The organism is Streptomyces sp. NPDC088354 (genome assembly GCF_044753585.1).
GTDB lineage: Bacteria > Actinomycetota > Actinomycetes > Streptomycetales > Streptomycetaceae > Actinacidiphila.
In genome coordinates, this window is sequence record NZ_JBIVNJ010000007.1 from 1 (window position 1) to 55,431 (window position 55,431).

The 55,431-nt window shown below is 72.9% G+C and carries 51 protein-coding genes and 1 pseudogene (1 of these 52 only partly in view); 20 read left to right on the forward strand and 32 right to left on the reverse strand.

What is annotated here, in order from left to right; translation table 11 throughout:
- The 4 genes from ACIP98_RS13245 to ACIP98_RS13260 form a co-directional block, all read right to left on the reverse strand.
- The coding region (locus tag ACIP98_RS13245) for a hypothetical protein (protein WP_401975651.1) at positions 1-211 on the reverse strand (211 nt) is incomplete at its 3' end.
- A gap of 745 nt (positions 212-956) precedes the next feature.
- The gene (locus ACIP98_RS13250) at positions 957-1,799 is read right to left on the reverse strand and encodes a phosphotransferase (protein ID WP_319657818.1); all 843 of its coding nucleotides are present in this window, start codon (positions 1,797-1,799) and stop codon (positions 957-959) included.
- Between the two features lie 363 nt (positions 1,800-2,162).
- Positions 2,163-3,902, reverse strand: coding sequence for a ubiquinone-dependent pyruvate dehydrogenase (poxB, locus tag ACIP98_RS13255; RefSeq protein WP_401975654.1), 1,740 nt, complete (start codon positions 3,900-3,902; stop codon positions 2,163-2,165).
- 147 nt (positions 3,903-4,049) lie between these two features.
- Positions 4,050-6,542 (reverse strand): ABC transporter, encoded by a 2,493-nt coding sequence (locus ACIP98_RS13260; RefSeq protein ID WP_401975657.1) that lies wholly within the window; start codon positions 6,540-6,542, stop codon positions 4,050-4,052.
- A 263-nt stretch (positions 6,543-6,805) separates the two neighbouring features.
- Here ACIP98_RS13260 and tkt point away from each other — a divergent pair, with 263 nt between their 5' ends.
- Positions 6,806-9,028, forward strand: coding sequence for a transketolase (tkt, locus tag ACIP98_RS13265; protein WP_319657815.1), 2,223 nt, complete (start codon positions 6,806-6,808; stop codon positions 9,026-9,028).
- A 139-nt stretch (positions 9,029-9,167) separates the two neighbouring features.
- Here the strand turns inward: tkt and ACIP98_RS13270 are convergent, their stop codons facing one another.
- Together ACIP98_RS13270 and ACIP98_RS13275 are read right to left on the reverse strand one after the other, a co-directional pair.
- Entirely contained in the window at positions 9,168-9,554 is a 387-nt protein-coding gene (locus tag ACIP98_RS13270; protein WP_319657814.1) for a TraR/DksA C4-type zinc finger protein, read from the reverse strand.
- Positions 9,555-9,637: 83 nt separating this feature from the next.
- Positions 9,638-10,513: a LysR family transcriptional regulator gene (locus tag ACIP98_RS13275; RefSeq protein ID WP_319657813.1), complete on the reverse strand. Its 876-nt coding sequence runs from the start codon at positions 10,511-10,513 to the stop codon at positions 9,638-9,640.
- A gap of 170 nt (positions 10,514-10,683) precedes the next feature.
- On the opposite strand from ACIP98_RS13275, the gene ACIP98_RS13280 reads away from it, so the two are divergent.
- A complete protein-coding gene (locus ACIP98_RS13280; RefSeq protein ID WP_319657812.1) occupies positions 10,684-11,541 on the forward strand; it encodes an aldo/keto reductase in 858 nt (285 codons plus the stop codon).
- A gap of 70 nt (positions 11,542-11,611) precedes the next feature.
- Here the strand turns inward: ACIP98_RS13280 and ACIP98_RS13285 are convergent, their stop codons facing one another.
- Positions 11,612-12,379: an NPP1 family protein gene (locus ACIP98_RS13285; RefSeq protein WP_319657811.1), complete on the reverse strand. Its 768-nt coding sequence runs from the start codon at positions 12,377-12,379 to the stop codon at positions 11,612-11,614.
- Positions 12,380-12,661: 282 nt separating this feature from the next.
- On the opposite strand from ACIP98_RS13285, the gene ACIP98_RS13290 reads away from it, so the two are divergent.
- Positions 12,662-13,072: a hypothetical protein gene (locus ACIP98_RS13290; RefSeq protein WP_319657810.1), complete on the forward strand. Its 411-nt coding sequence runs from the start codon at positions 12,662-12,664 to the stop codon at positions 13,070-13,072.
- Between the two features lie 175 nt (positions 13,073-13,247).
- Here ACIP98_RS13290 and ACIP98_RS13295 read toward each other — a convergent pair whose 3' ends face one another.
- The 4 genes from ACIP98_RS13295 to ACIP98_RS13310 form a co-directional block, all read right to left on the reverse strand.
- Entirely contained in the window at positions 13,248-14,192 is a 945-nt protein-coding gene (locus ACIP98_RS13295; RefSeq protein ID WP_319657809.1) for a lactate/malate family dehydrogenase, read from the reverse strand.
- A 164-nt stretch (positions 14,193-14,356) separates the two neighbouring features.
- On the reverse strand, positions 14,357-15,376 hold the full coding sequence (locus ACIP98_RS13300; protein WP_319657808.1) for an alcohol dehydrogenase catalytic domain-containing protein: 1,020 nt from the start codon (positions 15,374-15,376) through the stop codon (positions 14,357-14,359).
- Between the two features lie 234 nt (positions 15,377-15,610).
- Positions 15,611-16,198: a CGNR zinc finger domain-containing protein gene (locus ACIP98_RS13305; RefSeq protein ID WP_401975661.1), complete on the reverse strand. Its 588-nt coding sequence runs from the start codon at positions 16,196-16,198 to the stop codon at positions 15,611-15,613.
- A 112-nt stretch (positions 16,199-16,310) separates the two neighbouring features.
- Entirely contained in the window at positions 16,311-17,411 is a 1,101-nt protein-coding gene (locus ACIP98_RS13310) for a nitrous oxide reductase family maturation protein NosD (RefSeq protein ID WP_401975664.1), read from the reverse strand.
- Positions 17,412-17,748: 337 nt separating this feature from the next.
- Here ACIP98_RS13310 and ACIP98_RS13315 point away from each other — a divergent pair, with 337 nt between their 5' ends.
- Positions 17,749-18,315, forward strand: a complete 567-nt coding sequence (locus ACIP98_RS13315) for a cysteine hydrolase family protein (protein ID WP_401975666.1) — start codon at positions 17,749-17,751, stop codon at positions 18,313-18,315.
- Between the two features lie 321 nt (positions 18,316-18,636).
- Positions 18,637-19,260 carry a hypothetical protein gene (locus tag ACIP98_RS13320; protein WP_319657804.1) on the forward strand — a complete coding sequence of 208 codons (624 nt, stop codon included), beginning with the start codon at positions 18,637-18,639 and terminating at the stop codon, positions 19,258-19,260.
- A gap of 12 nt (positions 19,261-19,272) precedes the next feature.
- On the opposite strand, the gene mug is transcribed toward ACIP98_RS13320, so the two are convergent.
- Positions 19,273-19,860, reverse strand: coding sequence for a G/U mismatch-specific DNA glycosylase (mug, locus tag ACIP98_RS13325; protein ID WP_319657803.1), 588 nt, complete (start codon positions 19,858-19,860; stop codon positions 19,273-19,275).
- 106 nt (positions 19,861-19,966) lie between these two features.
- Entirely contained in the window at positions 19,967-20,482 is a 516-nt protein-coding gene (gene msrA / locus ACIP98_RS13330; RefSeq protein WP_319657802.1) for a peptide-methionine (S)-S-oxide reductase MsrA, read from the reverse strand.
- Positions 20,483-21,951: 1,469 nt separating this feature from the next.
- Between msrA and ACIP98_RS13335 the strand changes: the two genes are divergently transcribed.
- Together ACIP98_RS13335 and ACIP98_RS13340 are read left to right on the forward strand one after the other, a co-directional pair.
- Positions 21,952-22,911: a sigma-70 family RNA polymerase sigma factor gene (locus ACIP98_RS13335; RefSeq protein ID WP_319657801.1), complete on the forward strand. Its 960-nt coding sequence runs from the start codon at positions 21,952-21,954 to the stop codon at positions 22,909-22,911.
- A 94-nt stretch (positions 22,912-23,005) separates the two neighbouring features.
- Positions 23,006-23,896 carry an alpha/beta hydrolase gene (locus tag ACIP98_RS13340; protein ID WP_319657800.1) on the forward strand — a complete coding sequence of 297 codons (891 nt, stop codon included), beginning with the start codon at positions 23,006-23,008 and terminating at the stop codon, positions 23,894-23,896.
- 75 nt (positions 23,897-23,971) lie between these two features.
- Here the strand turns inward: ACIP98_RS13340 and ACIP98_RS13345 are convergent, their stop codons facing one another.
- The gene (locus ACIP98_RS13345) at positions 23,972-24,373 is read right to left on the reverse strand and encodes a VOC family protein (RefSeq protein ID WP_319657799.1); all 402 of its coding nucleotides are present in this window, start codon (positions 24,371-24,373) and stop codon (positions 23,972-23,974) included.
- Between the two features lie 318 nt (positions 24,374-24,691).
- Here ACIP98_RS13345 and ACIP98_RS13350 point away from each other — a divergent pair, with 318 nt between their 5' ends.
- Positions 24,692-25,255 carry a TetR family transcriptional regulator gene (locus tag ACIP98_RS13350; protein ID WP_319657798.1) on the forward strand — a complete coding sequence of 188 codons (564 nt, stop codon included), beginning with the start codon at positions 24,692-24,694 and terminating at the stop codon, positions 25,253-25,255.
- A 23-nt stretch (positions 25,256-25,278) separates the two neighbouring features.
- On the opposite strand, the gene ACIP98_RS13355 is transcribed toward ACIP98_RS13350, so the two are convergent.
- Positions 25,279-26,199: a helix-turn-helix transcriptional regulator gene (locus tag ACIP98_RS13355; protein ID WP_319657797.1), complete on the reverse strand. Its 921-nt coding sequence runs from the start codon at positions 26,197-26,199 to the stop codon at positions 25,279-25,281.
- A gap of 240 nt (positions 26,200-26,439) precedes the next feature.
- Here ACIP98_RS13355 and ACIP98_RS13360 point away from each other — a divergent pair, with 240 nt between their 5' ends.
- Complete coding sequence (locus ACIP98_RS13360; protein ID WP_319657796.1) at positions 26,440-27,141, forward strand: SDR family NAD(P)-dependent oxidoreductase; 702 nt, start codon at positions 26,440-26,442, stop codon at positions 27,139-27,141.
- Between the two features lie 189 nt (positions 27,142-27,330).
- Positions 27,331-28,173, forward strand: a complete 843-nt coding sequence (locus ACIP98_RS13365) for a prephenate dehydratase (RefSeq protein ID WP_319657795.1) — start codon at positions 27,331-27,333, stop codon at positions 28,171-28,173.
- A gap of 91 nt (positions 28,174-28,264) precedes the next feature.
- Here ACIP98_RS13365 and ACIP98_RS13370 read toward each other — a convergent pair whose 3' ends face one another.
- From ACIP98_RS13370 to ACIP98_RS13390, 5 genes are all read right to left on the reverse strand, one after another.
- Positions 28,265-29,065: an SDR family NAD(P)-dependent oxidoreductase gene (locus ACIP98_RS13370; protein WP_319657794.1), complete on the reverse strand. Its 801-nt coding sequence runs from the start codon at positions 29,063-29,065 to the stop codon at positions 28,265-28,267.
- A gap of 158 nt (positions 29,066-29,223) precedes the next feature.
- Positions 29,224-29,838 (reverse strand): TetR family transcriptional regulator, encoded by a 615-nt coding sequence (locus ACIP98_RS13375; protein ID WP_319657793.1) that lies wholly within the window; start codon positions 29,836-29,838, stop codon positions 29,224-29,226.
- Between the two features lie 83 nt (positions 29,839-29,921).
- Complete coding sequence (locus tag ACIP98_RS13380) at positions 29,922-30,671, reverse strand: SDR family NAD(P)-dependent oxidoreductase (protein ID WP_401975672.1); 750 nt, start codon at positions 30,669-30,671, stop codon at positions 29,922-29,924.
- A 12-nt stretch (positions 30,672-30,683) separates the two neighbouring features.
- The gene (locus tag ACIP98_RS13385; protein WP_319657791.1) at positions 30,684-31,421 is read right to left on the reverse strand and encodes a VOC family protein; all 738 of its coding nucleotides are present in this window, start codon (positions 31,419-31,421) and stop codon (positions 30,684-30,686) included.
- Between the two features lie 174 nt (positions 31,422-31,595).
- A complete protein-coding gene (locus ACIP98_RS13390) occupies positions 31,596-32,060 on the reverse strand; it encodes a hypothetical protein (RefSeq protein ID WP_319657790.1) in 465 nt (154 codons plus the stop codon).
- A 910-nt stretch (positions 32,061-32,970) separates the two neighbouring features.
- On the opposite strand from ACIP98_RS13390, the gene ACIP98_RS13395 reads away from it, so the two are divergent.
- Complete coding sequence (locus tag ACIP98_RS13395; RefSeq protein ID WP_401975677.1) at positions 32,971-33,630, forward strand: hemerythrin domain-containing protein; 660 nt, start codon at positions 32,971-32,973, stop codon at positions 33,628-33,630.
- 135 nt (positions 33,631-33,765) lie between these two features.
- Here ACIP98_RS13395 and ACIP98_RS13400 read toward each other — a convergent pair whose 3' ends face one another.
- Positions 33,766-34,743 (reverse strand): amidohydrolase family protein, encoded by a 978-nt coding sequence (locus tag ACIP98_RS13400; protein ID WP_401975680.1) that lies wholly within the window; start codon positions 34,741-34,743, stop codon positions 33,766-33,768.
- 240 nt (positions 34,744-34,983) lie between these two features.
- On the opposite strand from ACIP98_RS13400, the gene ACIP98_RS13405 reads away from it, so the two are divergent.
- Positions 34,984-35,247, forward strand: coding sequence for a GlsB/YeaQ/YmgE family stress response membrane protein (locus tag ACIP98_RS13405; protein ID WP_319657787.1), 264 nt, complete (start codon positions 34,984-34,986; stop codon positions 35,245-35,247).
- A 103-nt stretch (positions 35,248-35,350) separates the two neighbouring features.
- On the opposite strand, the pseudogene ACIP98_RS13410 reads toward ACIP98_RS13405, so the two are convergent.
- Positions 35,351-36,397 (reverse strand): annotated as a pseudogene (locus ACIP98_RS13410) (sporulation protein).
- Between the two features lie 288 nt (positions 36,398-36,685).
- Between ACIP98_RS13410 and ACIP98_RS13415 the strand changes: the two are divergent.
- Both ACIP98_RS13415 and ACIP98_RS13420 read left to right on the forward strand, forming a co-directional pair.
- On the forward strand, positions 36,686-37,987 hold the full coding sequence (locus ACIP98_RS13415; RefSeq protein ID WP_401975683.1) for a hemolysin family protein: 1,302 nt from the start codon (positions 36,686-36,688) through the stop codon (positions 37,985-37,987).
- Positions 37,984-39,006, forward strand: a complete 1,023-nt coding sequence (locus tag ACIP98_RS13420) for a hemolysin family protein (RefSeq protein WP_319657785.1) — start codon at positions 37,984-37,986, stop codon at positions 39,004-39,006. Before ACIP98_RS13415 ends, ACIP98_RS13420 begins: the two co-directional genes overlap by 4 nt.
- Before the next feature lie 26 nt (positions 39,007-39,032).
- On the opposite strand, the gene ACIP98_RS13425 is transcribed toward ACIP98_RS13420, so the two are convergent.
- Positions 39,033-39,893 carry an LLM class F420-dependent oxidoreductase gene (locus tag ACIP98_RS13425; RefSeq protein ID WP_319657784.1) on the reverse strand — a complete coding sequence of 287 codons (861 nt, stop codon included), beginning with the start codon at positions 39,891-39,893 and terminating at the stop codon, positions 39,033-39,035.
- A 246-nt stretch (positions 39,894-40,139) separates the two neighbouring features.
- Here ACIP98_RS13425 and ACIP98_RS13430 point away from each other — a divergent pair, with 246 nt between their 5' ends.
- Together ACIP98_RS13430 and ACIP98_RS13435 are read left to right on the forward strand one after the other, a co-directional pair.
- Positions 40,140-40,586, forward strand: a complete 447-nt coding sequence (locus tag ACIP98_RS13430) for a nitroreductase family deazaflavin-dependent oxidoreductase (RefSeq protein ID WP_319657783.1) — start codon at positions 40,140-40,142, stop codon at positions 40,584-40,586.
- A 381-nt stretch (positions 40,587-40,967) separates the two neighbouring features.
- Positions 40,968-41,195, forward strand: a complete 228-nt coding sequence (locus ACIP98_RS13435) for a hypothetical protein (RefSeq protein WP_401975687.1) — start codon at positions 40,968-40,970, stop codon at positions 41,193-41,195.
- Between the two features lie 240 nt (positions 41,196-41,435).
- Here ACIP98_RS13435 and ACIP98_RS13440 read toward each other — a convergent pair whose 3' ends face one another.
- The 5 genes from ACIP98_RS13440 to ACIP98_RS13460 all read right to left on the reverse strand — a co-directional run bounded on the left by ACIP98_RS13440 (position 41,436) and on the right by ACIP98_RS13460 (position 48,155).
- The gene (locus tag ACIP98_RS13440; RefSeq protein ID WP_401975690.1) at positions 41,436-42,353 is read right to left on the reverse strand and encodes a DUF6891 domain-containing protein; all 918 of its coding nucleotides are present in this window, start codon (positions 42,351-42,353) and stop codon (positions 41,436-41,438) included.
- Between the two features lie 92 nt (positions 42,354-42,445).
- Complete coding sequence (locus ACIP98_RS13445; RefSeq protein WP_401975691.1) at positions 42,446-42,943, reverse strand: NUDIX domain-containing protein; 498 nt, start codon at positions 42,941-42,943, stop codon at positions 42,446-42,448.
- Complete coding sequence (locus tag ACIP98_RS13450) at positions 42,940-43,731, reverse strand: PIG-L deacetylase family protein (protein ID WP_401975694.1); 792 nt, start codon at positions 43,729-43,731, stop codon at positions 42,940-42,942. The genes ACIP98_RS13445 and ACIP98_RS13450 overlap by 4 nt, the downstream gene beginning before the upstream one ends.
- Positions 43,724-46,060, reverse strand: a complete 2,337-nt coding sequence (gene fxlM, locus ACIP98_RS13455) for a methyltransferase, FxLD system (RefSeq protein WP_401975696.1) — start codon at positions 46,058-46,060, stop codon at positions 43,724-43,726. The genes ACIP98_RS13450 and fxlM overlap by 8 nt, the downstream gene beginning before the upstream one ends.
- 73 nt (positions 46,061-46,133) lie before the next feature.
- On the reverse strand, positions 46,134-48,155 hold the full coding sequence (locus ACIP98_RS13460) for an ABC transporter ATP-binding protein (RefSeq protein ID WP_319657777.1): 2,022 nt from the start codon (positions 48,153-48,155) through the stop codon (positions 46,134-46,136).
- 645 nt (positions 48,156-48,800) lie between these two features.
- Between ACIP98_RS13460 and ACIP98_RS13465 the strand changes: the two genes are divergently transcribed.
- Complete coding sequence (locus ACIP98_RS13465) at positions 48,801-49,583, forward strand: DUF899 family protein (RefSeq protein ID WP_319657776.1); 783 nt, start codon at positions 48,801-48,803, stop codon at positions 49,581-49,583.
- Positions 49,584-49,626: 43 nt separating this feature from the next.
- On the opposite strand, the gene ACIP98_RS13470 is transcribed toward ACIP98_RS13465, so the two are convergent.
- From ACIP98_RS13470 to ACIP98_RS13480, 3 genes are all read right to left on the reverse strand, one after another.
- The gene (locus tag ACIP98_RS13470; protein ID WP_319657775.1) at positions 49,627-50,214 is read right to left on the reverse strand and encodes a hypothetical protein; all 588 of its coding nucleotides are present in this window, start codon (positions 50,212-50,214) and stop codon (positions 49,627-49,629) included.
- A complete protein-coding gene (locus ACIP98_RS13475) occupies positions 50,211-50,741 on the reverse strand; it encodes an RNA polymerase sigma factor (RefSeq protein WP_401975699.1) in 531 nt (176 codons plus the stop codon). Before ACIP98_RS13475 ends, ACIP98_RS13470 begins: the two co-directional genes overlap by 4 nt.
- A 125-nt stretch (positions 50,742-50,866) precedes the next feature.
- Entirely contained in the window at positions 50,867-51,667 is an 801-nt protein-coding gene (locus ACIP98_RS13480; RefSeq protein WP_319657773.1) for an SDR family oxidoreductase, read from the reverse strand.
- 116 nt (positions 51,668-51,783) lie between these two features.
- On the opposite strand from ACIP98_RS13480, the gene ACIP98_RS13485 reads away from it, so the two are divergent.
- Both ACIP98_RS13485 and ACIP98_RS13490 read left to right on the forward strand, forming a co-directional pair.
- Positions 51,784-52,863, forward strand: coding sequence for a hypothetical protein (locus tag ACIP98_RS13485; protein WP_401975701.1), 1,080 nt, complete (start codon positions 51,784-51,786; stop codon positions 52,861-52,863).
- 157 nt (positions 52,864-53,020) lie between these two features.
- Positions 53,021-53,974 carry a GNAT family N-acetyltransferase gene (locus ACIP98_RS13490; protein WP_401975703.1) on the forward strand — a complete coding sequence of 318 codons (954 nt, stop codon included), beginning with the start codon at positions 53,021-53,023 and terminating at the stop codon, positions 53,972-53,974.
- 21 nt (positions 53,975-53,995) lie between these two features.
- Here ACIP98_RS13490 and ACIP98_RS13495 read toward each other — a convergent pair whose 3' ends face one another.
- Positions 53,996-54,859, reverse strand: a complete 864-nt coding sequence (locus ACIP98_RS13495) for an oxidoreductase (RefSeq protein WP_319657770.1) — start codon at positions 54,857-54,859, stop codon at positions 53,996-53,998.
- 110 nt (positions 54,860-54,969) lie between these two features.
- Here ACIP98_RS13495 and ACIP98_RS13500 point away from each other — a divergent pair, with 110 nt between their 5' ends.
- A protein-coding gene (locus ACIP98_RS13500; RefSeq protein WP_401975705.1) for a TetR family transcriptional regulator crosses the window boundary here: on the forward strand, positions 54,970-55,431 show its 5' portion. 177 nt of this gene lie beyond the right edge of the window; 462 of the gene's 639 nt are visible here — the first part of the coding sequence; its start codon is at positions 54,970-54,972; its stop codon lies beyond the right edge, outside the window.

Sequence of the window (55,431 nt, forward strand, 5' to 3'; positions counted from 1 at the left end):
TGCCGTTGCCGGAGGACTGACGGGTCGTGACCACATCGCCGGTGATCAGTGTGACGGTGTGGGTGCCGGGCGGCACGTTGTTCCGTGCCGGGGTGGCGGCGGAGGAGGCGGATTCTGGGGAATCAGGGGACGCGGTGGCGGGATGCGCCAGGGAGAGAACGGCGGCGCCGGCGACGGCGAGCACGCTCCAGCGTCTCGGTGATGATCTCAAGGGACGTTCCTTGCGGTTCTTCCAGGGGGCCGGTAGCCCCGCCGGCTTGTCGAGACCACCCGGGTGGGGAGGCACCGCATCCTGCCGCGAAATCCCCGGGGGCGGCGCGGCCTTGCGAGGTGATCTTTCCCACGCACACAACGGCGTCGAACGGGTTTACGGAGGCCGAACCCCTGTGGAAATGGGGGGACGTGGGCCGGGAGTGCCGCGTGGGGCGCGCGAGTCGGCCGCCGGTGCGCGGATGCGCGGATCCCTCGACCCCCGCCGGTCGCGCCCGCGTGCCGGGAGCTGGCGGCGGTCCTCGAAGCGGGCCCGTCCCGTGCGCCGTCCCCGGGGGGCCCCGGGCGCCCCGCCTGGCCGGAGGCGGACCGCCGTGCCCGGCTGCTGGGCTGGGCACCCACGATCCCGAGGGACGTCGCGAACCCCCCGGCGGCGAGGGTTCCGTGTTCACCGGCGATCTCCCCATTGCCCCGTTGCCCGCCTTCGCCGACGCGTTCATCGCGCTGCTGCGCGGCGAATAGCGCTCCGACCCGGCGCCGACGTGGGCCCGCTGACCCGGTGCGGTCCGTCGTCGTGCGATGACGCGTGGCCGCGGGGCCGCAGCTCAGCCGCCGCCCGACTGCGGGACCGCCTGGCCGCCGACGAGCAGGTTCCGGGCCGGCCGTGGCGACGGCCGGCTCCAGTGCGCGGCCGTCGAGGCGGACAGCGGCGCGGCGACCGGGGTGGCGGTCGCACCGCTGGGAGTTCAGCCCAGTCCGCAGCGATCGAGGGCAGCACGAACCCGGTGGAGCCCCTCCACCCTCCAGCTGTCCCGGTCCGGCATTTGGTCGTCCCGGCGCCAGCGCCAGACCGAGAACAAAGCCCAGTTGAGGGCGCGGCACCGGTGGATCAGACCCTGGTCAGCCCCCGCATAGTGGGTTCCCGCTTCCTCGGGCGCATGGGCGAGGTCGAACTCGACCGGCCCACGGCAGCACGTGGCGAGGTCGACGAGAAGCGGCCCCCTCTTCGTGTTGAGGAGGTTGCCCGGATGGGGCTCGCCGTGCAACAGCTGGTCGCGGGCGCTGTCGACGCTGATCGCGACGCTCAGTCCACTGAGGGTGTCCCTGAGGAGTTGCCGCTCCGCATCGGGCAACTCCGGGGATCGCTCACGGTCGTTCACCTCTCCGAGGGCCGCGGCGACCCGGTCGGTGACATGCGGTGCCCGCAGATCAATCCGGCGCAGGGCGGCATGGTGCCGCAGGAGGACGTCCGCGTAGTCGGCCGGCGTGATCTGCGATGCCACAGGTTCGTAGTAGGTCCAGAACGAGATGGCGAAGCCGTCACGCACATGGACTCGGGGGTCGACCCGCGGGTCGAGTTCGGCGACCGGAGCGTCGGCGTCCGCGAGACGGCGAGCAACCGCCACTTCGAACTCGGAATCGGGCACATGCCCCGACGGCGCGACCCGAGCGAGAACGTCGCAGGGGAGCAGGCGCAGTGCGACACGGTCCGAGTTGTGGATGACGACCACATCATCGACCCGAAGGCCCGACTCCGAAGCGGTCGCTCTTCCTGCCTCGACCGCTCGGCAAAGTTCCCATGGCTCCATTCCCTGGCTCCTACTGCTCGCAGCGGTGGCGCGCCACATGGGCGGCGATGCCGGGCGCGACGTCGGCCGTCTCGGGCAGGACCTCCATGATCCGACCGCATACGCATACCTGCGCCTGCTCCAAGTCCGGCGACACGAGATGCGCCGAGGCCTCCGCCATCACTCCGGAACTCGTGCGCGACCGGACATGCCGAGCAGCCTGACACGAACAGTGCCGTCGGCGCGCGGCCATTTCGCTCCACCGCTGGCGATCACCCGGACCCTGGACACGACAACCGAGCCGCGACGTACGGCACTGGACGCGAGGGTGCTCCTCTCGGGCGGACGCCCGGCGTCCGCACTCACCGGCCGGGCAGCGTCGGCCTAGCCGATCTTGAGTTCGCGCAGGTTGGTCTTGGCGAGTTCCACGATCTCGTCGGCGCGGCCGGACAGGATGGTGCGGGTCGCGAAGAGCGTGAACCCCTTGAGTTGTTCGAGGGTGATCTTCGGCGGCATGGACAGCTCGTGGCGGGCCGTGCGCGCGTCGATCACGGCGGGGCCGTCGTGGGCGAACGCGGCCGTCAGGGCGTCGCCGAGCTGGTCGGCGCGGTCGACGCGGGCGCCGAAGAGGCCGGCCGCGCGGGCGACGTCGGCGAGGTCGACGTGGTCGAGTCCGGTGCCGTAGTTCACAAAACCTGCGGCCTTCATCTCCAGCTCCACGAAGGCGAGGGCACTGTTGTTGAAGACGACGGCCTTCACCGGCAGGTCCAGTTGGCGCAGGGTGATCAGCTCGCCGAGGAGCATCGTCAGGCCGCCGTCGCCGCAGAAGGCGACGACCTGCCGGCCGGGGTGGGAGGCCTGGATGCCGATCGCGTGGGGGAGCGCGTTGGCCATGGAGCCGTGGTTGAAGGAGCCGACGAGCCGGCGCCGCCCGTTCATCGTCAGGTAGCGGGCCGCCCAGACCGTGGGGGTGCCGACGTCCGCGGTGAAGACCGCGTCGGGGCCCGCGATCCGGTCGACGGCGGCCGCCACGTGCTGCGGGTGCATGGGCCCGTCCGACGTGCCGCCCTCGGCGAGGTGGCCGAGGTGGGCGCGTACGCCACGGTAGTGGCCGGTCATCCGGTCGGCGAAGGAGCGGTCGGTCCGGGGCCGGAGCAGCGGCAGCAGGGCCGCGGCGGTGTCCTTGACGGTGCCGACGAGGGGTACCTCCACCTCGGTGCGCCGCCCGATGTGCTCGCCGCGCACGTCCACCTGGACGACCGGCACCTCGGCCCCCGGGTAGAACTGCCGGTAGGGGAAGTCGGTGCCGAGCATCAGCAGCGCGTCGCAGTGCTCCATCGCGCGGTAGCCGGAGCTGTAGCCGATGAGGCCGGTCAGCCCCACGTTGTAGGGGTTGTCGTACTCCAAATACTCCTTGCCGCGCAGCGAGTGCACCATGGGCGCCTTGAGGGCGTCGGCCAGCGCGACCGCCTCGTCGTGGGCGTCGCGGCAGCCCGCGCCGCCCAGGATCGCCGGTCGCTCCGCCGCGTTGAGCACCTCGGCGGCGCGCGCGAGGGCCGCGTCGTCCGGGCGTACGTGCGTGTGCGTGCCGGTCACCGGGCGCGGGGCGCCGGACTGCGAGGCGGGGGCGAGGAAGAGCTCACCGGAGACGACGAGGACCGCGACGCCGCCGCGTTCCAGTGCCGCGCGCATCGCGATGCGCAGCAGCCGGGGCACCTGCTCCGGGGTGGAGGCCATCTCGCAGTAGACGCTGCACTCGCGGAACAGGTCCTGCGGATGTGTCTCCTGGAAGTACTCGCCGCCGATCTCGACGCGCGGGATCTGCGCGGCGATCGCCAGTACCGGGACGCGGCTGCGCTGCGCGTCGAACAGGCCGTTGATCAGGTGCAGATTGCCCGGGCCGCAGCTTCCGACGGCGACCGCGAGCCGGCCGGTGACGCCCGCCTCGCCGGCGGCGGCGAAGGCGGCGGCCTCCTCGTGCCGCACGTGGGCCCAGCCGACGGAGGCGTTGCGGCGCAGGGCGTCGGTGAAGCCGTTGAGGGAGTCACCCGGCAGGCCGTAGACGCGCCGCACCCCGGAGGCCGCCAGGGTGGCGACCATGACGTCCGCGACGGTGGTAGCCATACCGGTCCTCCAAGGGGGTCGGACGGCGGACGTCGTATCGCCCGCAGAACACCGGAACATTCTGTGTCATATCGGATGGTGTGAAGGTGTCCGACACGACTCGGCACGGCACGGCACGGCGCGGCGTCGTCCGGAGCCCCACGCCCGTCAGCCCGTGAGCCGGCGCGCCAGGTACTCCGCCGTCCGGCTCCCCGGCGCCCGCGCCACCTGCGCGGGCCGTCCCGCCGCGACGACGCGGCCGCCGGCGTCACCGCCGCCGGGGCCCAGGTCGACCACCCAGTCGGCGCCGGCGACCACGCCCATCTCGTGCTCGACCACGAAGACGGAGTGGCCCGCGTCGACGAGCCCGTGCAACTGCCCCATCAGCAGCTCCACATCGGCCGGGTGCAGCCCCGTCGTGGGTTCGTCCAGCAGGTACACCGTGTGGCCGCGGCGGCCGCGCTGCAGCTCCGACGCGAGCTTGATGCGCTGCGCCTCGCCGCCCGACAGCTCGGTCGCGGGCTGCCCCAGCCGCAGGTAGCCCAGGCCGACCTCGCGCAGGGTGCGCAGGCTGCGCGCCACCGCGGGGACGTCGGCGAAGAACTCGGCCGCCGCGTCGACGGTCGTGCCCAGGACCTCGGCGACGTTCCGCCCCCGGTAACGGACGCCCAGCGTCTCCTCGTTGTAGCGGTCGCCGTGGCAGACCGGGCAGGGCGCGTACGTGCCCGGGAGGAAGAGCAGTTCCACGGCGACGAAGCCCTCGCCCTGGCAGGTCTCGCAGCGCCCGCCGGTGACGTTGAAGGAGAAGCGGCCCGCCTTCCAGCCGCGCCGCCGCGCGTCCTCGGTGGCGGCGAAGAGCTTGCGCACGGCGTCGAACAGCCCCGTGTAGGTGGCGAGGTTGGAGCGCGGCGTGCGGCCGATCGGCTTCTGGTCGACGAGCACCAGGCGGTCCACGGTCTCCACCCCGTGGGCCGTGACGCCGGTCAGGGGGTCGGCGGGGCCGCCCTCCGCCTCGCCGCTCTCGTCCCCGGCGTCCTCCGCGCCGCCGCCGTCCGGTCCCAGGTGCTCGGTCAGGACCGCGCCGAGCACGCCGACCAGCGTGGACTTCCCCGAGCCCGACACCCCGGTGACGGCCGTGAACACCCCGAGCGGCAGCTCGACGTCCAAGCCGCGCAGATTGTGCCGGGTGACGCCCTCCAGCCGCAGCCAGGCCGCGGGCTCGCGCGGCGTGCGCCCGGCCGCGGGGTCGGGCCCGGACGGGAACAGGAAGCGGCGGGTGGCGGATTCCCCGACCGACGCCAGCGCGTCCACCGGGCCGCTGTGCAGGACCCGGCCGCCGTGCTCGCCGGCCCGCGGCCCGACGTCGACGACCCAGTCCGCGCGGCGCACCACGTCCATGTCGTGCTCGACGACGTACACGGTGTTCCCCGCCTCGCGCAGCCGCACCAGCACCGTCAGCAGCGCCTCGGTGTCGACCGGGTGCAGCCCGGCCGACGGCTCGTCCAGGACGTACACGACCCCGAACAGGCCCGACCGCAACTGCGTCGCCAGCCGCAGCCGTTGCAGCTCTCCGGGGGACAGTGTCGGGGTCGTCCGGTCCAGGCTCAGATAGCCGAGGCCCAGTTCCGTGATGACCTCCACGCGCGTCACGAGATCGGCGGAGAGCGTCGTCGCGATCTGCCGCTCCGGCCCTTCGGGGAGGTCGTCCACCCGGCCGAGCGCCGCGGGCCGCAGCGCCTCCGCGAGATCCGCCAGCGGCAGGGCGTTGAGTTCGGCGATGGTCCGCCCGGCGAAGGTGACGGCCAGCGACTCGGGGCGCAGCCGGCTGCCGCCGCAGGACGGGCAGAGCGAGCTCTCCAGGAAGCGTTCCGCGCGGGCCCGCAGCGCCTGGCTCTTGGAGTCGGCGAACGTGTGCAGCACGTACCGCCGGGCGCTTTGGAAGGTGCCCTGGTACGGGCGCTGGATACGGCCCGCCTCCCGCACCGGATGCACCGTCACCACGGGCTGCTCGTCGGTGAACAGGATCCAGTCCCGGTCCGCGCGCGGCAGGTCGCGCCACGGCCGGTCGACGTCGTGGCCGAGGGTGCGCGTCACGTCCAGGAGGTTCTTGCCGTGCCAGGCGCCCGGCCAGGCGGCGATCGCGCCCTCCCGGATGCTCAGCGACGGGTCCGGCACCATCAGTTCCTCGGTGGCCCGGTGCACCCGGCCCAGGCCGTGGCAGACCGGGCAGGCACCCACCGCGGTGTTGGGGGAGAAGGCGTCGGAGTCCACCCGCGGCGCGCCCTCGGGGTAGCGCCCGGCACGGGAGAAGAGCATCCGCAGCGTGTTGGACAGCGTGGTCACGGTGCCGACGTAGGAGCGCGAGGTGGCGGAGCCGCGGCGCTGTTCCAGGGCGACGGCCGGCGGCAGGCCCAGGATCTCGTCGACCGCCGGGGCGCCCACCTGGTGGATCAGGCGCCGGGCGTACGGGGCGACCGACTCGAAGTAGCGGCGCTGCGCCTCCGCGTAGATCGTGCCGAAGGCCAGCGAGGACTTGCCCGACCCGGACACTCCGGTGAAGACCGCGAGGACGTCGCGCGGGATGTCCACGTCGACGTTCCGCAGATTGTGCTCACGGGCGCCGCGCACACGGATGTACGGGTCGTGGGCCGTGCTGTTCATGCCCCTCCGGGGATCCTCGTCCGGCTGCGCGAGGCTGCACCGGGCCGCGTCCGGCCGCTCCCGCCCCCTCAGTGTGCGCCCGCCGCCGTCCGCCCGCAGACCCGGCACCGGCCGGGGTACGCGCGGTCGCGCGGGGCCGGATCCTCACGTCATATGGAAGGAGCCGACGTTTCGGCCGTGATGCCGGGGTACGCGTCGTCCAGGAGGCGGTTGGTGCGGCGCCGCCCCCGCGGGAGTCCGTCAGTGAGCGAGGGAGTGGTGGTATGACCAGCCGGCAGTCCGGGGGAACGGTCTTCGAGCGGGACCGGGACCTTTCCTCCCCGGTGGCGGCGGAAGCGGGGTGGGACGCGACGGACGTACGGGCGGTCGACACGATCCGCGTGCTCGCCGCGGACGCCGTGCAGAAGGTGGGCAACGGCCACCCCGGCACGGCCATGAGCCTGGCCCCGCTGGCCTATCTGCTCTTCCAGCGGGTCATGCGGCACGACCCGGCCGACGACCAATGGCTCGGCCGGGACCGCTTCGTGCTGTCCTGCGGGCACTCCAGCCTGACCCTCTACATCCAGCTGTACCTGTCCGGCTACGGACTGGAGCTCTCCGACCTGGAGGCCTACCGGACCTGGGGCTCGGCGACCCCCGGCCACCCGGAGCACCGGCACACCCGGGGCGTGGAGATCACCACCGGCCCGCTGGGCCAGGGCCTGGCCAGCGCCGTCGGCATGGCCATGGCCGCCCGCCGCGAGCGCGGACTGCTGGACCCCGACGCGGCCCCCGGCACCAGCCCGTTCGACCACCACGTGTACGTGATCGCCTCGGACGGCGACCTCATGGAGGGCGTCACCTCCGAGGCCAGCTCGCTCGCCGGCCACCAGCGCCTGGGCAACCTCGTCGTCTTCTACGACTCCAACCGGATCTCCATCGAGGACGACACCAACGTCTCCTTCAGCGAGGACGTGGCCGCCCGCTACGCCGCGTACGGATGGCACGTGCAGACGGTCGACTGGACCCGCACGGGGGAGTACGTCGAGGACGTCGACGCGCTGCTCACGGCCGTCGGCGCGGCGCAGCGGGAGACCGACCGCCCGTCACTGATCGTGCTGCGCACCGTCATCGGCTGGCCGGCGCCCACCAAGCAGGGCACGGGCAAGGCGCACGGCTCCGCCCTGGGCGACGAGGAGGTCGCCGCCACCAAGCAGGTCCTGGGCTTCGACCCGGGCCGGGACTTCGTTGTCGAGGACGCCGTCCTGGAGCGCGCCCGGGCGGTCCGCGAGCGTGGCGGCCAGGAGCACGAGCGCTGGCAGGAGCGGTTCGAGGCCTGGCGCGCGGCCCATCCGGACCACGACCGCCTGCTGAGCCGGCTGCGGGCCCAGGAGTTCCCGAAGGGCTGGGCCGACGCCATCCCGGAGTTCCCGGCCGACGAGAAGGGCATGGCCACCCGCAAGGCGTCGGGGAAGGTGCTGACCGCGCTCGCCGGGGTGCTGCCCGAGCTGTGGGGCGGCTCGGCCGACCTCGCCGGGAGCAACAACACCACGATGGAGGGCGAGCCGTCGTTCCTGCCGCCCGAGCACCAGACCGACATGTGGAAGGGCGGCCCCTACGGCCGCACCCTGCACTTCGGCATCCGCGAGCACGCGATGGGCGCGATCCTCAACGGCATCGCCCTGCAGAGCCTCACCCGCCCCTACGGCGGCACCTTCCTGACCTTCAGCGACTACATGCGCCCGGCCGTGCGGCTGGCCGCCCTGATGAAGCTGCCCACGATCTACGTGTGGACCCACGACTCCATCGGCCTGGGCGAGGACGGTCCCACGCACCAGCCCGTCGAGCACCTGGCGGCGCTGCGCGCCATCCCCGGCCTCGACGTGGTGCGTCCCGCCGACGCCAACGAGACCGCCGTGTGCTGGCACACCGTCCTCGAGCACAAGGACCGGCCCGCCGCCTTGATCCTCACCCGGCAGAACCTCCCCGTCCTGGACCGCGGTCCCGACGGGGGATTCGCCCCCGCCCGCGACGCCGCCAGAGGCGGCTACGTGCTGGCCGACCGGGGACCGGGGGCCGAACCGGACGTCATCCTGGTGGCCACCGGCTCGGAGGTGCAGATCGCCCTGGCCGCGTCCGACCTGCTCACCGCCGAGGGCCGCACCGTGCGGGTGGTCTCGATGCCGTGCCGGGAGTGGTTCGCCGCCCAGGAACAGGCCTACCGGGACGAGGTCCTGCCGCCGGCCGTCCGGGCCCGGGTGAGCGTCGAGGCCGCGGTCGGGCAGGGCTGGCGCGAGGTGGTCGGCGACGCGGGACGGATCGTGAGCCTGGAGCACTTCGGGGCGTCGGCCGACTACGAGCGGATCTACCAGGAGTTCGGGATCACGCCCGAGGCCGTCGCCGAGGCCGCACGGCGCAGCGCCGACGACACCCGGCGTCCCCCGCGGCCCGGCGGCGTCCAGCACACCTCGGCCCCGACCGGGGGCGGGACCGCCGACCGCGGCTGACCCGCCCGGGAACAGGCCTACGCCGGAGCTCGCCCAGCCGGCGCCGTCATGCGGTCCGAGGACCGCACACCGGCCGGGCGGGCTCTGCCAGTTTACGTCCGCGCTGGTCAGGACGGCGTGTCGGGCCCGCCCGGGCACCTCAGCGCCGGGCGGCCGCCGCGCAGTCGATGCAGTGCCGGACGAGGGGCAGGGCCAGCACGCGTTCCCTGTCGATCGGCCGCCCGCAGGAGACGCACGTCCCGTAGTCGTCGCCGTCGAGCCGGCTCAGTGCCTCGCGGGCCAGGCGCAACTCCTGGCGGGCGTGCTCCGCGCGGTCGGCGGTCGACTGGGACCGCGCCGTGCGCTCCGCCTCGTCGGCCGCGTCGAGGACGCAGTCGTCGGCCAGCCCCGCGTGGTCGCGCGCTGTCTCGGCGAGCGCCTCCCGGGCGGCGCAGGCCGTGGCGGTGAGCGCCGCGCGCACCCGCCGGCGGTCCTCGGCGGTCACGGCCCGCGGGCCGGGACCGGGCCGTGCTTCCGGAGAGGCCATGGGTGTCTCCGTCGTCGTCTCAGTGGCTCCGCGTTCTCGTGTCGAGCGGTGTCACGTTCTCGCGGTTCCGCGTTCGGGCGGCTTCAGGGCAGGTAGGACAGCAGGGTGCGGGCGGCCGGGCTGACCCGGTCCGCCTTCGGCAGGGCGGCCGAGACCTCCCACTGGTGGTCCTCGGCGCCCACCAGGTCGACGGTGCGCAGGCCCGCCGCGTGGTCCTTGCGGGCGATCGGCAGCGGTACGACGGCGATGCCCAGCCCGTGGTGCACCAGGTCGATCAGGCTGTGCACGTCGTTGACCTCCAGGGCGACCCGGCGGTGCACGAGGTTGGCCGCGAACGCCCGGTCGCTCAGGCCGCGCGCCCCCCAGTCGGGGTGGAAGTCCACGAACACCTCGCCGCCCAGCTCGTCCCAGTCCACCTTCCCCGCTCCGGCCAGCGGATGGTCCGGGTGGCAGAGCACCACCATCGGGGCGCGTGTCAGCGGCTGGAAGCGGACCCCCTCCGGGGCCTCACCGCACAGCGCGGTGAACGCCACGTCGAGCCGGCCCGTCGTGATGTCCTGGACCAGCGCCGCCGACCCGGCCTGCCGCAGCCTGATCTCCACACCGGGGTGCCGGGAGCGGAAGCGGGCGAGCAGGGCGGGCAGGTCCACTCCCGCGACGCACTGCTCGGTGCCGATGGTGAGGACGCCCCGCATCAGGCCCTGCACCGCGTCCACCGCCTCCTTGGCGGCGCGCACGCTGGACAGGGCACGGGAGGCCTCGGCGAGCAGCGCCTCGCCCGCGGCGGTCAGCTCCACGCTGCGGGTGCTGCGCACGAACAGCGGCGCGCCCAGCTCCTGCTCCAGGGCGCGCACCGACGCGGACAGCCCCGACTGGGAGATCATCAGCCGTTCGGCGGCGCGGGTGAAGTGGTGTTCCTCCGCCACCGCGACGAAGTGCTCCAGATGCCGTAGTTCCATGATTCAGAAGCGTAACTCCTGAATGTGTTCGCTTTCTCCTGTTGGACGTGTCGGCCCGGATGCGGTCAGGCTGTGTGGCGTGCCGGCCCGGCCGCGGACATCTCCGGTCGTGCCGGCACGACCAGCCGGGCACACCGGCTGGGACGCACGTCGGGAAAGGTCACGGACACATGCAGACTCGCCGCATCGGTGACATCGAGGTCAGCGCGATCGGCCTGGGCGGGATGCCCATGTCGATCGAGGGGCGGCCGGACGAGGCACGGTCCATCGACACCATCCACGCGGCGCTGGACGCCGGCGTGACGCTGATCGACACCGCGGACGCCTACCACCTGCACGCCGACGAGGTCGGCCACAACGAGGCGCTGATCGCCAAGGCCCTCGCCTCGCACGGGCGCGGCTCCGAGGTGCTGGTCGCGACCAAGGGCGGTCACCTGCGCCCCGGCGACGGCCGCTGGACGCTGGACGGCTCGCCCGCGCACATCAAGCAGGCGTGCGAGGACTCCCTGCGCCGCCTGGGTGTGGAGGCGATCGGGCTGTACCAGTTCCACCGCCCCGACCCGAAGACGCCGTACGCCGACTCGGTCGGCGCGGTGCGCGACCTGCTCGACGAGGGCAAGATCCGCATGGCCGGCATCTCCAACGCGAACCCGGAGCAGATCCGGCTGGCGAACGAGATCCTGGGCGGCCGCCTGGTCTCGGTGCAGAACCAGTTCTCCCCGGCCTTCCGCTCCAGCGAGCCGGAGCTGCGCCTGTGCGACGAGCTCGGGATCGCGTTCCTGCCGTGGAGCCCGCTCGGCGGCATCTCGCAGGCCCGTGAACTGGGGTCCGCCTACGCGCGGTTCGCCGAGGTCGCCGAGGCGCACGGCGTCAGCCCGCAGCGCGTGTGCCTGGCCTGGATGCTCGCCAAGTCCCCGGTCGTCGTACCGATCCCGGGGTCCAGCCGGCCGGAGACCATCCGCGACTCGGTGGCCGCCGCCGAACTCGCTCTGACCGCGGAGGAGTTCGCGGCGCTCGACGTGGCGTGACCTTCCGCAGGAAGGGCCGGGGAGGGGACGGCGGCCGGCGTGAGCGCCGTCCCGTCCCCGGCGTGCGTCATCAGGCGTTGGGGTCGAACGGCACCCCGGCCGGCAGGGCCTTGGCCAGGTGGGCGTTGAAGTTGCCGTCCTTCAGGCCGAAGACGGCGCTGCCGAAGTCGTACGCGCTGAGCTTGTCGCGCAGGCCCGCGGGGTAGCCGTTCCAGCCGACGAGGGTCGGGTACTGCCAGGTGTGGTAGTGGTTCTCCGGCGGCTCGTCGTTGGTGTTGGCGAGCCGGAAGCAGTGGGTGCCGACGCCGTCCTTGTGGTAGACGACCTTGGGGTGGGTCCCGTCCCAGCGGACCTGGTCGGCGCTGTAGACGTTGAAGTTGCCGTGCGCGGAAGTGGCCACGTACTTCGCCTGGTTGTTCTGCGTCCAGACGACGACGTGCTCCCAGTCGTTGCGGTGGCCGCCGAGGCTGATGCCCGGGACGGCCTGGTCCTTCTCGAAGTAGAGACCGTAAATGATCGCGCACCAGCCGTTGTTGCACTTGTAGCGCGAGTAGCCGTTGGTGTTGTCGAGGTCCGAGGCGTCGCGGCAGTTGCCGTTGAGGGCGCCTGTCGGGTTGAGGCCCGGGTTGATCGTGCCGTCCCGGCCTATGGCGGGCGAGGAGTAGCAGCCGTCGGTGTCGTAGTCGAAGGCGGGCTCGAAGCCCTGCTCGAAGCTGTCCGCGTTGGCGGGGAGGGCCGGCGGCGGGGCGGCGAAAGCCACGCCCGGCAGGGCGAGCACCAGCGCGGCGGCGCCGCCGAAGACGACGGAGACTCTGCGGATCCGGGGGCTTTTCTTCACTGCGTCCTCCTGGTCGGCCGCGGCGGGGGGTGCGCGGCCCAATTGACATGCCCGGATCAGCTTTGTCGAACCGTGTTGACGCATCGAGCCTTGCCGGGTGTCACCGTGATGAAGGGTCAGCCAATACCCGGGATGCCGGCCGTGACCTGCGGTATGTCACCCGGCGACTGCGGGTGTGTCACCGTTCGGCACGTCCGCGCCGCAGGCGGGACGCCCGTGCCGGCAGGTCACTAGGCTCCGGCCGCCGGATGCCGTGGGGGCGTCCGGGCGGGAGGGGGAGTCATGAAGTATGCGGTGTCCGCTGCCCTGTTGGTGCTCCTGGTGACCGGGTGCGGGGGCAATGGGAAGTCCGAAGCGGTGGACGCGCCGTCCTCCGCCGCGTCGCGCACCGATGGCGGCGCGCCGGGCAGCGACGTGTCCAAGGCCCCGGAGCAGGACGGGAATCCGGTCGACAGCGCCGCGTTCTGCGCGTTCCTCAAGGACGTGGAGCCGGACGTGAAGAGCGTCGGCTCGAAGGTCGGCGCGCAGGCGCAGCTCACCATCGCGCTGGCGGAATGGGCCGAGAAGCACCCGGACCAGCAGCCGCGTTCCGCCGCGGACCTCGACGACGCGGCACAGCGCGGCTGCCGTGCGCTCCGCGCGTCGCTCGTGGCCGCGACGGGTCACAGCAGCTTCGAGGAGGCGCTGGGCTGACGCCCTCACAGGTGACCGCGGGGCCCTCCGGGCGGAGGACCCCGCGGTCACCCTTCGGCGCCGCGCGTCCTGTTCGGCATCGGCGCGCGGTGCGTCAACCACTCCGCGCCGGAGCGCGGTACGGCGGCGGGCGGCACGGGCGTGGTCCCGTGGCCCGCACGGGAAGCGCCCGCGGTCACAGCAGGCTCAGCGCCCGGTCCGCAGCCTTGCGGAGGACGGCGGCGCTGAGGATCAGCCCCTCGCGCTCCTGCTCGTCCATGGCGGGCTCGAACGCCTCGCGCACCCCCTCGGCGCCCAGCACCGCCGCGAGTGAGAGCGTCGTCCCGTACGCGGCGGAGTGCGCGGCGACGGGGAGCACCGCGCCCTCGTCGCGCAGCACCGCCTCGACGAGGCGGGCGGAGACGGCGCCGATGCCGAACTGGCTGGCGCCCGTGCCCTCGATGATGGTGATGTTCGCGTACCGGATGGCGTCCTCGATCCGCGGGCGTGCCTCGGCCACCGAGGAGCCGAACCGCCGCAGCATCTCCGCGACGGGGATCCCGCCGACCGTGGCGGAGGACCACAGCAGCACCTCCGAGGTGCCGTGCTCGCCGACGGCCATCGCCTGCACGTCGGCCGGTTTCACCCGCAGCCGGTCGGCCAGGTGGACGCGGAAGCGGAGGCTGTCGATGAGCGTCCCGGTGGAGAAGACCCGGTCGTGCCCGGCGAGTTGCCGTGTCACCTCGGCGAGGGGCTCGGGAGGGTCGGTGACGACCATGAGGACCGCCTCCGGCGCCACGTCCGCGACGCGGGGCACGACGTCGGCGAACACCGTGGTGTTGGTGTCCAGCAGGCGCAGCCGCCCTTCGGGGTCCGCGCGGTCGGTGGCGCCGCCGGTGCGTTCGTTGACGCCCGCGGTGATCGCCACGAGAGTGGCGCCGGACAGGTCCGCCCAGCCGCCCGCGCGCACCCGCACGGTGGGGGAGAGCGGGGCGGCGTAGCGCAGGTCGGCGGCGACGCCCTCGGCCCGTCCGGTGTCGCGGTCGACCAGGACGATCTCCCGGCACATACCGCCCCGCTCGACCAGGCAGAGAGCGGTGGCGGCTCCCACGGAGCCCGCTCCGACGATGCCGACCTTCATGGGGACCAGTCCTCGTCTGTGGGGTGCGGCGGATCCATGTCCAGGATCATCGCGGCGACCGGCCCGCGCATCCGGTGGCGGGAACCGGTGCCGCGGCGTCGTGAACGCGCAGGCACCGCCGCCCGGCGCGTCGGCCGGGGGCGGTGCCGTGGTCGTTCGGCGGGTCAGCCGCGCGTGTCGAGGACGACGCGGAAGCGGGCGCGGCCGGACATCATGTGCGCGAAGGCCTTCGGGGCCTCCGACAGGGGCATGACCTCGTTCATCGACCGGATCTCCTGGCGCAGGGCGAAGCGCAGGTTGTCCTCGTTCTCGATCGGCGAGCCGGTCAGGCTGCCGGTGACGGTCCGGGTGCCGAAGATCATCGCGACCGGGTCGACCGGGACGGGCTCGCCGCCCGCGCCCACGATGATCAGGCGGCCGCGCGGCGCCAGCCCGCCGACCAGCGGGCCCATGGCGGCGTTGTTGGCGGCCGTGGCGATGATCGCCGCGGCTCCGCCGAGCTCCCGCAGGGCCTGGGCCGGGTCCGTGGCCAGGCTGTCGATGTAGTGCTCCGCGCCCAGCGCCGCTGCGAGCGGGGCCTTCTCCGTGCCGCGGGCGATGGCGGCGACCTGGTAGCCGAGGCTGCGCGCGTACTGCACACCGAGGTGGCCGAGGCCGCCGATGCCCTGCACCGCGACCAGTTCCCCGGGCCGGGCGCCGATCTGCTGGAGCGCCTTGAAAACGGTGAGGCCGGCGCACAGCAGCGGGGCGGCGTCGAGGGAGGACATGCCGTCCGGGATGCGCACGAGGCCGCTCGCCCGGGCGTACGCGACCTCGGCGTAGCCGCCGTCCGTCGTGGTGCCGGTGGTCGGCTGGGCGGCGCAGTTGACGAAGTCGCCCCGGCGGCAGGAGTCGCACGTGTGGCAGGGGCCGCCGAGGAAGCCGACGCCGACCCGGTCGCCGACCTGCCAGGCGGTCACGCCGGCGCCGACGGCGTCGATCACGCCGACGATCTCGTGGCCCGGGACGATCGGCACGGAGGGGTCCGGCCGCACCGCCCCCGCGACGGCGAGGTTGTCGGAGTGGCAGACCCCGCAGGCCTCCACGCGCAGGCGCACCTGCCCCGGCAGCGGTTCGGTCACCTCCCGCTCGACGAAGGCGAAGTCGCCGGATCCGGACACCTGGAGGGCTCGATACACGGACATGTTCTTCCTTAAGGGCGCGCGGGTGAGCAGCACCTCGGTAAGCGGCTTTCAATGACTGACGCTTACGACGCTAACATCGCGACGATATCGATGTAAAGGTCTATATGAAATAGGCCATGTTTCCGTGGGGAGGGGTGGCCCGGGGTGGCGGCGGGAGCTGTGGCGGCGGCACGGCGCGCCGCACGGCGCGCGTGGGAGAGTCCCGGCCCCGCGGGGGCCGGGACCGGGGAACCGTCAGTGAGCGGCGTCGCCCGCCGGGGCGGAAGCGCCGGTGCGGGCCCGGTACGCCGCGACATTGGCGCGGTTGCCGCACACCTCGTACGAGTGCCAGCGCCGCGTGCGGCTGCGGCTGGTGTCGTAGAAGACCTCGCGGCAGATCTCGCTGGCGCACAGGCGCAGCCGTGACCATGTGCCGGCGTCGACGAGTTCGGCGACGGCCAGGGTGATCCGGCCGACCACGGGATCGCCGGAGGTCTGCCGCATGGAGACGGTGCCGGGCACGGAGAAGTCCTGCTGGAAGGCGACCGACGACACGCGACCCGAGAAGGCCGCCCAGTCGGCCGCCGAGTCGTCGGGATCGTGGTGCTCGGCCAGGGCGATCAGGTCGTCACGCACGGCACGGACCAGTTCCACGCGACGCGGCGAGGGGGCGTCGTCGTCCTCCTGCCCGAAGGGGCGCAGCACGGCCGTGGCCGATCCGGGGGTGTCGAGCTTGTCGGGCATGCCGGCGTAGGGGCGTGAGTTCAGCAGGTCGACCAGGGCGGCGGCGGTCTCGGGCACGGAGTCTTCCCGAGTGGCGGCGCGCGGCGTCCTGGAGGGCATGGGCACACCCTACACCGACATGGTCATTCCGGGGGATGCCCTTACGGGGGCGGTGTGACGGCGCGCGACCCCGTCACCGTGGGGGCCGCGCGCCGGGAGTGCTGCCGCGGGGTCAGTGCATTGCCTGCAGTTCCCGCGGCTCCGAGGTCTCGGACTGGTTGTTGGTGAAGGTGTTGCCGGTCCCCGCCGTGTCGCGGTTGGCCAGGTCGGCCGGCTGGTTGCCGCGCACGACGTTGTCGTGGACGGCGTTGCCGGTGTTGGCCTTGCCCACCACGCTCTTGAAGAGCACGATGCCCCCGGACATCGGCGACTTGCCGGTGTTGCCGCGCACGTCGTTGTCCGTCACGACGGTCTTCTCCACGCCGGTGAGCACGATGCCGGCGCCCTGGATGAAGGGGAGGCGGGCGGTCGCCGGGCAGTACTTGTTGTTCTTGGTGACCGTGTTGTGGCTGACCGTGAGTGCGCCGCCGCGGGGAACCCCCTCGTCGCCCACCACGAAGATGCCGCCGCAGTTGGCGCTGATCGTGTTGTGCTCGACGGAGACGTTGCGGACCCGGCGCAGCGTGACACCGATCCGGTTCCCGTTCAGGGTGTTGTCCTTGACGACCGCGCCCTGGGTGTCGAGGGCGCCGCCCTCGGTGTTCATCGAGTTGGCGAGGAAGATCCCGGACTCGCCGTTGTTCGTCGAGGTGTTGCCGGTGAACTGCCCCCGAACGGACTTTTCGAGCAGGATGCCCTGCTGCTTGTTGTCCCGGGACGTCACCTTCACCACCTGCAGGCCGTCGGCCTGGGTGGCGTGGATGCCGTTGGTCTTGAACCCGGTCACCGTCAGCGACTCCAGCCGCACGTCGGTGGCCTTCTTCTTCGCCGACCCCGTGATGCACAGGCCCTCGCCCGCCTTGGCGCAGGCGTTCTCCTTGCCGGTCTTGCTCGGCATGATGACGGTGGCGGTGCCCGCGCCGCGCAGCGTCAGCCGGGGCGTGGAGATCTGCACGCTCCCGTTGTACGTGCCGGCCTCGATGTCGATGACGTCCCCGGGTGCCGCCTGGTCCACCGCCGCCTGGATCGATTCCCCCGAATGGACGGTGTGGGCGCTCACCTTGTGCACGTCGCTGATGTTGCTGCTGCCGCTCCCGCAGCCGACCGCGCCCGCCGCGAGCGTCGCCGCGGTCGCCGTGACCACAACGGCTCGGAGAGACCGAGGATGCTTCATGACGCGTACCTGCTTTCCGCTGACCTGGGTGAGCCGTCGAAAACAGACGCTATGGAGGGTTATGGAGCCTCGCCACTGGAGAGGGTCCGGGCAGTGCACGGGCCCGGATCGGGCCACCTCCGATGCCGGGGCGGATCACGACCGGGTCCCGGGGCGTGGCGGACGGCACCGCGCGCTCGGCCGTCGGTCCGTCAAGGAGCGGCAGGGCGGGCCGACTTGCCCCGCCCGTGGACCGTGCGCCGGGCCGGCTCCGTTCGTTCCGTCGGAGGCTTTGTCAGTGGCCCGTTCTAGTGTGAGAGCCGACACAGGTCCGCGACGAGAAACCGAGGTCCCCCTCATGACGACCCTGCCCGATCGGCCGAACAGCGCGCTCCTCGTCATCGATGTCCAGAACGGGGTGGTGGACGGTGCCCACCGGCGCGACGAGGTGATCGCCAACATCAACACCCTGGTCGGCGCGGCGCGTTCGCAGGACGTGCCCGTCCTCTGGGTGCAGCACTCGGACGACGGCCTCAAGCGGGACAGCGAGGCGTGGCAGTACGTGCCGGAGCTCGTTCGCGCGGACGCCGAGCCCCTCGTCCACAAGAGGTACGGCGACTCCTTCGAGGAGACGGATCTCGAGGCGCTGCTCGCCGAGCGCGGGGTCGGCCGTCTCGTCGTCACCGGCGCCCAGACCGACGCGTGCATCCGCTCGACCCTCCACGGCGGCCTCGTCCGCGGCTACGACGTGACGCTGGTCGGCGACGCGCACACCACGGAGGACCTCACCGCGTACGGAGCGCCCACGCCGGAGCAGGTCGTCGCGCACACCAACCTGTACTGGAAGTGGCAGAGCGCCCCGGGCCGCCGGGGTGGGACCGTCGACACGGCGGACGTCACCTTCGCGGCGGCCGACGAGGGCTGAGCGGAGTGGGGGCGGGTCCTCGCGCGGCTTCCGTCCACCGGGAGACCGGCGGGGCCTCGCCCACCCCTTCCCGGACGCCCCGGCACCGTTCGGGACGGTCCGTTCGGCCGGTCGCCCAGCGAACTGACGATACGTCATATCGGGTCGGAGTGTTCCCGTACGGGGGCGGGAACGGCGTGGCGTGCGCTGCCCGAGTGCCTCCGACGCGCGGTCTCGATTCGGCTGAAACCCCATGGCCGATTCGGTACGTCTGTAGGTTCACCTGCGCGGGCCATCGTGCCGGGCGGGGACGAACAACGGAATCTTGGGGGGACCGAATCGATGTTGAACACCCATACCCGGACCCGTGGCCGAACGCGGACCGGATCGCTGAGCGGCAGGCGTCGCGCACTGCTGGGGGCGCCGGTCGCGGTGCTGCTGGTGCTGGCGCTTCAGGGGTGCCAGGACGCGGCGACCGACGCCGGCGACAAGCCGAGCGCGCCCGCCGCGAGCACCCCCGCGGGGGGCGGGGCGGCTCCGGGGACGTCGCAGCCGGACGACGGGCAGGCGTCGACTCCGTCTCCCTCGACCCCCGCGGCGTCTGACGACCCCTGTTCCCTGGTGACCCAGCTGGAGGCCGACCAGCTCGCCGGCATGCCGCTGGGACACGGAAGGGCGATCGGGGACACCTGCACCTACACCGCGCCGCCCGACGGCCCGACCGGGCAGGTCGAGGTGTACACGGGCGAGTCGGGCAAGAACTACTACGACGCCGAGCACCAGATCCACGGGGACGCGCTGAAGCCGCTCAAGGACGTCGGTGACGAGGCGTACCTGGCGGACGGGGAGGTCTTCCTGCGGGTGGGCGAGCAGTGGGTCTCGATCCGGCTGGTACGCCTCGAGGACGGGCAGGAGCAGGCCCAGCCGCTGACGGATCTGGCGCGCAAGGTCGCCGACCGCCTCTGACGGGTGTGTCCCTTACGCGGTGTCGATCGGGATGCCGGACAGGTCCGGCATCCCGGTCGCCAGGCGCAACCGGGTGAACTCGCGGGCGAGGGCGGCCGGCGGGTAATGCGCGTTCAGCCCACTGGGGTTGGGCAGCACCCAGATCCGGGTCCCGCCGATCGTCGCCTCCTGGGGGCCCACCACGGCGTCGGGCACACCGAACGCCGCGCGGTAGCCGGTGACGCCCAGCAGCGCCAGCCACACCGGGCGGCGGGCGCGCACCCGGCGGCGCAGCGTCCGTCCGCCCGCCACCAGCTCGGCCCGGGACAGCTCCGCCGCCCGGACGGTCGGCCGGCGCACGATGCACGTGAGGCCGATGCCGTACCGCAGCAGTTCGGTGTCCTCCTGGCCGGTGAGCTGCCGCGGGGTGAAGCCGGCTCGGTGCAGCGCCGGCCACAGCCGGCTGCCCGGGGTGGCGAAATGGTGCCCCGCCCGGGCCGAGGAAAGGCCGGGGTTGATGCCCACCAGCAGCAGCGGCAGGTCGTCGGCGATCAGGTCCGACAGCCGGCCCGTGCGGGCCGGGCCCTGGGGTGCCACCGCCGGCGCAGATGCGTCCGCCATCCGTCCTCCTTGTACTCGTGCTCACGCGCATGACCGGGGCGGGGACGGACGAGTACGGCCCCGCCCCCGAGGGGGTGGGGCCGCACCGCGTGCCGTCGTGCCGGGGTCAGTCCTTGGCGCGGGCCGGCAGCTTCCAGCCGGGACGCGGGAAGTGGCAGGTGTACCCCTCGGGGTAGCGCTCCAGGTAGTCCTGGTGCTCGGGCTCCGCCTCCCAGAACGGGCCCACGGGCTCGACCTCGGTGACGACCTTGCCCGGCCACAGCCCGGATGCCTCGACGTCCGCGATGGTGTCCTCGGCGACCCTCTTCTGCTCGTCGTCGGCGTAGTAGATCGCCGACCGGTAGCTCAGGCCGATGTCGTTGCCCTGGCGGTTCTTCGTCGTCGGGTCGTGGATCTGGAAGAAGAACTCCAGGAGGGCCCGGTAGTCGGTCTCCGCGGGGTCGTAGGTGATCTCGATGGCCTCCGCGTGCGTCCCGTGGTTGCGGTAGGTGGCGTTGGGCACGTCGCCGCCGGTGTACCCGACCCGCGTCGAGGTCACGCCGGGCAGCTTCCGGATCAGGTCCTGCATACCCCAGAAACAGCCGCCCGCCAGGATGGCCTTGTTGTTCGTCGGCGCGGTCATGGTCGGTCCTTCCCTCTTGTCGTGTCCGTTTCCCGCTATGTGGGCAACGGTGCGCGGCCGCCGGGGATTCCCGTCGCGCCGGTTCGCGCTCTTTCCGCCGCCGGCCGCAGGTCACGGGTCCCCGGCCGGTCGGTCGTCTCCAGTATTCGCCCTCACGGGTCGCACCGGCGAGGGCGGGGGTCCCGGTCCCCGGACCGCGAGGCCGCGCACGCGGAGGACGGGGGCCAGGGTGAGTCCGACGAGACCACCGCCGACGGTGTCACGGGGTGGGGCCCGGGGGCTTCCGCTCCTGCCGGCGTGCCGGGGGCGGGGGCGCGGAGGATACCGGGGAGGAGGACGACGACGCCCCGTCCGAAGCGCTCCTGTGCCGCGCTGTGCGACGCTCGCCGCGTCGCGTGCACCGCGCCGATGAGATGGCGTACGGCGGCAGCACGTCCACCTCCCGGACCGCCTGCCGCAGCGGGACGCCGCCCTCGGCGAGAGCACGTGTGCGGCCTGCCTGCGTCCCCGCCAGGGGTCCCGCGCGGGGCCCTACGTCTTCGGTCAAGGTGATCGGGTGGCAGTGCGGCTTTGATGATTGATGACGTGCCTGTTCGGGAGTCGGCGGGTGAGGGCATGCGGCCGTGCGACTTTTGCGGTCACCCGGCGTGATGGACTCGGTCGACGAGCGGGACTGCCCCGTGTGCGGCGAGGCCGCTGAGGATCAGCCGGCTGAGCCTGGCCGAAGCGGACGTCGGCCCGGCGTCTGGCGAGCCAGTGCAGGGCCTGGGTGTGGTGCTTGCCCTGGGCGGTCTTCTTGTCGCACCAGGTCCGCGATGCGGCGTCGGCCAGGGCCGCGAACGCGGAGAGGAAGAAGGTTCGATCGAGCTGGCACCGAACTGCCACATCTCCGTTACGGAGCGCTCCTCCGGCCCGGGTGAAGCCGGTGCTCAAGCCCCTCATCAGCGGTCCGTCGATGCCTCCGGGCCCGGTGACACCACCCCGCAAGGCAACGCGGGGGGCGGCTCGCTGTTCCGGGTAGCCGGTCCAGGATCGCCGCGTGTGGAGCGTCGGCGCTGCCGAAGTGGACGTGGAGCGCGACGTGCCCGCCGGCGTCCGGTTCCTGGGCGGGCCCCGGCATGGTGGCCTTCCCCAGCCCCTCGTCCTTCGTCACGCGGACCGCCGCGGCCGCGACCCCCCGCGGGCAGGCGCGGCTTCGCGGGCCGGGCCCGCAGGCCGCGGAAGTGGCCGGGTTCGCTGTCATGCCGGGAACGACAACGAACGTGTCGTCCGAAGGCCGGCGGTCCCGAACGTGCCTGGGGCGCAGCGTGTTACGGTCGGGGCTCGCGGTGCAGCACCCGCCGACGCTCCGCGTCCCACCCCCTCCCCGGTTCCCCGAAGCGCTCCCGGCGTGGTGCTCCTTGATGTGTGAGGTGCCCGCGGAGCGGAAGCCGTGCGACGTTCCGCCCCGGGGGACAGGAAGGTGCGGCATGAGGCGTGACCCCTCCCCAGTGGCGGAACCCGGCGGCGACGTGGCCCTGACCCGTGCCGCGCAGGCCGGTGACGTCGTGGCCCTGGGGCTGCTGCTGGAGGCCCACCAGCCCGGCATGCGCGCGGTCGCGCTCAGCATCCTGGGCCCCGGGGCCGACGCCGACGACGCCGTCCAGAACGCCGCGCTGACCGCCCTGCGGCGCATCGGTGACGTGCGCGACCCGGCGGCCGTCGGCCCGTGGCTGCGCATGATCGTGCGCAACGCCTGCCGCAGCTTCCTGCGGACGTCCGCGCACACCGTGCCCCTCGACGACCTCACCCGCATCGCCGCCGGCCCCGGTCCCGAGGAGGTCCTGGAGCGCCACGCGCTGCGCGACTGGATCTGGGAGGCGATGGAGGAACTCTCGCCGACCCTGCGGGTACCGCTGGTCCTGCGGCACTTCAGCTCGCGGGTCACCTCGTACGAGGAGATCGCCCAGGCCTGCGCGGTGCCCGTGGGGACGATCCGCAGCCGGCTCAGCCAGGGGCGGGCCAAACTCGCCGAGGCGCTGGCCGCGACCGCGGCCGGCGCCCACAGCGACGCCGCGCGGCGCACGTCGGCCAGCTGGCAGGAGGCCCACGACACGCTGGCGGCCGCCGAGCGCGGCGACTTCGGCAAGGTGCTCGCCGAGCGGTGGAGCCCCGGCGTCGCGCTGATGCGGGGCGACGTCCGGCTGGGGGGCACGGACCTGCTGCTGCTCGGGATGGAGTCCGACCTGACCGCCGGTGTCCGGCAGCGGCCCGTCCACGTGGCCGCGGGCAAGGCGCTCACCGTCTGGGAGATGGACCTGATCAATCCCCCGGACAACCCCGACCACTGCCCGCCCGCGGTGGCCTGGATCATGACCCTCGCCGCCGGCCGGGTGGAGCGGCTGCGTCTCTTCCACCAGGCGCGTGTGCCGCAGCCCAACACCGTGTGACCGCTGTGACCGAGGTCACCTCGCCCCGATCGAACTCCTTGCCCCCGCCCGCGTCCTGTCGGTGTCAGCCTCCCCCTCTCCGATGGGAACCGCGATGAACGCACCCGCCACCGGCCCGCTGGCCACCGGCACGCACACGATCACCGTGAACGGTGTCGACCAGCGCTACCACGTACACGGCGCCGGCCCGGTGTGCGTGGCGCACTCCGGCGGCCCCGGCATCGCCTGGGAGTACCTGCGGATGCCCGAGCTGGAGCGCCACCTGACGATGGTCTACGTCGAACCGGTCGGCACCGGGGGCTCGGGCCGGCTGCCCACCCACCCGCACGGCTACACGCGCGAGCTCTACAGCCGGCACCTGGACAGGGTCGTCGACCACCTCGGGGTGCCCACGGTGCACCTGCTGGGCCACTCCCACGGCGGCTTCGTCGTCCAGTACCACGCCCTGCACCGGCCCGACCGGATCGCCGGGATCGTCCTCTACGACAGCGCCCCGGTCACCGGCCCGGAGCACGGCGCCGAGGCGATGGGCAAGGTCGAGGAGTTCGCCGCCCGGCACGCGGACCACCCCGGTCTGCCGGGTGTCCTGGAGGCGTTCCAGTCGGTGTCCTCCCTCGCGGGCGACGAGGACATGGTGGCCGCGATCCGCGGGATCATGCCGGCGTACTTCGCCGACTACTGGGGCAGGGAGAGCGAGTTCGCCCCGCTGCGGGAATCGGTCACGGGGTGGTACATCTCCGGTCTGGACGCCGATCTGTCCCCGGACCTGATCGACGACCGCGGCACGCTGGGCTCGCTGACGGTGCCGGCACTGGTCGTCGTCGGGCGCCATGACGTGATCTGCGGCGTGCGGTGGGCCGAGGAACTGCAGAAGCTGATCCCGGGCGCCGAACTGCTGGTCCTGGAGGACAGCGGCCACTTCGGGCACCTGGAGCAGCCCTCGGAGTTCGCGAACGCCGTCGCCGCCTTCGTCACGGGGGACTGACCCACAGCGCGACGGGCGGCGGTCCGGGACCACGGGGTCCGGACCGCCGCCCGTCGGGTGTCCGCGTCGTCCCCGTCAGGCGCCGTCGGCCTGCTGGTGACTGCCGTAGGGACGGGTGATGATCTCCATGCCGTGCCCCGCGGGATCCAGGAAGTACACGCCGCGGCCGCCGTGGTGGTGGTTGATCTCACCCGGCTGCTTCAGGTGCGGATCCGCGTAGTACGTGACGCCGGCCTCCTCGATGCGGGCGAAGGCGGCGTCGAACTCCTCGTCGGAGACGAGGAAGGCGTAGTGCTGCATCACGATCGACTCCGCGGGGATCGTGGCGAAGTCCAGGGTGACCCCGTTGCTCGTGGCGACCGGGACGAACGGCCCCCACTCGGCGCCGACTTCGAGCCCCAGGATGCGGGCGAGGAAAGCGGCGGACTCCCGGTTGTCCCGGGCGTGGACGATGGTGTGGTTCAACTCGACGGGCATGTGTGGAATGCCTCCGTGGGCAGTCTCACGGGCACCTCCATGCCTCACCCGGTCGGTGACCGGCACGCGATGCCGTGCCACGAGCTTAGTCCCTGTGGTCACACTGGCGCCGGCCGCCCGAAGGGCCGGCCCCGCGGTTCGCCCAGCCGCCGCCGGGGGAGGGGATGTGACGGCAGGCCCTGCGCCCGGGACCGATAGATGACGCGTATCATCGAACGGGTGGTCGCAGTCGCACCGGGGCCGCTACCCAACCGGGCGGAGCCGCCGGTCACCCGCGCGACGGATCTCACCGGACGTGCGAGAAGAGGTGGACCGGACATGAGCAGGGTGTCGCAGGCCGAGGCGCAGGCCAACCGGGAGCGGGTGGTGGAGGCCGCCGCCCGGCTCTTCCGTGAGCGGGGCGTGGCCAACGTCAGTGTCGTGGACGTCATGCAGGCGGTCGGTCTGACCCAGGGCGGCTTCTACAAGCAGTTCGCCTCCAAGGACGCCCTGGTCGGCGAGGCCCAGGCCAAGGGCTTTGGGGACATGCTGCAGTACCTGGCCGCACTGGACGCCGAGTTCGGCGGCCACGACGCGGCGGTCTCCGCTTTGCGCGACCGGTACCTCTCCACCGAGCACCGCGATTCCCTGGGCGATGGATGCCCGGCGGCCGGTTTCGGCGGCGACGTCGCACGGCAACCCGAGTGGCGCGCTCCCTACGTGGCGGGGGTCCGTGACATGGCCGGGTGGGTCGCCCCCGGAAAGGCCGGACTGGCGGGCCTGGCCACGCTCGTGGGTGGTGTGCTCCTCGCCCGTGCCACCGCGGGGTCACCCCTCTCGGAGGAGATCCTCGAGGCCGTCCGCGACGCCGCGACGCCGGCCGGCGAGACCACGCACCCGTAGGACGGTCCGAGGGGGTATCGCGCTCAGGACTCGTCGGTGCCGGGGCGGTCGTGCCCGGCGGGCGGATGCTCCGCCGAACGTTGCCCCACCGGCCGTGCGCCGCTGCCGGAGACGGCGAGACTGCCCAGCAGGCGCAGGAGTTCCTCGTCGCGGCTGCCGGGTTCGGCATGCAGGACGACCAGCACGAAACCGTCGGTGCCGCCGACGGACAGTTTGTCCGCCATCAGGTCCAGGTCGCCGACCAGGGGGTGGGTCAGCCGCGTGACGTGGCCTTTCTGCGGGCGTACGTCGTGGCGTCCCCACAGTTGACGGAAGCGCTCGCTGCGCAGGGACAGTTCGCCGACGAGGTCGTTCAGCCGGGGGTCCTCGGCTCCCGGCCCGGCCTGGGCGCGCAGCGTCGCGACACCCTCGCGGGTCACCGCCTCCCAGTCCCGGCGCCGGGCTCGTTCGGCAGGATCGAGGAAGGCCGCCCGCAGCAGGTTGACGCCGCGGGTGTTGTTCGGTGACAGGGCCGCGCCGAGCGCGTTCGCCCCGAGGACGTCGAAGAACCTGTTCTGCACCCAGGCCGGGTTGGCGGGCCAGCCGTCGATCAACTGCCGGATGCTGTGCGGCATCTGCTCCAGTCGCGGCTTGCGGGCCGCGGTCCGTACCCGCGCCCGCCCGGCCGCCCCCGTCCGTGCCAGTGCGAGCAGATGGGCGGTGGCGTCGTCGTCCAGCCGCAGGACCCGGGCGATCGAGGCGAGCACCTGTGCGGAGGGGTTGCGGTCGCGTCCCTGCTCCAGCCGCAGGTAGTAGTCCGCGCTGATGCCTGCGAGCAGGGCGACCTCCTCCCGCCGCAGGCCCTGGACACGCCGCAGCCCGCCCGGGGTGATGCCGGCCTCCTCCGGCGACACCAGACCCCGGCGCGCGCGGAGGAACTCGCCGAGTGCGTTCGTACCGTCCATGCCGTCGACCGTAACCGCGCCGGGCCGTCGCGTGCCTGGCCCTCTCGCTCCCATGAACACGGGGACACTGCCGTCCGTGGCGGCACCCGCGCACAGTGGTCGACGGGCCGGGACCGGCGGGGGACCGCACGCCGACGCGACGGCCCGGCTCGACGCCGTGGGCACCCGTTCGCGGCCGAGGGCCGCTCCCGATGCCCACCCCGTACCCGACACCACACCGACACCCTTCGAGGAACCCACATGACCATCACACTCGTCACCGGCGGCAACAAGGGGCTGGGCCGCGAGACCGCCCGGCAGCTCGTCGAGCGCGGTCACACCGTCTGGATCGGCTCCCGTGACACCGCACGCGGCCGGGCCGCCGCCGACGACCTCGGTGCCCGCTTCCTGCAGCTCGACGTCACCGACGACGCCTCCGTCACCGCGGCGGCGGAGGAGCTCCGCCGGCAGGAGGGCCGCCTGGACGTCCTGGTCAACAACGCCGGTGTCTTCGAGGGCATGGTGAACGCCGAGCAGGCGACGGCCGACCACATGACCACCGTCCTCGATGTGAATGTCATCGGCCTGGTGCGCGTGACGCACGCCTTCCTGCCGCTGCTCCGGGCGTCGAACAGCCCCGTCGTGGTGAACGTCAGCAGCGGGCTCGGCTCGTTCGGCGTGGTCCAGGACCCGGACCGGCACGAGTCGCACTTCGTGACGCCGGTCTACTCGTCCGCCAAGGCCGCGGTGAACATGCTGACCGTCCAGTACGCCAGGGGCCTGCCCGCCATGCGGGTCAACGCCGTCGAGCCCGGCTTCAGCGCGACCGACCTGCACGGCCTGAGCGGCGACGGCATCCAGAGCCCCCAGGAGGGGGCCGAGGCGATCGTGATGCTCGCCACGATCGGGCAGGACGGCCCCACCGGCACGTTCACGGACCGCAGCGGGCCGCTGCCCTGGTGAACACCCGCCCTCGCGGGCCCCGGCCGGCGTGCCGCCGCGGGCCCGCCCGGGCGGTCGGCCCGCACGGTTTCGCGGATGATCCCAGTAGCATGCGGGGAGTGGGTCCGGGCGCGCTTGCCCGCGCCGGTCCCGTACGCACCGCCGACCGACGGTCGCGGCCAGCCCCGAGCCGGAGATACCGACACGCACATGGTGACCATCGCCTACCAGGGAGAGCCGGGGTCGAACTCGGCCGCCGCGGCCCGTGACCTGTACCCCGGAAGCCGCGACCTGCCCTGCACGACCTTCGAGCAGGCCCTGGAGGCGGTGACGCTGGGTACCGCGGACCTCGCGGTGATCCCCATGGACAACTCCGCCGCCGGCCGCGTCGCCGATGTGCACCACCTGCTCCCCGACTCCGGCCTGTCGATCATCGCCGAGTACTTCCTGCCCATCCGCTTCGACCTGATGGGCGTTCCCGGCGGGTCGCTGGAGGACGTTAAGTGCGTCCGCAGCCACGTGCACGCGCTGGGCCAGTGCCGGAAGATCATCCGCGAGGGCGGCTGGCAGACCCTGGTGAGCGACGACACCGCCGGTGCCGCCCGCGAGGTCGCCGAGCTCGGCGACCCGCGGCACGCGGCCCTGGCCCCGCCCGGTGCCGCCGCCCTCTACGGGCTGCAGGTGCTGGCGAGCGGCGTCGAGGACACCCACGACAACACCACGCGCTTCGTGGTGCTGGCCCGCGACGCACAGCTCCCTGCGGTCACCGGCGAGCCGATGATGACCAGCCTCTTCTTCTCCGTGCGGAACATCCCGAGCGCGCTGTACAAGGCGCTGGGCGGCTTCTCCAGCAACGCCGTGAACCTCACCAAGATCGAGAGCTACCAGGTCGGCGCCGGGCTCGCGGCCAGCCGCTTCTACATCGAGATCGAGGGCCACCCGGACGAGAAGCGGGTCGCCCTGGCCCTGGAGGAACTGCGATTCTTCTCCTCCGAGGTGCGCTTCATGGGCGTGTACCCGGCGCACCCCCACCGCACCGCGGAAGGCGCCTGACCGACCACGCGGGCCGCGGGCCTGGTGCCCCCCTCGGCAGGGGGGTACCAGGCCCGCGGTGCACGGCGACCGTGACGACGGGCTACGACGGCTACGACTGCCCGGTGTAGCGCTTCGCCGGCTGCGACAGCGAGAGCACCGGGGCGAGCGCGAGCCTGGCCTCGTCGTAGGCCTTCCACGTGTCGTACTCCGGCAGTGAGGGGATCGTCACCAGCTCACCGGCGTCAAGACCGGCGAGGGCGGCCCGGGCCGCGTCCCGCGGCGACATGACCGCCTCCTTGGGCAGCTGGTGCAGCTCGATGCCGGAACCGTCCCAGATCGTCGTCTCCAGCGCGCCCGGGACCACGACCTGGACGCGTACCGGGGAGTCGGCGAACTCCTGGGCCAGCGCCTGGGTGAACGCGATCACGTACGCCTTGGCCGCGCCGTACACCGCGCCCACCGGCGGGATGTTCAGCGCGAACGCGGACGAGATGTTGACGATCGAGCCCGCGCCGCGCCCGGCGAACGCCTTCGCGGCGGCCGCCGCGATCCGGGTGACGGAGGTCAGGTTGAGCGTGATGAGCGACTCCAGCTGATCCGGATCCGCCGCCGACAGGGGCCCGAACAACGCGCTGCCGGCGTTGTTGACCAGGACGTCGATCGCCGCGTCGGAGGCCAGGCGGGTCTCGACGGCCCTGATGCCCTCGGCGGTGGACAGATCGGCGCGCACGACCGAGACCGCGCGGCCCGACCGCTCCGCCAGGCTCGCGGCGGCCTTCTCCAACCGGGCCTGGTCGCGGGCGACCATCACGATGTCGTGGCCGCGCGCGGCGAGTTCCTCCGCGTAGGCCGCGCCAAGGCCCGCCGTCGCGCCGGTGATGAGTGCCGTTCCGGCCGATGCTGTGGACATGTCGATCCCTCTCGTTCATGGAGGCGTGCCACGCCTCTTAGATACTCACTATAATCTAAGGCGTATGTGCCGGATCCTGTTCCGGCTCCGGCGCAGGAACGTGTGCGGAGGGATGAGGAGAGGTGCGGAGAGGTGAGAGGAGGGCGGGCCCTGCGTGATCAGTGCGCGTGCGCGGCGGCGGAGGCGACGGCCTCCAGGGTCACGTCGAGCAGAACCTCGACGCGCTCGGTGCCGCCGCTCTCCGTCCACGCGTTGACGGCCGTGTTGAGGCAGGCCAGTACTGCCGCGGTGATGGCACGGGCCCGCAACTCCCGCCGCTCGCCGTCGAGTCGGGCCGCGACGAGGGGGACCAGCAGTTCCTGCCACTCCAGTTGCTTCTTCGCCAGCGCCCCCCGCAGCGCCGGCGTCGCGGCGAGCATCCGGGACGTGGCGAGGAGCCTGCCGTCGGGATCGCGGTCGAGGGCCTCGACATGGCCGTCCAGCGCGTGCCGCAGCGCCGCCCAGAGCGGCTCGTCCACGGGCCGGGCCGCCAGCCGGTCGGCGATGCCCTGACCGATGGCTGTCAGGTTCCCGACGACCATGTCCTCCTTGCTGGCGAAATAGCGCGCGACGCTCCGCCCGGACATGCCGATCTCGGCCGCGATCTGCTCGATGGTGGTCCTGTCGAAACCGTGCTCGATGAACAACGCCATCGCCCGGTCGGCGATCTGCGACCGCACCGTCTGCCGCGTCATCTCCCGGAGGCCTGATCGGGCTGCGTCTGGGCTGCTCATGGGGACAGCCTATCCGTCACTGACAACGGAGCCGCAGGTGGACATTCCTGTCATCCTCTGCCGGGGCCAGGACCAGGACGGGTTCAGAGCTGCGTCTGGCCGCCGTTGACCTCGTAGACGGAGCCGGTGACGAAGGACGCGTCGTCGGACAGCAGGAAGCTCACGACCGCGGCCACCTCCTCCACGTCCCCCGTGCGGTTCATCGCCGTCTTCGCCGCGATCGCCGCCCGGACCTCGGGCGGCAGCGCGCGGGCGGACGGGGCGTCGATCGGGCCCGGTGCGACGGCGTTGACGCGGATGCCCCGCCGGGCGTACTCCACGGCCGCGGAACGCGTCAGACCGATGACGCCGTGTTTGGAGGCCGCGTAGGCGGCCCGTCCGGCGTGCGCCATGAGGCCCGCGGTGGACGCCATGTTGACGATCGCCCCACCGTCGCCCTGCGCGAGGAGGCGGGACAACTGCGCCCGCATGCTGTGGAAGATACCGGTGAGGTTGACGTCGATGACGCGCGCCCAGTCGGCCGGCGCCGTCTCGTGGACGTCCACCAGCCCGGGTGTGATCCCGGCGTTGTTGAAGGCGATGTCGAGCCGGCCGTACGCGGCGACGGTGAACTCCACGAGCCGCGCGGTGTCCTGGAGCACCCGGACGTCGGCCTCGAAGGGCGTCGCCTCGCCGCCCGCGGCCTTGATCTCGCGTGCCACCCGTTCGGCGCCCGCGCTGTCCACGTCGGCCACGACGAGCTGCGCGCCCTCACGGGCGAGGCGTTTGGCCGTCGCTTCGCCGAGCCCCGCTCCGGCACCGGTGACAATGCCGGTCTTTCCTGTGACGGACATGGTCGGTCTCCCTCACTTCCGGTGCGCGAGAACGGTGAAGACCGCGCCCAGCGGGTCGAGCAGCACGGCGATGCGGCCCGCGCCCATGTCGGTGGGCGCCATGAGCACGGTGCCGCCCGCGTCCGAGGCGCGTACGGCGGCCTCCGCCGGGTCCTCGACGGTGAAGTAGGCGTCCCAGTACGGCGGAATCTCCGGGGACATCGCCGGCGGACGGGGCAGCAGCAGGGCGACCCGCGTGTCGGCGAGGTGCACGGCGCGACGGCCCAGCGGCGCTTCGGGGGCGCCCACCTCCCACGCGAACAGCTCGCGGTAGAACGCGGCCGAAGCGTGGACGTCGTCAGTGATGAGCTCGCTCCACGCGAAGGTCCCGGGCTCGCGGGTCCCTGCCGGGGCGGCGGGCCGTGCCCCGGTCCCGCGGAGGGCGAACCGCGCACCGCCGGGGTCGGTGACATGCACGTCCCCGTCGGACGAGGACAGGACGCTGCCGCCGGCGGCAGCGGCGGCGGCGGCGCTCCTGGCGGTGTCGGTCACGCCGATGAACGTCGTCCAGCCCGTCATCGCCGGTTCGCTCACGGGCCGGAGCCCGGCCACCGGCCGCCCGTGGAGCAGGGCCGTGCGGTGGCTCGTGTGCGGATCGCCCTGCGCGAACTCCCAGCCGAAGAGGGCGCGGTAGAAGGTCGCCGCGACCCGGGGGTCGGGCGACCCGAGTTCGGCCCAGCAGGGTGTGCCGGGGGCGGGGGTGGTGGCCATGTCTGAGCTCCTTTCCGGTCCGTCCGGGGACTGTCCCGGACTATGGCGTCGACTATAGACACGAGTGTCAGTCAATGACAAACACGTCGCCTGACGTCATATATGAGGTGCACATGACAAAAGCCACAGCCAACAGCCGAAGCGTCGCCGTAGGGCACCGTGAAAAGGGGCCGGTCAGGAGGCCGCTCGGTAGAGGCCGCGCCCCGTGCGCCGCACCCGGGAGGCGCCGACGAGCCGGTCGAGCGTGCTGCGCACCGCGTTGATGCTGCCCGCGTTCGCGTCGCGGCCCAGAGCGGCGGCGACGTCGCGGGCGCGGACCTCGGTGCCGCCGGTGGTGGCCAGGTACTCCAGGATCTGCTCGGTCAGCCGGCCGTAGGTGCCCTGCGTGGCCGCGGACTCGGCCGGATGCGTCACGGGCACCGGGACGGAACCACCGGTGACGTCGTCGAGGTCGCGGGACTCGGTGGGCATCAGCTTCTGAAGAGCACCGAGGGCCCTGCGCACGGAGCCGAGGTGCGCGAGGACTGCTGCCAGTTCCCGCTCCAGCCCGTGCTGTTGTGCCTCGAGGCGCTGGAGTTCGTCCTGGAGCGCCCGAGCGGTGGCCTCGATGTCACGAGCGGTGTGCGTGATGAAAGCCATGCGCCCTCTCATCCTCGGCTCCGGCTCCGTCCTGGTGTGGCGAACCGAACGTCCCCGTCGTCGCTTCCGTGAGAAGCGCGCGCGAGGCGCGGGGACACGTCGGTCCGCCTGCTCCACAGATTAGTACGGCACGTGGTGACACGGTCACAGTTCTGCTGCGACTCCGGTCGGCGGAACGGGGCGGAAGGGTCGTTCGGGGCCGCCCCGCAGAGTCCGGCATCGTTCACACCATTCATTGTGACACGATGTATTTCTGGGCGCATACCGCGTGCGGCGACGCCCGGTGAATCAGCCGAGAATGCGCGTTTTGTCGGGGCGTCCTCGCCATGACAATCTTTGCAAGACATTTTGGTTTGCTACGGTGTCACTCGCGCCGGTCGGGCAGGCCGGCGGCGTCACACCGCCGTTGTGGCCGTGATGCGAGCGACCCGCGCTGTGGACGGGTCGCGCAGAAGACTCCCGGCGTGGATCTGTGGGGAGACCCACGCCGGGAATACGGGAGCGCCCCGTGCCGAGCCTGTCGGGGGTCTTGGCGCGGGGCGTTCCCCCGTGGCGGTCCGGGTGACGCCTCCGGAAGACGCCCGGTCCGGGGAACGGGAGTCCCGGGAACACCGGGGTACTGCCCGGCCCGTGTTCCGTCTGTGGGGGTCGGCCGGGTACGGCGCCGCGCCCACCGCGGCGTCATCACCCACGAAGGACGCAATGTTTGATATATCCTTCAACTATTGACACTGTCGGAGTGGCTGGTGGAAACGAGTTCCGGCCGCGGGAGGCCCACGGCGGCCGAGACTGAAAGGTGATCGCGATCCGCTCCGAACCGTGTCGGGGTACAGAGGGGCTGCCGCCAGCCAGCACACGTTGTGACAGCAATCCGAACGAGGAGCCAGTGAATCCCGCCACCCGCGAAGCCATGGCCGATGTGCGAGACATGTACATGGCGCACACCATGCTCCGTCGTGAATTCGGCCTGCTCCCGAAACTCGTTCGGGACGTCGAGCCGTACGACACCAAGCGCTCGGAGGTCGTGGGCGCCCATGTCCAACTCGTCTGCGACATCCTGCACTTCCACCACGAGGGCGAGGACGTGATCCTCTGGCCGCTGCTCCACGAGCGTGGCGGTGAGGAGGCCGAGGCCATCGTGCCGGTGATGGAGGAGCAGCACCACGCCATCGAGGCCGCCCACGGCGCGGCGATGCGCCTGTTGCCGGAGTGGAGGTCCACCGCGCGCGGCGGGCACGAGCTCGCCGACGCGTTCGACCGGCTGCTGGTCACGTTGCTGGAGCACATGGCGATGGAGAAGGAGCGGATCCTTCCCCTGGCCGAGAAGTACGTCACCGCGACCGAGTGGCGGCAGCTCGGTGAGCACGGCATGGGTGCGGTGCCGAAGAAGGCACTCCCGCTCGCCTTCGGCATGGCCATGTACGAGGGGGACCCCGAGGTGATCAAGGCGGTCCTCACCGAGGCCCCGCGGCCCGCCCGGATGGTCATGCCGCTCCTCGCGCCGCGGTTGTACGCCCGGCACGCCAAGCGGGTCCACGGCACCGCCACCCCGCCGCGGGTCGTGCGCTGACCCGCGGCCCGTCGGGGGCACCGGCACCCCGGCAACCCGATCGCCGCGCCCGGGGGCGGGGCGCGGTCGTGGGCCGGGGCGTGCCGGCGGGGAGACCCGCCGCCCCGGCGTCGTTCCCGAGGCGCTGTCGGGCGGCTATCCGGTCAGCCGGGTCAGACGGGGGAACAGACTGCGCGCGTTGCCCGAGGTCACCAGATGCTTCCCGGCCGCGTCGAGTACTCCCGTGGCGGCCAACGCGGCAGCCAGGTCCTTGACGACGGGCGCGGGGGTGAACGGGTAGTCGCTGCCGTACACCAGCCGGTCGGGGTCGACGAGGGAGAGCAGCGCGGGCAGCGCGCGCGGAAGTGCGGCGCCCGCCACGTCGTAGTGCAGTGCGCGCAGCGCCGCCAGGACGTCGACGCCGGTCCCGGACATCTGCGCGAACACCGCGATCCGGTCCGCCATCACGGGAAGCGCCGCCCCCGCGTGCGGCACGACGAACCGGATGCCGGGACAGCGCTCCAGCACGTGACGCAGCGCGAGTTCGGCGACCGCGCGCGTCGAGTCGAAGAGGAACTCGACCATCGGGCGCGGGAATCCAAGGGCCGTCCGCTCCCCGCACACCGGGGACGTCGGGTGCAGCAGCACCACGGTTTCGCGGCGGTGCAGCTCCGCCATCAGCGGTGCGAAGCGGCTGTCGCCGAGATACACCCCGTCGTAGTTGGTCAGCAGGATCACCCCGTCCGCGCCGAGCACGTCCAGGGCGTGGCCGAGTTCCGCGAGCGCGGCCGGGACGTCGGGCAGCGGCAGTGATGCCAGCAGCCCGAACCGCCGGGGATGTTCCCTGACGACGGCCGCGCCCTCCTCGTTGACGGCACGGGCCAGCGTCGCGGCGGCGGCCGCGTCCCCCAGCGAGACACCGGGGGAGGAGACGGACAGCATCGCCGTCGCCACACCGGTCTCGTCCATCAGCGCGAGGGCGCTCTCCGGACTCCACTCGGGGATCGCCGGCATGCCGTCGGGGCGCGTGTGCCCGGCGGCCGTCAGCGCCTCGCGGTAGGACGGGGTGATGTAGTGGGCGTGGACGTCGATCGCCCCGCCGAGCCCGGCGAAGTCCTGTGCGGCGGCGGCCATGGCGCTCCTCGATGCGGTACGGCTGATCGCTGCGACCGGTCGGTTCGGACCGATCGGAACGATCACAGCACCACCTCCGGCGGCGGGGCGGGACGTCGTGCGTGTCGCCCGGCGCTCCGCCCGGAAGGCCCAAGGCCCGTCCCCGGGCGAGCCGTGGGCCGGTCCTCGGCAAGTGGTCGGCATGCGGGGGGCGATAGGGGGCACATGACGGGCGACGAGCTTGTTCACAGGGAGGCGGCCATGGAGATCTCAGGCATCATCAGTGCCATCATCATCGGCGTGATCATCGGCATTCTGGGACGTCTGCTGGTCCCGGGGCGTCAGCACATCGGCGTGATCTGGACCATTCTGATCGGCATCGTGGCGGCGCTGATCGGCTCGGCCATCGCGGCGGGTGTGGGCGTGGCGGACACCAACGGCGTCGACTGGGTCGAATGGCTCATCCAGATCGCCCTGGCCGCGGTGGGTGTCGCCGCCCTGGACCGTGCGAAGGCGCATCGCTGACCTTCGTACCCGCACAGCGCACAGCGCACCGGGGCCCGGGCCGCACGGCCCGGGCCCCGGTGCTGCTCACGCCGGCTCGTGCTCGGCGGGCATCGGCGTCGCTTCAGGACTCATCGTCCTCGTCGTCCTCGTCGTTCTCGTCGTACCCCTCGTTGCCGTCGGCGTCGTTGTCCTCGGCGTCGAAGAACTCGTCGACCGCCTCGGAGACCAGGTAGCCGCCGACCGCTCCGGCCGCCAGGCCGGCGGCGCCCGCGGCGACGGCCGTGCCGACGCCCATGCCGGATCCGTGGTGGTCGTCGTCGTGATGGTGACCGTGACCGTGGTCGTGACCGTACGCCGCGGGGGAGCCGGGTCCGCCGTGCCGGTCGACGAGCCGCCGGATCCAGGAGTCGACCTCCGCGGTCCAGTCCGTGCGGAGCACAGCGGCGTGGCCGACGGCGAAGCGGTCGACCCGGTCGTGGCCCTCGGAGAAGAGGCCGCCGTGCTTGTCGGCCTCCAGAACGATCTCGACGCCGGCCGGGTGGGCGAGGAAGGTCAGTTCGATCTCACTGACGGCGTGCGCGTACCGACGCCGGGGCCACGAGTTCGATCTCCTGGTGGAACGGCAGCCGCCGGCCGGTGCCGCGGAGGTGGCCCAGTTCCAGGTCGGCGGCGGTGAAGCCGAAGCCGAGTTGCCCGAGGGCCTCCAGGATCGCCTCCTGCGCGGGCAGCGGCGCGACGCTCAGCGCGTCGAGGTCGCCCTTGTCACGGGCGCCCGCCACCTCCAGCTCCGTGCGGACGCCGAGGGTGATACCGAGGGGCTGCGCCCGTGCAACTCGGTGACGGGCGTCTCCCGCGGCACGGGCACGGAGAACGGCAGGGTGTGCCGCGCGCCGGCCGGCAGGCGGAAACCACCGCCGACCACGGTCCGGTCGAAGACGACGACGCCCTCGTGCTCCCCGTCTTCGTCCCCGTACCCGTGGCCGCCCTCCGCCTCCACCCGGGCGACCAGTTCCAGGACGACGGCGTGGATGTCCGCGTCCGTGTCGCCGCCTGCCAGGTGGATCTGTCCGTACAGCGTGCCGCCGGGCAGGACCGGGCCCCCGGTGAGGACCTTGTCGACCGAGGGCCCGCCCACGCCGAGCGCCCCGAGCAGCCGTTCGAACACCATCGCGGCGTTCACTCCTTCGTATGTGGTTCCGTCGGCCCCGTGCGGGCCGCATGCTGAACTGCGCCGCCGGGGCCGGGAGTTCCCGGGCGGCGCGAACGGGTGACCCGCGCCCGGCCGGCCGCCGGAGGCTGCCCCTACCGGGCACCTTTGCGCGTCCTTTACCCTGGGGGAAACGTCACCGTTCCGAGCCCGAGAAGGAGCCGCGGTTCCCGCGATGGACCACCCTCCCAGTACCGACCGTGTCATTCCCCCTGAGAACCGCCGAGCCGGGGGAGCGGGGGTGACACGGTGACCGAAGTCCTCCTCCTGCTGCTGGCGCTGCTGCTGACCCTGGCCTGCGCGGTGTTCGTCGCGGCGGAGTTCTCCCTGACCACGGTCGAGCGCGGCGAGCTGGAGCGGGCCGCTGCCGCCGGCGAACGCGGCGCCGGCGGCGCTCTGAAGGCGGTACGCCGGCTGACCTTGCAGCTGTCCGGCGCGCAGCTGGGCATCACCGTCACGTCGCTGGTCATCGGCATGCTCGCCGAACCGTCCCTCGCGGTGCTGCTGACCGGCCCGCTGCGGGCCACCGGGCTGCCGGAGGGCGCCGCGTCCTCGCTGGCGACCGTGCTCGGCGTGGGCGTGTCCACGGTCGTCCTGATGGTGATCGGCGAGCTCGTGCCGAAGAACTGGGCGATCTCCCGCCCGCTGGCCGTGGCCAGGACCGTGGCCGGACCGCAGCGCGGCTTCACCGCCGTCTTCGGACCGTTCATCCGGCACCTGAACGAGGCGGCGAACCGTCTCGTGCGCCGCTTCGGCCTCGAACCCGCCGAGGAACTGGCCTCCGCCCGCACCCCGGACGAGCTGATGGCGCTGGCCCGCCACTCGGCGGCCGCGGGCCTGCTGGAGCCGGACTCCGCGGAGCTGTTCGTGCGCACCCTGCACCTGAGCGAGCTGACCGCGGAGAACGTCATGACCCCGCGCGTGGACGTACGGGCCCTGGAGTCCCGCGCCACCGCCGCCGACGCCGCGAACCTCACCCTGGCCACCGGCCTGTCCCGCTTCCCGGTCTACCGGGACAGCATCGACGAGGTCGTCGGCACCGTGCACATCCGCGACGTCCTCGCCCTCCCGGCCGCCGCGCGCGGCCGCACACCCGTCACCGCGCTGGCCACCGCGCCGCTGCTGGTGCCGGACAGTCTGCCCGTCGACCGGCTCCTGGAACGCATGCGCAGCCGCCGCACCATGGCTGTGGTCATCGACGAGTACGGCGGCACCGCCGGCGTCGTCACCGTGGAGGATGTCGTGGAGGAGGTGGTCGGCGACGTCCGCGACGAGCACGACCCGCAGGAGAGCCCCGACCTGGCACCGTCCGGCGACGGCGCGTGGGAGGCCGACGGCAACGTCCGCATCGACCAGCTCGCCGAGATCGGGCTGACCGTCGCCGAGGGCCCGTACGAGACCGTGGCCGGACTGATGGCCACCTCGCTCGGCCGCATACCCGCCCGTGGCGACCAGACGGAGGTCGACGGCTGGCGCATCAGCGTGCTGAGCGTCGACCACCACGTGGCCGAGCGGGTCCGTGTCGCCCGCATCCCGGAGGACGCGCGATGACCGTACTGCAACTCGCCATCGGCGCCCTGACCCTGCTGACCAACGCCTTCTTCGTGGGCGGTGAGTTCGCCCTGATCTCGGTGCGGCGCAGTCAGGTCGAGCCGCGCGCCGAGGCCGGTGACAAGCGGGCCCGAACCGTCGTGTGGGGCCTGGAGCACCTGTCCGCGCTCCTGGCCACGGCGCAGCTGGGCATCACCGTCTCCTCGCTGGTGCTGGGCGCGGTCGCGGAGCCCGCCATCGCCCACCTGCTGGAGCCCGGCTTCGAGGCCGCGCACGTGCCGCACGGGCTCGTCCACCCGATCGCGTTCGTGATCGCCCTCGCCGCGGCCACGTACCTGCACATGCTCTTCGGCGAGATGGTCCCGAAGAACGTGGCGCTGGCCGCCCCCGAGCGGACCGCGCTGCTCCTCGGTCCGCCGCTGGTCGGCCTGACCCGCGCCCTGCGGCCGGTGATCTTCGGGATCAACGCCTTCGCCAACACGCTGCTGCGGCTGCTGCGCGTCGAGCCCCGGAACGAGGTCACCGCCGCCTTCACCGACGAGGAACTCGCCCGTCTGGTGCAGGACTCCAACGCCGCGGGACTGCTCGACGCCTCCGGCACCGAACGGCTGCGGGACGCACTGGAACTCGGCACCCGGCCGGTCGGCGACATCCTCGTGCCCGCCGACCGCATGGTCACCGTCGACGCCCAGGTCACCCCGGACGGACTGGAACGGCTGGCGGCCGCCTCCGGCTACTCCCGGCTGCCGGTCACCGGGTCCGACGGGGACGTCCTGGGCTTCCTGCACATCAAGGACACCCTCGGCGTCACCGACCGCGACCGCCCCTTCCCCCGCGCGGCGATCCGGCCGGTCATCCGGCTGCGGTGCGCCACGCCGCTGGACGACACCCTGACCGCCCTGCGCGCGGCCGGCTCCCACCTCGCCGCCGTGGCGGACGAGGACGGCACGCTCCTCGGCTACGTGACCATGGAGGACGTCCTGGAGGAACTCGTCGGGCCCGCGGCCCCGGCTGCCTGAGCCGGGGCGGGGCGCCGCACCGCCGGCTACGCGATCCGCGGGACCACGGCGGCCAGCAGGTCGACGACACGGGCGGGCTCACGGATCTGGTGGCTGTAGACGTACGCCGCACCGAAGCCGAGTTCCGCCATGGCCCGGGCCCGCGCGGTGAGGTCGTCGGGGGTGGTGTCCGGGCCGACCGCGAGGGTGGTGGTCTTCTCGACGTCCGCGTAGTCGCGGCCGACCGCGGCACAGTGCTCCTTGAGGACCTCCAGCTTCCGGGCGGCCTCGGGCCCGGCGAAGATGTTGCAGGCGTCGGCGTACCGGGCGACCAGACGCAGCGTCTTCTTCTCGCCGGAACCGCCGATCATCAGGTACGGGTGCGGCCGGGACAGGCTCTGCGGGGAGTTGAGGGTGCGGTCGAGCGTGTGATGCGCACCGGCGTACGGTGCCTCGTCGCCGGACCACATCTGCAGGCAGATCTGCAGGGTCTCCTCCAGTCGCTCGAAGCGTTCCTTGACCTCGGGGAACCGGATGCCGAGGCCCTTGGACTCGTCCGCGTTCCAGGCCGCGCCCACGCCGAGGCCGGCCCGGCCGCCGGAGAGGACGTCGAGGGTGGTGACCTTCTTCGCCAGGACGGCGGGCTCGTGGTAGACGACGCCGGTGACCAGGGTGTGCAACAGCACCCGCTCGGTGTGGGCGGCCAGGAAGCCCAGGGTGGTGTAGGCCTCCAGCATCTCGTGCTCGTAGGGGCCGAGGTCGCCGCCGAGCTGCCAGAAGTGGTCCATCACGGTGATGCGGGTGACGCCGGCCGCCTCCGCGTCCCTGGCGTACCGGGCGAGGGCGGGGCCGAGGGCGGGGGCGCCGCCCGTCCACGTGAAGTCGGCGATGTGCAGCCCGAGTTCCATGGGGTTCTCTCCTTGTGTCCGGGGTCTGCCCCGATGGTGCCGCCCAGGTGCCCGGTGCGGGCTCCGCCGCTCCGCCCGGCACCCGGATGTCCCCGGGATGCCTGCCGTGCCCGTCCCGACCGTCCTGCCGCCGTCCGGCTGACCGGCGGTACGCCCGGCGTGTGGCGGCCGGTCCGACCGGGAATGCGCGAGGTGGCTGATGGTGTTGGCGGGGTTACGGTGACACACGGAGAAATGGAGGACGGCGTGCCTTTGGTGGGTGAGTACCAGCCGAGCCCGGAGCAGTGGGTCCGCGATCAGGTCGAGCTGTACGAGCGATCCGGCGGTGCCGAGGGGACGACGCTCCGCGGCAGGCCCGTGATCGTCCTGACGACGCTCGGCGCGAAGTCCGGCAAGATCCGCAAGACCCCGTTGATGCGCGTGGAGCACGACGGAAGCTATGCCGTGGTCGCGTCCCAGGGCGGCGCCCCGAAGCACCCCGTCTGGTACCACAACCTGGTGGCCGACCCCCGGGTCGAGCTCCAGGACGGACCGGTGCGCCAGGACATGACGGCGCGAGAGGTCACGGGCCAGGAGAAGGCGGAGTGGTGGGAGCGCGCGATCGCGGCGTGGCCCGACTACGCGGACTACCAGACCAAGACCGACCGTGAGATCCCGGTCTTCGTCCTGGAACCGGCGACGAAGCCTCACTGAGGCGCGCGCCCCGGCGCGTACCGGTCATGGCCGCCCGCGCTCGCCGCGGGCGGCCACCGTGTTGTGCGCGCCGCCGCACCGGCCGGCTGTCGCCCCGCCGGCCGGGACCGCGTGGGGCGCCGGCAGGACCCGGGGCCGTTCCCGCAGGCTCTTCCCCCTCCGCGGGGACCCCCCGCCGCGCGGTCCGCCGATGCGACGTCGTCCACACCCCGGACAAATGACGGTCGTTCGTGGCAGACTTCCCGCGCCGCCGCGCTGCGCTCGCGGCCGACCGGATGCCGATCGACACGTCATCGTCGAACACGTATTTGGCGGGAGTGGTGCGGATCACGTACAAATGATGCAAAGGCGACACAAGAGACGCATCGGAGGAAGCGCCGTATGACCGACGGGGCCAGCCCCGCTCCCCACGCCGATCCCGCTCTGGCCCGCGACTGCACGTACTGTCGCGGATGGGGGACCATCATCACCGACCTCGGCCGCCACGAACTGTGCCCGCACTGCCAGCCCGTAGGGGAGCAGCCCGCACCGGCACCCCAGCCGTCCGACGCCCGGCCGCCGGCCGGCGCCCGCTACGCGTCCCCTTCCGGGCCCGTCGCCACGATCTGACCGGCCACGTGCACGGCCGCGCCGCGACCCCGCCCGGTCGCCGGCGCGGCCGTGCCGGGCCGGCCCACGGAACGGTCCACGGAACGGCCGGCGCACCCGGGAGGATCCGGCTCCGGCGGGATTCGCCGGCTCTCGGCTCGCGCAGGTCCGGCGGTACACCGAGCCGGGGCGCCGGGAGGCCTCGCCGGCGGCCGGCAGGTTGTGGCAGGGGAACGCGCGGGACGCCGCACCCCCTACCCCTCAGCCCACCAGCCGCTTACGCCAGTCCAGCGGTGTCACCGTGACGGTCCGGGCCGGGTCGCCGTCCCACTGCGAGCGCAGCCCGGCCGCCTCGAGCGCCGCCACGACCTCGCGTCCGATTGCAGCCGCCTGTTCCGTCGAGCCGTCGAAACCCCCGCAGAGGAGCGGCAGTCCGCGTCCGGCCACCGCCGAGTCCGTGCACTGGGAGTGGAAGTACACGAATCCGCGGGCGCCCGGCGCGGCTGCCGCCCGGATCTCGGAGTCCCCGCACGAGCGGCAGCAGGTGAAGTTCTCCCGCGCCGTGACACCTGCCGCCTCCAGCGCCGTGAACGCCCGCGTCAGCCGCTCCGGATCGGTCTCACCCTCCCAGTCGGCCTGTTCCCCGACGCGTTCCAGCCACATCCGGTCGGCCAGTTGCCGGGCCTGTTCGGGGGAGACCGGCCGCCGCCTCCCGGAGACGAGGCACTCCTCCGCGAGTTCCGCCAGCTCCGCCCGCGTCGCGTACCCACCGACCAGTGCCTCGCGTACGCGTGCCTCCAACTGCGCGCGTTCGTCCTCGTCGAGCTTCGGCGGGCGTACGCGCCTGGGTGCCCGGAGTTTCAGCCGTCTCCAGGCGAACTCCTTGTCCCAGTCCAGCTCCTGGCGGGCCCATCCGGTCATCGCGGCCACCGCGGCGTCCGGCGTGTCCAGGAGCACCTGGAAGTGGCGGCCGGGTCCGCCGTCGCGGTGCTCCAGCACACAGCCCTCCCCGAAGCGGTGCCACACCTGGATGAAGACGTCGGGGAGGTCGGGTATGCGCTGGACGATCAGGAACAGATCGCCCTCGGCCCCGATCCCGCCGATCAGGTCCGCGAGTTCGCGCGCGGAGACCCGGACGTGCCGGCTGCCGTTCTCCCGCAACACGGTGATGGGAAGCATGCGCCAACCCTGGCACGGACCGCACGTGTTCGGGCGTCCGCGGTGCGATCCGGCAGCCCCGAGTGCGTGCGCGGGGCCCCGGGGGCCTCCCGCTAAGAGGTTTCGGTCTGTTCGAGATAGCAGGGGATGCCGTCGCGTCGTGCCTGGACGGCGGCGGCCAGGTGCTGGAAGGCGGCGTCGGTCAACTCGTCGCGCCATTCCTCCAATGACAGCACACGGACCTCGTCGTGCTCGGCCGGGTCCAGGACGATGGCGGCGATCTGCTCCGGGGTGAGCCGACCGCCGTCGAAGATCAGCCCGATCTTGTGCGCGGGCCAGTCCGGACGCGGCATCAGGTAGCGGACGCCCAGCAGGCGCGGGGTCCGGGCGATCTCCAGGCCGGTCTCCTCCAGGCCCTCGCGGACGGCGCACTCCCAGGGGGTCTCGCCCGGGTCCATGTTGCCGCCGGGCCACTGCCAGTTCGCCCGGTTTTTGACGGAGCGCAACTGGACGGGGCGGTCCTCCTGGTCGGTGATGAGGAAGCAGCCGTACACCGTGGCCTTGGGGAGTTGGGCAACGTACTGCACCGGCGGGAGCCAGGTTCCGCTCATGTCCGCTCCTGTCGTTCGTGGTCGTGCGGGGACGGTGCGAGGGCGATGAGGCTGTAGTGCTCGGTGGACAGGATCCGGTCCCGGGTGCCGGCGGGAAGGCGGGAGAGGATGCCGGGCAGTGAGCGCTCCCGCCGGACCTCGCTGCGGTGGGCGAGGACGGCGTTCCACTTCCGGTCCAGCCATGGCCGGACGTCCACCGTCGTGGTGACGAGTTCGTCCGGCACGCTCAGCACGGTCTTTCCGGCACCGGTCAGGAGCGGTCCGAGCTCTTCGACGGCCGAGTGGGGACGGGTGGCCAGGTACAGGGCGCTGGGCTGCCAGGGCGGGCCGGCCTCGGGGCAGAGGTGTTCCAGTCCGGCGGCGTGCACGGCGAGCGTGGTCACGCGGTGGGTGCGGCGGTGGTCCGGGTGGCCGGTCAGCCCGCCGTACGCGTCGTGGGTGACCACGATCGCGGGACGGAACTCGCGGATGTGCGTCACGACGTGTGCGATCGCGGTGTCCAGCGGCGTGTCGCACCAGCGTGGCCGGCCGGGAGCGGATTCCGGGAGGCGGTGGTCGGCGTAGCCGAGCATCCGAGGGCGGTCCGCCCCCAGGAGGCGGACGGCGTCGCCCAGTTCGGCCGCCCGGTGGCTGTCCGGGGCCCAGGTGGTCGTGAGGACGGCGGTGCGGGCACCCGCCGCGGCATGGCGGGCGAGAACGCCGCCGGCACCGAGGGCTTCGTCGTCCGGGTGGGCGAAGACCGCGAGAAGGGCCGGACGACCGGGCGGAGGGCCTTGTGCGTCAGGCATCGGCGCCCCCGGCGGTCGTCAGAGCCCGCAGGGTGTCGGACCCGGCGTGCGGTGCGCGCCCCGGCCACTGGAGGACCAGGCGGGAGGCCTTCTTGTCGAGCACGTCCCCCACGGGCAGGTCCTCGTCGGGGGTTCCGGCGGGGTGGACGGTCATCGCCGGACAGCCCGTGCCGCGCACGTACCGGTCCCAGTCCCGTACGCACTGGGCCAGTCGACCGGCGAGGCCGGGACCGGCCGCGCCGTAGGCGTGCACCACGAACTCGAACCGGCGCTCGGCCGGGGTCCCGCCGTCGCGGGTCTTGACGACGGTCAGATACGCGAGGGAGCCGTCGGCCACGATCGCCGCGGGATCCTCGTACTGCGAGGGCCTGGCCACGAGCGGTGTGCCGGCCGAGGAGACGCGGCAGAAGCCCGGCACCGTCGTCGCGGCGTAGAGCTGCAACGTCTCGTAGGACTGGCCGCCCGGCAGCACCACCCCCGTGCGCAGTTCGGACCGCGGAGCACGCAGCGCCGCCTCCAGCCCCGGTGATTCCCGCGGGGTGCCCTCCTCCCACCGGATCGTGAGCGCGCCGTCGGCGAGCGAAAGGCTCGGCGCGGCGCGGGCCGCGGCGCCGCGGTCCCGTACGAAACCGCAGTAGGTCCAGTGGACGGCCGACAGGACGTCGCCGCGGCGCTCCAGGGCGATGGACCGCGTGTAGCCGCCGATCTCCAGCGGCAGGACGAGCCGACCGCCTTCGGCCAGTTGCTCACGCCAGGCCGGGGCGACGTCCCAGCACCTGTGGGTGATCACCATGCCCCCGAAGCCACCGGCCGGGACATGGCCCGGTGCGCCGGAAGCCCCGTCCCCGAGCACGGCCGTCACCCGGCCGCCGCCGGCCTCCGCGCACAACCGCTCGGTGCGGTGCACGACGTACGGGTCGATGTCCACGGTGATCACCCGGCCACGGGGGCCCAGGACATGGGCGATCAGTTCGGCGTTGCAGCCGCCCGACCCGGCCTCGAACACGGTCGTCCCCGGCGCCGGCCGCAGCTGTTCGATCATGTCGGCCTGCAGCCACGCCGCGGAGACCGAACTGACCGCCGCACCGGCGTCGTCGCGTGCCGTGATCACCGTCCGGTCCTCGGCGTACGCGGCCTCCAGAGGCGCTTCGGGAGCGAACCGGTGCCGTGGTACCGCGCGCAGCGCGTCCCGCACCGCCGCGGAGGGCGCCCAGCCGCCCGCGACCACGGCGTCGGCCATCCGCTCGCGCAGCCGTACGGCCTCGGCGGGCTCGCCGGGCACCGGCGGGGGACCGGCGCCCGGCCCGTAGGAGTGGACGGCGGGGAGACCGGGCAGCACCCCGGGCCAGACCGCGTCGAGCACCTGGGCCGACGGAGCGAACAGCGGACCGATGCCGGCCAGGGCGTGCAGGTCGTGCCACTCCCAGCGCAGGAACGCGTGCGGTTCCGGCAGGCCGAGTTCGCCTTCCCAGCCGGTGACCCGGACCACGGCGGTGACGCGACGCACGTCCGTGTGGTCGTCGTGGAGGATCGTGAGCACGTACGCGTCCTCCTCGCGCGCCAGCAGCCCGGTCTCCTCGGCCAGTTCGCGTACGGCCGCGGCAGGCGCGGACTCGCCGGTCTCGATCCGCCCCGCGGGCAGTTCCCACATGCCCCGAGTGGAACGCCCCAGCAGCACCCGCCCGGCGTGATCGGTGACCGCCACCGCGGCGCCGAACACCGCTTGCGGGGTGGGCCGGCCCTTCTCCACCGGCGTGAACGACTTGCCGGGGCCCCGTAGGACCAACGCCGCCAGGCGCCCGGTGTCCCACCGTTCGACGTGATCGAAGCCCTCGCTGAGCAGACCGAGTTCGTCCTCGTCCAGCGCGATGTGCCGGCGCTCCGCCGGGGTGCGCTCCGCGACCGGGGTGACCACCACGAGAGCCCCGTCCTCCCGCAGGCGCGCGGCCAGGCGGCGCAGCACACGGGTCCGGTCGCGGAGGAAGGCGACGGCCAACCGCATGGTGATCACGTCGTAGCGCGCACCGAGGCCGCCGAGGTCGTCCCGCTCCACGTCCAGGCACAGCCAGCGCACCGCCTCCACCTCGGAGTGCTCCGCCCTGGCCCGGTTGAGGGCGCCCTCGGCGAAGTCGACGGCGTCGACGCTGTAGCCCTGCGAGGCCAGGAACACGGCGAGTTCACCCGTGCCGCATGCCACGTCCAGTGCCCGCCCACCGCCTTCCGGCACCGGGACCCGCTCGACGAGCAGGCGTTTCTCCTCGTTCCCCAGGGACATGAATCCACGGCCGCCGGCGTAGTACTCGGACCACTGGGCCCGGGTGTGTTCCACAGATCGCCCTACCTTTCTTCGTGGTGCGGCAGCCGTTGTGCCGAAGGCGAGGTCCACCGGCAGGCGGCGTCCTTCACGGCGCGGCCTCCCCCGCGGGCGCGGCAGCCCTGCGGGGTCGGTAGCCGCCGGCCTGCAGGGTGAACATGCCGGCGTAGGCGCCGCCGAGGGTCATGAGTTCGTCGTGGGATCCGGACTCGACGATGCGGCCGGCGTCGAAGACGTAGATCCGGTCGCAGTCGACGACGCTGGCCAGCCGGTGCGAGATGAGTACGGTGATCTGGTCCTCGCGCAACCGGCCGCGCAGCACCGCCTCGTACACGGCGTGTTCCGAGGGCGGGTCCATGCTGGCCGTCGGCTCGTCCAGGAGCAGCAGGGGGGCCTTCTTGTACAGGCCGCGGCCCACCGCGACCTTGGCCCACTGACCGCCGGACAGTTCCTGGCCGCCCTTGAACCGTTTGGACAGCGTCGTGTGCCATTGGCGGGGCAGGTCCGCGATGACGGCGTCGGCACCGGAGGCCCGTGCGGCGTCCATGGCGCGTTGCGGGTCGGTGGTGGCCAGCTCGCCGGTGGAGACGGTGATGTTCGCCAGGGCGCTGAAGGGGAAGTGGGCCGGGTCCTGGAGGACACAGGCCACTTGGCGGTGGAGCGAGGGGGAGTCCATGGCGCGGACGTCGACGCCGTCCCAGCACACGCTGCCGCTGTGGGCCTCGTACAGCCCGGCCAGGAGCTTGGCGCAGGTGCTCTTGCCCGAGCCGTTGAGACCGACGAACGCCACCGTCTCCCCGGCGCGCAGCGACATCGTGATGCCGTCGAGGGCGGGCGTGGTCTTGCCGGGGTAGGTGAAGTGCACGTCGTGCAAGGTGATCGTCTCCACCTGGTCCGGTGCGTTCAGCCGGGCCTCACGGGGCAGGAGCCGCCGGCACCGTTCCTGGACGGCGAGGAGGTCGTCGACCCACATGGCCTGCTCGTAGACGAGATGGGCGACCTCGACGAGCCGGATCAGGGAGGTCTGTCCGGCCTGGATGGCCAGCACGGCGCCGGCGCCCGCCGCCAGGGGCAGCCAGCCGGCGATCAGCATCGCCGCGAGGGCGGCGTAGGTGACGCCGGTACCCACACCGCCCAGGGAGCGGCCGGCCAGGTTGAGCAGGGCGGAGTGCACGCCCAGCCGTGTGTCCTCCTCCGCGATCCTCGTGGTCAGCCGGCGGTGCTCGTCCAGGAGCGCGCCCTGCGCGGTGTCCGAGCGCAGCTCTGCCGCCGCCTCCACATCGAGCAGCAGCCAGGAGAACACCCGGACCCGGCGCTGCAGGGCGTTCCACCGCTTGAAGGAGTGGAAGCGCGCGCGGGCGCTGCGTACCGCTGCCGCGCCCACCGGCAGGACGGACAGCAGGAGCAGGGGCAGCAGCACGGGGTGCAGGACGCTGAGCACGCCGGCGGTGCCGACCAGACCCAGGGCCGCGGAGGCGAGGGAGACGACCTGTCCGACGATCTGCCGGGCGTAGAACAGGCCGCGGTCGTTCGCCCGGTGGACCTCGTCGTGCCAGTCGGCGTCCTCGACGGCCTCCAGCCGTACGTGCGCGGTCAGCCGGAGGAAGTCGCATTCGAGTGCGGTACGGATCTTGGGGGTCACACGGGCCTGGGCCGTGGCGACCGCCGCCTCCAGCAGCGCCCGTGTGGCGAGGAGGCCGACCACGAGGAGGATCTGCGGGAGGGCGGCGCGCACGCGATCGGGGGTCGGGCCTTCGGCGAACAGGTGCTGAAGGACCGCGACCGAGGCGAGCAGGCCGAAGGCGCTCATGGCGGCGGACGCCAGTTGGCAGGCGACGACCGTCGTGGTGGCGGCGCGGTCGGCCCGCCAGGCGAGCCGCCCGATCAGGGCGGTGATCTTCGGCAGGCGGACGGCGACCTGGCGCACGCTGGCACTGGCGGCCGCGCCGTCGTGCACGGACCAGTACGTCTCCTCCAGCTCTTCGGTCACGTCGCCGTCGTGGTCGCCGTCCGGCCGTCCGGCCGGTGTCACCGGCGGGGACGGCAGCGGGAGCACGGCGGTCCGCGGCCCCGGGACGCGGTCGGATGCCGGTTCGGCCGGCTCGCTCATGCCCGCCTCCAGGTATCCGGTCGTGCCGACCCGAGGGCGTGCACGCCCGCCACGGGCTGCGGCCGATGTTCGAATCTGGAGGGCTGAGACGCGGGGGCGGGTACGGGATGCATGGCGTCCTCCATCTGGGCGGCGACGTGGCACTGGTGCTCTAAAAACGCGCCGGATCAGGTCCCGTCACGGCTGCTGCCGGGGGCAGTTGCTGAACGTATGTTCTGCGGGGGCGGATCGGGGGCGCGGGCCGCGGCACTCGGTTCTCAAACTCGTTCGATTGGGGGACACCACCTGGCTGAGGGATCGCCGTCACCGCTGCGGCGGCCGTCCGCGCGCGAGTGGACGGGGCGTGGCGGGGCGCGGCCTGCTGCGGCTCGGCGGACCTGCACGGTGTCGCGGTGTCCTCCGGGGGAGGCGGTGCGTCCGCTCGCGGGGGAGGGCCTGCCGCCGGTCGGCTGACGGGTCGCCGGTCACCACTGGTCCTCGTCCCAGGCGGAGTCGGGGACTGAGCCGGGCCGCCGGGCGCGGGCTCAGTCGTACGGCTTCCTCTGCCGAAAAAGGCGGCGCTGCGATGAGTTCCGGCCGGGCCGCGGGTCTGTACCGATGACCGTTGCAGGACGCTGCCCGCTACGAGGCATCACGGAGGACACCATGACGACCACGCCCGACGACCCGGCCACCGCTCTGCCCGGCCGCCCGCCTGTCGTCGACCTGGCCACCTGGCAGGCGGCGCGCGACGAGCTGCTGGTGCGCGAGAAGGCCCACACCCGCGAGGGCGACGCCATCGCGGCGGCCCGTCGACGGCTGCCGATGGTCGAGCTGGACGGGACGGTCGAGATCGTCGGGCCCGACGGTCCGGTTCCGTTCCTCGACCTGTTCCAGGGGCGCGACGAGCTCGTGGTCTACCAGCACATGTGGCACGACGGCGCGCCGCACCAGGGCCAGTGCGAGGGCTGCACCACCACGGCCTGGCACTTGCAGGACGCGGTCTACCTCAATGCCCGCGGCGTCTCGTTCGCCGTCCTGACCCCGGGCCGGTGGGACGAGGTGGCGGACTACGTCGAGTTCATGGGCTACACCCAGCCCTGGTACTCCGTGCGCGACGTGGACGCGCCGGTCGGCGGCCGGATGGGGTACCTCACGAGCTTCCTGCGTGACGGCGACCGGGTGTTCCTCACGTACTCCACGACCGGCCGTGGCAACGAGCGGGTCAACGGCGCGCTCGGTCTCCTGGACATGACGCCCTACGGCCGCGGCGAGGCGTGGGAGGACAACCCCGAGGGCCGGCCCGAGGGGCTCGACGCGTGCTGGTACTGGCGCTCCGACGCGGACGGCAAGGCCACCTGGGGCCCGACCAGCCGTCCCGTGCCGCAGTGGACCCGGCCCGGCGCGGGCCCCGTGGAGACCCTCGGGCGGCGCGGGCACCACCACTGACGCGCGTGGTTGACGAGGGCGTCGGTGGTGGTGCCCGGTGTGCTCAGCCGCCCGCGACGGGCTTGGAGCCGATGGCGGCGCAGGCCGCCTGATCCGTGGGGTAGCCGTCGGCCGGGTAGACGACCGGTCCGCCGAGGCGCGGCCGCCCGACGGAGCCGGCGGCCGCGCCGTGGTCGGGCCGCGCGAGCGGGTGGTAGCACGCCGCGAAGCGGGTCGGCTGCGGAGTGCCCTGCCACATCCGGTGCCAGGTCGCGGCGCAGGAACGAGCGGGGTCCCGCGGATCGAAGTCCTTCATGCCCTCCGCGGGCGGTTCGCTGAGGTCCGCCTCGACCGCCAAGGTGCGGGCGCACATGACCCTGTCGCCGTCCTTGCCCCACGGTCCGAGCGTCGCGACGGCTGCCGTGCTGATGCCCGCGAACACCGCGGCCATGACCCCCGTCACCAGGAGCAGGCGGCGACGCCGCCGGGACCCCGGGGTGGGGGGCGGCACTTCGGCGCGTCGCAGAACCTCTTCCAGTACGCGCCGGCCCGCCGGCGACGCCGCCCAGCCGGCGGTGTCCTCGGCGGGACGCACCGCCCGCACGGCGGCGAGATCGGGTGCGTGTTCCTGCTCGCTGACGTTCTTCTTCACGCTGACTCCCGCTGGGCGAAGTGAGGATGCCGGTGTGTGCCGGGGACGGCAGGTGTCTGGTCCGCGTCCGTCAGAGCGGCCTTGAAGCGTTTCCGTGCCCGGTGCAGGCGTACGGCGAAGGCGGTGGCGGTGCAGCCCATGACGACGGCGGCCTGCCGGGCCGTCAGGTCGTACCAGGCGCTCAGCAAAAGCGCCTCGCGGTCCGGTTCGGAGAGCGCCAGCAGGGCGGCGAACACCTCGGAGCGCGTCCCTATGGCGTCGCCGATCTCGATCGTCCCGGGCCGGTCGGCCAACGTCGCCATGCGCGCGGTCGCCGCGCGGTACCGCTGGTCGGACCGTACGCGGTTGGCCAGCAGCCGCCGGGCGGAGGCGAGCAGCCACGGCAGGGCGTCATCGGGAACGGAGTCGGACTTGTGCCAGGCCAGCACGAAGGTCTCCGACAGGATGTCCTGGGCCGTGTCGCGGTCCGTGCGGTGAAGCAGGTAACCGAGGACCCGGTCGGCGTGCGCCGTGTAGAGGGCTTCCACTACCTGGTGCCCGGCTGGACCGCCGGTGGTTGTTCGTCGTCGCTGCACTGCACCTCCATGGTTTCGTCCGTCGACCAGGAGATGTCCGGCCGAGCCGGATCTCTTACCGCCTCCGCGGGATCGGTTCAGTCGTGGACGGCTCCGCAACTGAGGTTGACCACCGTTCCGGTCATGGCGCCCGCCCGGTCCGAGGCCACAAAGGCCGCCGTGTCCGCGACTTCGGCCAGCCTCGGCAGCCGGCGCAGCGCGGTGCCGCGTTCCATGTAGGCCTTGACGGTGGAACTGCCCTCCGGATCGGGCTCGGCGTCGTCGATCATGCCCCAGGAGACCCAGGCCTCAGGGATGCCGTCCGGACGCAGGCAGACGACGCGGACACCGCGCGGACCGACCTCGCCGGCGAGGTGCCGGGAGAGCAGTTCGACCGCGCCGCAGGCGACGCCGAAGCCCCCCGTCGCGTGGAAGCCCTGGTCGCGGCCGGAGAGCCGCGACGCCGAGGTGGAAAGGGTCACGATCACGCCGGAGCCCTGTTCGGCCATGTACCGGGCGGCGGTTGTCGCGGTCACGAAGTTGGCGGTGGCCGCCGTGGTGATCGGCGTCAGGAAGTCCTGGACGGACATGCCGGTCAGCGGTGTGCCCTGCAGGTCGCCGCGGATGCTGACCGCGTTGATCGAGACGTCGATCCGTCCCGTCGTCCGGACCACGGCCGCGGCGTGCCGCTCGACCGCCTCCGGGTCGAGTGCGTCGACCTGGGCGGCGTCGGCTCTGCCACCGGCGGACCGGATCTCCTCGGCCAGCTCTTCGAGTCCCGCACTCCTGCGACCGGTGAGGAAGACGTGTGCTCCCTCCCGGGCGAAGGTCCGGGCCACGGCGCGGCCGACGGCCCCGGCCGCGCCGTAGACGACGGCCGTCTTGTTCTCCAGCAGCATGTCCCGGTCCCCTCGGTCGCAGCCCGTATCGATCTCCAGGGCAGCCTAGGGGCCGCCACTGACATCGGGTCACCGACCGTATGACGGCGGGTGGTCCTCGGGCCTAAGGTGTGCTGGTGATTTTCAAGAGGAAGCAGGGGGCCGCGGGCCTCGACGCCGCCGTGTCCGAGCTGGAGCAGGGTGTCGCCGCTCGCGACGGTGCCCGCACCGAGCGCGCCTTCACCGCCACGATCAACGCGCTCCAGACCGCCAAGGATGATGAACGCGTCCTGGCAGGACCCCGGTTGGCCGCGCTGATCCCGGCCTTCCCGCCCACGGGCCCGCGCCCGCTGCTGGCGATGGCGGCGGGTTTCTGCGTCGAGAGCGGAGCCGATCCGGCGGCCTGCGCGGATCCGATCTTCAGTGGCGTCCGCCAGGACCTGGTCGACGCAATGGAGTTCGCCCGCCGCTGGACCGCGGCCGACGGGGCCGAGGACGAGCTGCCGGAGCCGGACAAGGAGATCGTCGACGACGCGTTCCTGGCCCGTCTGGGCGGCGACGAGTACGAGGCCACGCGGCTCGCGCTCGCCTGGTGCTCGGTCGAGGAGTGGCAGCCGCCCGCGCTGGCCGTGCTGTGCCGCAGCGCCGAGATGCGCCGCCGGTACGCCTCCGTGATCCTCCCCGCCTGCCGCGAGCTTGCGGCCCTGGAGCGGCACGACCTCAAGTGCCTGGCCTACGCGCTGGCGGTCCTGGACGACGAGCCCCTGGTGGTGCTGCACAGGCCCACCGGGACCGGGTTCGAGGTGCGTATCGGGGGTATCGGGGACAACTTCCAGTTGCACACGCTGCTCGCCCACGTCCTGGTCGGCGGCGGACACGTGCCCGGCACGGCCCCTTCGGCGGAGAGCGTCCGTTTGGCCACGGAACCCGGACCCGCCCGGGGACGTTCCGAGATCGTCGCGACCGGAGCCTTCGAACTCCTCGCCCCGGACGGCGAGCGGATCTGGAACGAGGGGCTGCCCGACGACATCCCGGTGGTGGAGGGACGCCGCCTACTGGTGCTGGACGAGCCGGTGTACCAGCGCACTTGGAACGCCGACCGGTTCTTCCCGCTGCTCCCGGGCAGGGCCGAGCTCACCCGCGTCCTGTCCGCGGACGATGCGCGGACCTGGTTCGCCCGCACCTCCTCCGGCGCTGGGACGTCCAGGACGTCCTGACCGGGCGGACGCCGGCCCGGGTCCGGCCGCGGCCGCGGCCGCGGCAGGAGACGTGCGGCCTGCTGCCGGTCGTGGGCCGCGCGGCGACGAGGGACAGGGGGCGGGGGCCTGGAAAACGGTTCGACGGTCTCGCGGAGGCCTGGCACAGTGACGCACCATGGCGCACTCAGAGCTTCTGACCGCCGCGGACGTGCGGCTCATGCAGGGTCTCGCGCAGCGTGTCACCGCCCTCCGTCCGGAGCTGGTCAACAGCGACGCGACCTTCGGCGAGCTGGCCTGGAACTGGGGCAGGGGGCACGCGAGCGAGCGCGCAGGCTGGCCGCGTCGGCTGTGGCTCGCCGGCGGGGACCCGGTGGCATGGGGCTGGGCCCAACTCCCGCGCCAGGTGCGGCGGAGCGACGGCTCGGTGAAGGACATCACCAGCGCCTATCTCGCGTATCAGGTCCATCCCGGCCACGCCGAACTGGTCGACGAGGTGATCGACTGGTACGACGGCACGGCAGGGGACGTCGATCGCACGGTGATGCCCAGCGCCGCCGACGAGTTCGCCCTGAGGCGGTGGGCCGCGCACGGCTACGGCACCGACCCGGCCTCGCTCGGCGACACCGGGTCGTGGACCCAGCTCACCGTGCGGGACCTCACCGACGTGGAAGCGCCGGTACTGCCGGACGGATTCCGGTTCCGCACCGCCGGCGAGGCCGGGTCGGAGGCCGCGGTCCAGGCCCATGTGGACGCCTGGGCCCCCTCGACGTACACCGCCGAGGCGTACGAGGGCGTGCGTGGGACGCCGGCGTACCGCGGCGACCTGCACATCCTGGTCGAGGCGCCGGACGGGACGATGGCGTCCTCGACGATCATGTGGCTCGACCCGGCGAACAGGACCGCGGAGTTCGAGCCGGTCGGGACGCACCCCGGTTACCGGCGCCGAGGGCTGGCACGGGCGATGCTGCTGCACGGGATGCGTCTGGCGCGGGCGGCCGGGGCCACCCGGACGACCGTCGCCTGTCTGGGGGCGCCGGGGCACCCCCAGGCGCGGGGGCTGTACCACGGCGTCGGATTCCGTGAGCTGTCGCGGGACGCGCCGCTCATCAGGACGCGGTCCGTGCGCTGAGAGTTCGTCGTTCGGGGCCGCCTACCGGCCGATGGCGTCGAGTTCGGCGAGCGAGTCCGCCGGGAGTGCCAGCCCGGCGGCGGCGACGTTCTCCCGCAGGTGGGCAACGGACGAAGTGCCGGGGATGAGGACCATGGACGGCGAGCGCTGCAGGAGCCAGGCCAGGGCCACCTGCTGCGGGGAGGCCCCGAGACGGTGGGCGACGTCGTTCAGCACCTGGGACTGCAGCGGGTTGAAGCCGCCGAGGGGGAAGAACGCGGCGTAGGCGATGTTCTCCCTCGCGCAGCGCTCGACGAGGGCGTCGTCGGCGCGGTGGGCCAGGTTGTAGAGGTTCTGCACGGTGACGACGGGGGCGATGGCCTGGGCCTGGGTGAGCTGGGACTCCGTGACCCCGCTCAGGCCGAGGTGGCGGATGAGCCCCTGTTCGCGCAAGTCCGCGAGCGCGCCGAACTGTTCGGCGATCGAGTCGTCGCTGCCGCCGTCCAGGGCGGCCGTGCGCAGGTTGACCACGTCCAGCGCGTCCAGTCCCAGGTGGGCCAGGTTCTCGTGGACCTGGGCCTTGAGGTCGGCGGGGTCCAGGGAGGGGATCCAGCCGCCCTTCTCGTCGCGCCGGGCGCCGACCTTGGTGACGATGCGCAATTCGTCGGCGTAGGGGTGCAGGGCTTCCTTGATGAGTTCGTTGACCACGGCCGGGCCGTAGAAGTCGCTGGTGTCGATGTGCGTGATGCCGAGCCCCACCGCCTCGCGCAGCACGGCGACGGCCTGGTCCCGGTCCCTGGGCGGCCCGAAGACGCCGGGGCCTGCCAGCTGCATGGCGCCGTATCCCATGCGGGTGATGGTCAGGCCGTCGGACAGGGTCAGCGTCTGGAGCGCGGGTGTCGTCATCGCGGGGTCCTCTCGGGTCGGGGATCGCAGTGGTATGTAACTGGATAGATACAACCTAGTCCGGGCACCCAAGTAAGTCAAAAGTTAGTTACTTGGGTTAGGGTGGCCGCATGGTGACGCGAACGAACGGCCCGGACTCCGGCCCCAAGGCCTCACGCCCCCGCGACTCCCGCGCGACCGCGGAGCTCCTGCTCACCGCGGCCACCGCGGAATTCGCCCAGTACGGCCTGGCCGGGGCGCGCATCGACCGCATCGCCGAACGGGCCGGCGCCAACAAGCGCCTGCTGTACGTCTACTTCGGGGACAAGGACGCGCTCTTCACGGCGGTACTCGAGCATCAGGTCGGCAGGCTCGCCGCGGAGACCCCTCTGGTCGACGGTGACCTGGTCACCTACGCGGGCACGCGCTTCGACTACCTGCTCGCCCACCCCGAGACCGCCCGGCTCGCTGCCTGGCGGCGCTTCGAGGCCGACCATCACACCGCCTCCGAGATCGAGGGCTACCGGGCCAAGGTCGAGGCCGTCGCCACCGCCCAGCGCGCCGGGCGGGTGAACGACAGCCTTCCCGCCGTG

Coding starts and splice junctions, on each gene's coding strand:
- ACIP98_RS13250 (WP_319657818.1), bottom strand. CDS start 1,799: ATGGAGCCATGGGAACTTTGCCGAGCGGTCGAGGCAGGAAGAGCGACC.
- poxB (WP_401975654.1), bottom strand. CDS start 3,902: ATGGCTACCACCGTCGCGGACGTCATGGTCGCCACCCTGGCGGCCTCC.
- ACIP98_RS13260 (WP_401975657.1), bottom strand. CDS start 6,542: ATGAACAGCACGGCCCACGACCCGTACATCCGTGTGCGCGGCGCCCGT.
- tkt (WP_319657815.1), top strand. CDS start 6,806: ATGACCAGCCGGCAGTCCGGGGGAACGGTCTTCGAGCGGGACCGGGAC.
- ACIP98_RS13270 (WP_319657814.1), bottom strand. CDS start 9,554: ATGGCCTCTCCGGAAGCACGGCCCGGTCCCGGCCCGCGGGCCGTGACC.
- ACIP98_RS13275 (WP_319657813.1), bottom strand. CDS start 10,513: ATGGAACTACGGCATCTGGAGCACTTCGTCGCGGTGGCGGAGGAACAC.
- ACIP98_RS13280 (WP_319657812.1), top strand. CDS start 10,684: ATGCAGACTCGCCGCATCGGTGACATCGAGGTCAGCGCGATCGGCCTG.
- ACIP98_RS13290 (WP_319657810.1), top strand. CDS start 12,662: ATGAAGTATGCGGTGTCCGCTGCCCTGTTGGTGCTCCTGGTGACCGGG.
- ACIP98_RS13295 (WP_319657809.1), bottom strand. CDS start 14,192: ATGAAGGTCGGCATCGTCGGAGCGGGCTCCGTGGGAGCCGCCACCGCT.
- ACIP98_RS13300 (WP_319657808.1), bottom strand. CDS start 15,376: ATGTCCGTGTATCGAGCCCTCCAGGTGTCCGGATCCGGCGACTTCGCC.
- ACIP98_RS13305 (WP_401975661.1), bottom strand. CDS start 16,198: ATGCCCTCCAGGACGCCGCGCGCCGCCACTCGGGAAGACTCCGTGCCC.
- ACIP98_RS13310 (WP_401975664.1), bottom strand. CDS start 17,411: ATGAAGCATCCTCGGTCTCTCCGAGCCGTTGTGGTCACGGCGACCGCG.
- ACIP98_RS13315 (WP_401975666.1), top strand. CDS start 17,749: ATGACGACCCTGCCCGATCGGCCGAACAGCGCGCTCCTCGTCATCGAT.
- ACIP98_RS13320 (WP_319657804.1), top strand. CDS start 18,637: ATGTTGAACACCCATACCCGGACCCGTGGCCGAACGCGGACCGGATCG.
- mug (WP_319657803.1), bottom strand. CDS start 19,860: ATGGCGGACGCATCTGCGCCGGCGGTGGCACCCCAGGGCCCGGCCCGC.
- msrA (WP_319657802.1), bottom strand. CDS start 20,482: ATGACCGCGCCGACGAACAACAAGGCCATCCTGGCGGGCGGCTGTTTC.
- ACIP98_RS13335 (WP_319657801.1), top strand. CDS start 21,952: ATGAGGCGTGACCCCTCCCCAGTGGCGGAACCCGGCGGCGACGTGGCC.
- ACIP98_RS13340 (WP_319657800.1), top strand. CDS start 23,006: ATGAACGCACCCGCCACCGGCCCGCTGGCCACCGGCACGCACACGATC.
- ACIP98_RS13345 (WP_319657799.1), bottom strand. CDS start 24,373: ATGCCCGTCGAGTTGAACCACACCATCGTCCACGCCCGGGACAACCGG.
- ACIP98_RS13350 (WP_319657798.1), top strand. CDS start 24,692: ATGAGCAGGGTGTCGCAGGCCGAGGCGCAGGCCAACCGGGAGCGGGTG.
- ACIP98_RS13355 (WP_319657797.1), bottom strand. CDS start 26,199: ATGGACGGTACGAACGCACTCGGCGAGTTCCTCCGCGCGCGCCGGGGT.
- ACIP98_RS13360 (WP_319657796.1), top strand. CDS start 26,440: ATGACCATCACACTCGTCACCGGCGGCAACAAGGGGCTGGGCCGCGAG.
- ACIP98_RS13365 (WP_319657795.1), top strand. CDS start 27,331: ATGGTGACCATCGCCTACCAGGGAGAGCCGGGGTCGAACTCGGCCGCC.
- ACIP98_RS13370 (WP_319657794.1), bottom strand. CDS start 29,065: ATGTCCACAGCATCGGCCGGAACGGCACTCATCACCGGCGCGACGGCG.
- ACIP98_RS13375 (WP_319657793.1), bottom strand. CDS start 29,838: ATGAGCAGCCCAGACGCAGCCCGATCAGGCCTCCGGGAGATGACGCGG.
- ACIP98_RS13380 (WP_401975672.1), bottom strand. CDS start 30,671: ATGTCCGTCACAGGAAAGACCGGCATTGTCACCGGTGCCGGAGCGGGG.
- ACIP98_RS13385 (WP_319657791.1), bottom strand. CDS start 31,421: ATGGCCACCACCCCCGCCCCCGGCACACCCTGCTGGGCCGAACTCGGG.
- ACIP98_RS13390 (WP_319657790.1), bottom strand. CDS start 32,060: ATGGCTTTCATCACGCACACCGCTCGTGACATCGAGGCCACCGCTCGG.
- ACIP98_RS13395 (WP_401975677.1), top strand. CDS start 32,971: ATGGCCGATGTGCGAGACATGTACATGGCGCACACCATGCTCCGTCGT.
- ACIP98_RS13400 (WP_401975680.1), bottom strand. CDS start 34,743: ATGGCCGCCGCCGCACAGGACTTCGCCGGGCTCGGCGGGGCGATCGAC.
- ACIP98_RS13405 (WP_319657787.1), top strand. CDS start 34,984: ATGGAGATCTCAGGCATCATCAGTGCCATCATCATCGGCGTGATCATC.
- ACIP98_RS13420 (WP_319657785.1), top strand. CDS start 37,984: ATGACCGTACTGCAACTCGCCATCGGCGCCCTGACCCTGCTGACCAAC.
- ACIP98_RS13425 (WP_319657784.1), bottom strand. CDS start 39,893: ATGGAACTCGGGCTGCACATCGCCGACTTCACGTGGACGGGCGGCGCC.
- ACIP98_RS13435 (WP_401975687.1), top strand. CDS start 40,968: ATGACCGACGGGGCCAGCCCCGCTCCCCACGCCGATCCCGCTCTGGCC.
- ACIP98_RS13440 (WP_401975690.1), bottom strand. CDS start 42,353: ATGCTTCCCATCACCGTGTTGCGGGAGAACGGCAGCCGGCACGTCCGG.
- ACIP98_RS13445 (WP_401975691.1), bottom strand. CDS start 42,943: ATGAGCGGAACCTGGCTCCCGCCGGTGCAGTACGTTGCCCAACTCCCC.
- ACIP98_RS13450 (WP_401975694.1), bottom strand. CDS start 43,731: ATGCCTGACGCACAAGGCCCTCCGCCCGGTCGTCCGGCCCTTCTCGCG.
- ACIP98_RS13460 (WP_319657777.1), bottom strand. CDS start 48,155: ATGAGCGAGCCGGCCGAACCGGCATCCGACCGCGTCCCGGGGCCGCGG.
- ACIP98_RS13465 (WP_319657776.1), top strand. CDS start 48,801: ATGACGACCACGCCCGACGACCCGGCCACCGCTCTGCCCGGCCGCCCG.
- ACIP98_RS13480 (WP_319657773.1), bottom strand. CDS start 51,667: ATGCTGCTGGAGAACAAGACGGCCGTCGTCTACGGCGCGGCCGGGGCC.
- ACIP98_RS13490 (WP_401975703.1), top strand. CDS start 53,021: ATGGCGCACTCAGAGCTTCTGACCGCCGCGGACGTGCGGCTCATGCAG.
- ACIP98_RS13495 (WP_319657770.1), bottom strand. CDS start 54,859: ATGACGACACCCGCGCTCCAGACGCTGACCCTGTCCGACGGCCTGACC.